The sequence below is a fragment of the Paenibacillus swuensis genome (genome assembly GCF_001644605.1).
Taxonomy (GTDB): Bacteria; Bacillota; Bacilli; order Paenibacillales; family DY6; genus Paenibacillus_N; species Paenibacillus_N swuensis.
Genome location: NZ_CP011388.1, coordinates 2340364 through 2398034 on the forward strand (window position 1 = coordinate 2340364; position 57671 = coordinate 2398034).

At 52.0% G+C, this 57671-nt stretch carries 49 protein-coding genes and 1 riboswitch (2 of these 50 only partly in view); of the genes, 27 read left to right on the plus strand and 22 right to left on the minus strand.

What is annotated here, in order from left to right:
* Positions 1 to 1687 carry the 5' portion of a multicopper oxidase family protein gene (locus SY83_RS10240; RefSeq protein ID WP_231891413.1) on the minus strand. 140 nt of this gene lie to the left of the window's left edge, so only the first 1687 of its 1827 coding nucleotides appear in the window; its start codon is at positions 1685 to 1687; its stop codon lies off the left edge, out of view.
* A 1436-nt stretch (positions 1688 to 3123) separates the two neighbouring features.
* Between SY83_RS10240 and SY83_RS10245 the strand changes: the two genes are divergently transcribed.
* The gene (locus SY83_RS10245) at positions 3124 to 6348 is read left to right on the plus strand and encodes an efflux RND transporter permease subunit (RefSeq protein ID WP_068606190.1); all 3225 of its coding nucleotides are present in this window, start codon (positions 3124 to 3126) and stop codon (positions 6346 to 6348) included.
* Positions 6349 to 6383: 35 nt separating this feature from the next.
* Positions 6384 to 7277 (plus strand): TetR/AcrR family transcriptional regulator, encoded by an 894-nt coding sequence (locus SY83_RS10250; protein WP_068606191.1) that lies wholly within the window; start codon positions 6384 to 6386, stop codon positions 7275 to 7277.
* Positions 7278 to 7346: 69 nt separating this feature from the next.
* On the opposite strand, the gene SY83_RS10255 is transcribed toward SY83_RS10250, so the two are convergent.
* Positions 7347 to 8843: a glycoside hydrolase family 43 protein gene (locus SY83_RS10255; protein WP_197480016.1), complete on the minus strand. Its 1497-nt coding sequence runs from the start codon at positions 8841 to 8843 to the stop codon at positions 7347 to 7349.
* 201 nt (positions 8844 to 9044) lie between these two features.
* Here SY83_RS10255 and SY83_RS10260 point away from each other — a divergent pair, with 201 nt between their 5' ends.
* Positions 9045 to 9914, plus strand: a complete 870-nt coding sequence (locus tag SY83_RS10260) for an AraC family transcriptional regulator (protein WP_068606196.1) — start codon at positions 9045 to 9047, stop codon at positions 9912 to 9914.
* 4 nt (positions 9915 to 9918) lie between these two features.
* On the opposite strand, the gene SY83_RS10265 is transcribed toward SY83_RS10260, so the two are convergent.
* Positions 9919 to 10215: a hypothetical protein gene (locus tag SY83_RS10265; protein WP_068606198.1), complete on the minus strand. Its 297-nt coding sequence runs from the start codon at positions 10213 to 10215 to the stop codon at positions 9919 to 9921.
* Between the two features lie 6 nt (positions 10216 to 10221).
* Complete coding sequence (locus SY83_RS23075) at positions 10222 to 10368, minus strand: hypothetical protein (protein WP_157279834.1); 147 nt, start codon at positions 10366 to 10368, stop codon at positions 10222 to 10224.
* 156 nt (positions 10369 to 10524) lie between these two features.
* On the opposite strand from SY83_RS23075, the gene SY83_RS10270 reads away from it, so the two are divergent.
* Positions 10525 to 11421 carry a diacylglycerol/lipid kinase family protein gene (locus tag SY83_RS10270; protein ID WP_068606200.1) on the plus strand — a complete coding sequence of 299 codons (897 nt, stop codon included), beginning with the start codon at positions 10525 to 10527 and terminating at the stop codon, positions 11419 to 11421.
* Positions 11422 to 11533: 112 nt separating this feature from the next.
* On the opposite strand, the gene SY83_RS10275 is transcribed toward SY83_RS10270, so the two are convergent.
* Entirely contained in the window at positions 11534 to 14017 is a 2484-nt protein-coding gene (locus tag SY83_RS10275; protein WP_068606202.1) for a carbohydrate binding domain-containing protein, read from the minus strand.
* A gap of 298 nt (positions 14018 to 14315) precedes the next feature.
* Between SY83_RS10275 and SY83_RS10280 the strand changes: the two genes are divergently transcribed.
* The 12 genes from SY83_RS10280 to SY83_RS10335 all read left to right on the plus strand — a co-directional run bounded on the left by SY83_RS10280 (position 14316) and on the right by SY83_RS10335 (position 24119).
* A complete protein-coding gene (locus tag SY83_RS10280; RefSeq protein ID WP_068606203.1) occupies positions 14316 to 15788 on the plus strand; it encodes an AraC family transcriptional regulator in 1473 nt (490 codons plus the stop codon).
* A gap of 80 nt (positions 15789 to 15868) precedes the next feature.
* On the plus strand, positions 15869 to 16393 hold the full coding sequence (locus SY83_RS10285; protein ID WP_068606204.1) for a hypothetical protein: 525 nt from the start codon (positions 15869 to 15871) through the stop codon (positions 16391 to 16393).
* Positions 16394 to 16418: 25 nt separating this feature from the next.
* Positions 16419 to 16811 (plus strand): DUF2500 domain-containing protein, encoded by a 393-nt coding sequence (locus tag SY83_RS10290; RefSeq protein WP_082882453.1) that lies wholly within the window; start codon positions 16419 to 16421, stop codon positions 16809 to 16811.
* Positions 16812 to 16927: 116 nt separating this feature from the next.
* Positions 16928 to 17968, plus strand: a complete 1041-nt coding sequence (locus SY83_RS10295) for an EAL domain-containing protein (protein ID WP_068606205.1) — start codon at positions 16928 to 16930, stop codon at positions 17966 to 17968.
* A gap of 17 nt (positions 17969 to 17985) precedes the next feature.
* Positions 17986 to 18531 (plus strand): signal peptidase I, encoded by a 546-nt coding sequence (lepB, locus tag SY83_RS10300; RefSeq protein WP_082882454.1) that lies wholly within the window; start codon positions 17986 to 17988, stop codon positions 18529 to 18531.
* Between the two features lie 38 nt (positions 18532 to 18569).
* Entirely contained in the window at positions 18570 to 19124 is a 555-nt protein-coding gene (locus tag SY83_RS10305) for a hypothetical protein (RefSeq protein ID WP_068606213.1), read from the plus strand.
* A gap of 118 nt (positions 19125 to 19242) precedes the next feature.
* Positions 19243 to 19641, plus strand: coding sequence for a GntR family transcriptional regulator (locus SY83_RS10310; protein WP_068606215.1), 399 nt, complete (start codon positions 19243 to 19245; stop codon positions 19639 to 19641).
* Positions 19631 to 20380 (plus strand): ABC transporter ATP-binding protein, encoded by a 750-nt coding sequence (locus SY83_RS10315; protein ID WP_231891447.1) that lies wholly within the window; start codon positions 19631 to 19633, stop codon positions 20378 to 20380. Before SY83_RS10310 ends, SY83_RS10315 begins: the two co-directional genes overlap by 11 nt.
* Complete coding sequence (locus tag SY83_RS10320) at positions 20381 to 21124, plus strand: hypothetical protein (RefSeq protein ID WP_068606217.1); 744 nt, start codon at positions 20381 to 20383, stop codon at positions 21122 to 21124.
* Positions 21125 to 21126: 2 nt separating this feature from the next.
* Positions 21127 to 22203 carry a DUF4097 family beta strand repeat-containing protein gene (locus SY83_RS10325; RefSeq protein WP_068606219.1) on the plus strand — a complete coding sequence of 359 codons (1077 nt, stop codon included), beginning with the start codon at positions 21127 to 21129 and terminating at the stop codon, positions 22201 to 22203.
* A 49-nt stretch (positions 22204 to 22252) separates the two neighbouring features.
* Positions 22253 to 23182, plus strand: coding sequence for an ABC transporter ATP-binding protein (locus tag SY83_RS10330; RefSeq protein ID WP_068606220.1), 930 nt, complete (start codon positions 22253 to 22255; stop codon positions 23180 to 23182).
* Positions 23175 to 24119: an ABC transporter permease gene (locus tag SY83_RS10335; RefSeq protein ID WP_068606222.1), complete on the plus strand. Its 945-nt coding sequence runs from the start codon at positions 23175 to 23177 to the stop codon at positions 24117 to 24119. The genes SY83_RS10330 and SY83_RS10335 overlap by 8 nt, the downstream gene beginning before the upstream one ends.
* Positions 24120 to 24180: 61 nt before the next feature.
* On the opposite strand, the gene SY83_RS10340 is transcribed toward SY83_RS10335, so the two are convergent.
* Positions 24181 to 27612 (minus strand): ATP-binding protein, encoded by a 3432-nt coding sequence (locus SY83_RS10340; RefSeq protein ID WP_068606224.1) that lies wholly within the window; start codon positions 27610 to 27612, stop codon positions 24181 to 24183.
* Positions 27602 to 28318, minus strand: coding sequence for a response regulator transcription factor (locus SY83_RS10345; RefSeq protein ID WP_068606226.1), 717 nt, complete (start codon positions 28316 to 28318; stop codon positions 27602 to 27604). Before SY83_RS10345 ends, SY83_RS10340 begins: the two co-directional genes overlap by 11 nt.
* A 700-nt stretch (positions 28319 to 29018) precedes the next feature.
* On the opposite strand from SY83_RS10345, the gene SY83_RS10355 reads away from it, so the two are divergent.
* Complete coding sequence (locus tag SY83_RS10355) at positions 29019 to 29462, plus strand: hypothetical protein (RefSeq protein ID WP_068606229.1); 444 nt, start codon at positions 29019 to 29021, stop codon at positions 29460 to 29462.
* A 44-nt stretch (positions 29463 to 29506) separates the two neighbouring features.
* Here the strand turns inward: SY83_RS10355 and SY83_RS10360 are convergent, their stop codons facing one another.
* The 4 genes from SY83_RS10360 to SY83_RS10375 all read right to left on the minus strand — a co-directional run bounded on the left by SY83_RS10360 (position 29507) and on the right by SY83_RS10375 (position 32693).
* Entirely contained in the window at positions 29507 to 30835 is a 1329-nt protein-coding gene (locus SY83_RS10360) for an FAD-dependent oxidoreductase (RefSeq protein ID WP_068611036.1), read from the minus strand.
* Between the two features lie 273 nt (positions 30836 to 31108).
* Positions 31109 to 31402, minus strand: coding sequence for a hypothetical protein (locus tag SY83_RS10365; RefSeq protein ID WP_068606230.1), 294 nt, complete (start codon positions 31400 to 31402; stop codon positions 31109 to 31111).
* A gap of 65 nt (positions 31403 to 31467) precedes the next feature.
* Positions 31468 to 31959, minus strand: coding sequence for a hypothetical protein (locus SY83_RS10370; protein ID WP_082882456.1), 492 nt, complete (start codon positions 31957 to 31959; stop codon positions 31468 to 31470).
* 47 nt (positions 31960 to 32006) lie between these two features.
* Positions 32007 to 32693 (minus strand): CGNR zinc finger domain-containing protein, encoded by a 687-nt coding sequence (locus tag SY83_RS10375; protein ID WP_068606232.1) that lies wholly within the window; start codon positions 32691 to 32693, stop codon positions 32007 to 32009.
* Between the two features lie 203 nt (positions 32694 to 32896).
* Here SY83_RS10375 and SY83_RS10380 point away from each other — a divergent pair, with 203 nt between their 5' ends.
* The 3 genes from SY83_RS10380 to SY83_RS10390 all read left to right on the plus strand — a co-directional run bounded on the left by SY83_RS10380 (position 32897) and on the right by SY83_RS10390 (position 34496).
* Positions 32897 to 33397, plus strand: coding sequence for a DinB family protein (locus tag SY83_RS10380; protein WP_068606234.1), 501 nt, complete (start codon positions 32897 to 32899; stop codon positions 33395 to 33397).
* A gap of 159 nt (positions 33398 to 33556) precedes the next feature.
* Complete coding sequence (locus SY83_RS10385; RefSeq protein ID WP_068606236.1) at positions 33557 to 34051, plus strand: CcdC family protein; 495 nt, start codon at positions 33557 to 33559, stop codon at positions 34049 to 34051.
* A 184-nt stretch (positions 34052 to 34235) separates the two neighbouring features.
* A complete protein-coding gene (locus SY83_RS10390; protein WP_082882457.1) occupies positions 34236 to 34496 on the plus strand; it encodes a hypothetical protein in 261 nt (86 codons plus the stop codon).
* Between the two features lie 210 nt (positions 34497 to 34706).
* Here SY83_RS10390 and SY83_RS10395 read toward each other — a convergent pair whose 3' ends face one another.
* Positions 34707 to 35624: an AraC family transcriptional regulator gene (locus SY83_RS10395; protein WP_068606238.1), complete on the minus strand. Its 918-nt coding sequence runs from the start codon at positions 35622 to 35624 to the stop codon at positions 34707 to 34709.
* 108 nt (positions 35625 to 35732) lie between these two features.
* Between SY83_RS10395 and SY83_RS10400 the strand changes: the two genes are divergently transcribed.
* Together SY83_RS10400 and SY83_RS10405 are read left to right on the plus strand one after the other, a co-directional pair.
* Positions 35733 to 37052, plus strand: coding sequence for a family 4 glycosyl hydrolase (locus SY83_RS10400; protein WP_068606240.1), 1320 nt, complete (start codon positions 35733 to 35735; stop codon positions 37050 to 37052).
* 100 nt (positions 37053 to 37152) lie between these two features.
* Complete coding sequence (locus tag SY83_RS10405) at positions 37153 to 38370, plus strand: MFS transporter (RefSeq protein WP_068606242.1); 1218 nt, start codon at positions 37153 to 37155, stop codon at positions 38368 to 38370.
* On the opposite strand, the gene SY83_RS10410 is transcribed toward SY83_RS10405, so the two are convergent.
* The 7 genes from SY83_RS10410 to SY83_RS10435 all read right to left on the minus strand — a co-directional run bounded on the left by SY83_RS10410 (position 38367) and on the right by SY83_RS10435 (position 49257).
* A complete protein-coding gene (locus SY83_RS10410; protein ID WP_068606245.1) occupies positions 38367 to 38756 on the minus strand; it encodes a type II toxin-antitoxin system death-on-curing family toxin in 390 nt (129 codons plus the stop codon). The two genes, SY83_RS10405 and SY83_RS10410, sit on opposite strands and share 4 nt — an antisense overlap.
* Positions 38756 to 38926, minus strand: coding sequence for a hypothetical protein (locus SY83_RS23080; RefSeq protein WP_157279835.1), 171 nt, complete (start codon positions 38924 to 38926; stop codon positions 38756 to 38758). The genes SY83_RS10410 and SY83_RS23080 overlap by 1 nt, the downstream gene beginning before the upstream one ends.
* Positions 38927 to 39022: 96 nt before the next feature.
* Positions 39023 to 39205 carry a hypothetical protein gene (locus SY83_RS10415; RefSeq protein ID WP_068606247.1) on the minus strand — a complete coding sequence of 61 codons (183 nt, stop codon included), beginning with the start codon at positions 39203 to 39205 and terminating at the stop codon, positions 39023 to 39025.
* Between the two features lie 79 nt (positions 39206 to 39284).
* The gene (locus tag SY83_RS10420) at positions 39285 to 40136 is read right to left on the minus strand and encodes a GNAT family N-acetyltransferase (RefSeq protein ID WP_068606248.1); all 852 of its coding nucleotides are present in this window, start codon (positions 40134 to 40136) and stop codon (positions 39285 to 39287) included.
* Positions 40137 to 40279: 143 nt separating this feature from the next.
* Complete coding sequence (locus SY83_RS10425) at positions 40280 to 42247, minus strand: glycoside hydrolase family 43 protein (protein WP_068606249.1); 1968 nt, start codon at positions 42245 to 42247, stop codon at positions 40280 to 40282.
* Positions 42248 to 42404: 157 nt separating this feature from the next.
* Positions 42405 to 48071, minus strand: coding sequence for a carboxypeptidase regulatory-like domain-containing protein (locus SY83_RS10430; RefSeq protein ID WP_068606251.1), 5667 nt, complete (start codon positions 48069 to 48071; stop codon positions 42405 to 42407).
* A 91-nt stretch (positions 48072 to 48162) separates the two neighbouring features.
* A complete protein-coding gene (locus tag SY83_RS10435; protein ID WP_068606254.1) occupies positions 48163 to 49257 on the minus strand; it encodes a Gfo/Idh/MocA family protein in 1095 nt (364 codons plus the stop codon).
* A 320-nt stretch (positions 49258 to 49577) separates the two neighbouring features.
* A riboswitch (purine riboswitch) is annotated at positions 49578 to 49678 on the plus strand.
* Positions 49679 to 49734: 56 nt separating this feature from the next.
* Between SY83_RS10435 and SY83_RS10440 the strand changes: the two genes are divergently transcribed.
* Together SY83_RS10440 and SY83_RS10445 are read left to right on the plus strand one after the other, a co-directional pair.
* A complete protein-coding gene (locus SY83_RS10440; RefSeq protein ID WP_068606256.1) occupies positions 49735 to 51171 on the plus strand; it encodes an NAD(P)/FAD-dependent oxidoreductase in 1437 nt (478 codons plus the stop codon).
* A 993-nt stretch (positions 51172 to 52164) separates the two neighbouring features.
* Positions 52165 to 52842 carry a helix-turn-helix domain-containing protein gene (locus SY83_RS10445; RefSeq protein WP_068606258.1) on the plus strand — a complete coding sequence of 226 codons (678 nt, stop codon included), beginning with the start codon at positions 52165 to 52167 and terminating at the stop codon, positions 52840 to 52842.
* Positions 52843 to 52973: 131 nt separating this feature from the next.
* Here SY83_RS10445 and SY83_RS10450 read toward each other — a convergent pair whose 3' ends face one another.
* Both SY83_RS10450 and SY83_RS10455 read right to left on the minus strand, forming a co-directional pair.
* On the minus strand, positions 52974 to 53249 hold the full coding sequence (locus SY83_RS10450; protein ID WP_068606260.1) for a hypothetical protein: 276 nt from the start codon (positions 53247 to 53249) through the stop codon (positions 52974 to 52976).
* 80 nt (positions 53250 to 53329) lie between these two features.
* Complete coding sequence (locus SY83_RS10455; RefSeq protein ID WP_068606265.1) at positions 53330 to 53806, minus strand: nucleoside deaminase; 477 nt, start codon at positions 53804 to 53806, stop codon at positions 53330 to 53332.
* 189 nt (positions 53807 to 53995) lie between these two features.
* On the opposite strand from SY83_RS10455, the gene SY83_RS10460 reads away from it, so the two are divergent.
* Positions 53996 to 55669 carry a glutamine--tRNA ligase/YqeY domain fusion protein gene (locus tag SY83_RS10460; RefSeq protein ID WP_068606267.1) on the plus strand — a complete coding sequence of 558 codons (1674 nt, stop codon included), beginning with the start codon at positions 53996 to 53998 and terminating at the stop codon, positions 55667 to 55669.
* Here the strand turns inward: SY83_RS10460 and SY83_RS23085 are convergent.
* Positions 55579 to 56061: a hypothetical protein gene (locus SY83_RS23085; RefSeq protein ID WP_157279836.1), complete on the minus strand. Its 483-nt coding sequence runs from the start codon at positions 56059 to 56061 to the stop codon at positions 55579 to 55581. The genes SY83_RS10460 and SY83_RS23085 overlap by 91 nt on opposite strands.
* A 158-nt stretch (positions 56062 to 56219) precedes the next feature.
* On the opposite strand from SY83_RS23085, the gene SY83_RS10465 reads away from it, so the two are divergent.
* Positions 56220 to 56924 carry a response regulator transcription factor gene (locus SY83_RS10465; protein WP_068611039.1) on the plus strand — a complete coding sequence of 235 codons (705 nt, stop codon included), beginning with the start codon at positions 56220 to 56222 and terminating at the stop codon, positions 56922 to 56924.
* A gap of 11 nt (positions 56925 to 56935) precedes the next feature.
* Positions 56936 to 57671 carry the 5' portion of a sensor histidine kinase gene (locus SY83_RS10470; RefSeq protein ID WP_231891414.1) on the plus strand. The gene runs 710 nt beyond the window's last position, so the window shows 736 of its 1446 coding nt (coding positions 1–736); the start codon lies at positions 56936 to 56938; its stop codon lies beyond the right edge, outside the window.

Below are 57671 nucleotides of genomic sequence, written 5' to 3' on the forward strand. Positions count from 1 at the left end.
GGAAAGCGACTTCATAGGTGTCGCCGGGCAGCACATCAAGCGTATCCGACCACCAGGGACTGCCGCTAATCGGTTTGCCGTTCTTGGTAAGCACCAGCAGATGATGCCCGTGCAAATGCATAGGGTGATCCACAGAACCCCGGTTGATAATCGTCGTTTTCACCAGATCCCCTTCGCGAACCATGTACATCGGCGTGTTCGGCGCCACCTCCCCGTTCAACGTGTACAGCATATCCAAGGTGCCGTTGAAGAACCCCATTTTGTTATCCAAAATCATCGTAAAATCCCGGTCAAATGAACTATTCGCGTCAAAAGGTGTCTCTGCGGACTCGCCGTAGCTTGCAGGATCAAAAGCTTTGGTCTGCGGGATTTCTGGAATCGCTGCGTCTATTGAAAAATCTGTGGAGGCAACAGAAGCAGGTGCCGAACCTGAGTTGCTATTCAATGGTGTTATCAATATGCCCAGCTTTTTGCTGTTGTTCACGCTCATAAACACCGGGGTCTCCGGCATGATAAATGTGGCTTCCATCCTTCCGCCTGTTGTGATCTCCAGATGGGTGTCTTGGAGAAGGTCCGGTTTGTTCAGCGCCACGCCGTCAATTGTGGTTACTCGGAAATCGGTGCCGACCAAGCTGTATTTCTGACGAACCCAGTCGTCTGTATTGATAAAACGCATCCGCACCGGTGTCCCCGGGGCAATCGATCGTTGCTGAACACCGTCATGGTTGCCAATGGCAAAACCGACATCATCCCAGACATGGGTCATCACGGTGATGTCCTCTTCTGGCACGGGGGGCGAGGAATGAACGGCAGCTAAATCAGATTTAGCGTCCGAGTTGGATTCGGGCTCCGCCGGGTCGACGATGAGCGGGCCGAACAGCCCTTTGTCCACGCCTGTTTTCGACTCCTGATGCGTGTGATACCAGAATGTACCCGTCTGTTCCGCACGGAAACGGTACGTGTGCGTCTCGCCGGGCATGACCGCGTTCTGCGTCGCCCCGGCTACGCCGTCTTCGGCATTGGGCACATCCAGCCCGTGCCAATGAATCGTAACGCCCGCCTCAATATCCTTGTTGGCGAGCGTCACTTCCACGAGGTCCCCGTGCTTCATCCGAAGCTCGGGACCGGGCCCTTCGGCATTGTAGGTCCAAGCCTGGACCTTCTTGCCGGAGGCCATCGTGAGGACGGCATCCTGCGCCGTCAACACGAACCTGCGGTCAGGCTCGCCTGTCCGCGGTCCCGTCAACTGCGTGACGGACGTCAGCGGCTCCGGGCGAGCCGCACTTACGGCGACCGCTCCGCCGTCGCCGTGGCTGTGCATGATGGCCGTGCCGCCGCCGAAATCCGGCGTCCCGGCCATCATGTTAAGCTCTGCCGGCCACCGGCTGTTCGCCAGCCCGGCAAAGATGCCGGCGCCCGCGATCACCGCCGCTGCGCCCAGCAGAGCCAGGCCCTTGAGCGCCCGCGTCGCGCGGCGCTCGGCAACCCAAGCGGGATTGCCGGCCGCTAGGCTGCGGCGTTCCTGCCGGGACCAGAGTGCCGCCCAGGCGATGCCGTACACGAGGATGGGCAAGGCCACATCCAGCGTGCGGAACGGCACCGGTGGCACGAGGGCAAAGTACAAGGCCGTCCCCGCGCCGACGGCCGCCATCTGGAACGGCACGACCAGTCCCGGGTCGGCCGCCAAACCTCGCAGCGCCGCCTCCACCGGGGTGTTGGCGGCATCCTGCATGTTCTTGGTCTTGCGGCGGATTTTCCGCAAGACCGGGAGCGCCCGCGCCCATAGCAGGGCGACGGGCAGCAGGATGAGCAGGATTAGCGCGGCGAGCCGATCCTGCCAGTAGATCGCGGCGTAATCGCGAATCAGGAACGCGACTGTGAAGCCCATGACCACCGCGGACACGGTCAACGCAAACATCCGAATGATCATCCGGCGCGAGCGTCGGTGAAGTTCCCGGCAATTTTGGCTGTAAACGAGCTGGGTTGCTTTATTTGCCGCGAATATGGAAAGAATAAGCAGGAGTAAAGTCGTGAACAACATGGTGATTACATAGCTCTGGTACAAAATAAATCCATCCCTTCAAAATCTCTTGCTCTTATTGTAAAGGGATGGACAAGCTCCCCGTAACAGGCTCAAGGTTGGATTGCGACCCCGACCTGGGACGGGGAAGCCGCGTGCGGCAACACCATATTGATTAGTTAGTTAAGCTCCCCAGTAACAGAATGCGGAAAAAGTATCGGTGACGCTCCTAATTGGGTGTTTACTTAGTAGAGCTCCCCAGTCACAGCGTGTGAAAGAAGATGGTGGCGTTCCAAATGGGATCAAGTGGGTGTGTAAACTAACTAACCGGGAACATTTAAGTAGTGTTTCACTACTTAAATCAGCACCTTGGGCGAAATCTCAGAAATGAAGTAGTGTTTCACTACTTAATTGAGCCACTCGGCGCATTTGGGCAAGTTTTGGGGGAATTAAATAGCGATTTGCTATTTAATTCTGGGCTCCTGCCGCTCTTGAGCATATGAAGTTGTGTTTTACTACTTATAATTACTTAGTAGAGCTCCCCAGTCACGGTGTGCAAAGGAATATCGGTGGCGCTCCAAATGGGATCAAGTGGGTGTGCAGACTAACTAACCGGGAACATTTAAGTAGTGTTTCACTACTTAAATCAGCCCCTTTGGCGAAATCTCAGAAATGAAGTAGTATTTCACTACTTATTTAGGCTCCCCGGCGCATTTTGGCGTGTTCTGGGGGAATTAAATAGCGATTTGCTAATTAATTCCGGTCTCCTGCAACTCTTGGTCACATCAGGTAGTGTTTCACTACTTAAAATGACCGCATCAGCGGCGGCACGCGGCACGCCGAGCCCCAGTCGCAGACTCCCGCCCATGGCACGCCGAGCTCCGGTCGCAGACTCCCGTCCCCTTGGCACGCCGTGCCTGCGGTCCTGGACTCCCGGCCCGGGGCGCACCTCACTTCCCGTTTGCAACACGACACGCCCGCCCGGAACACTTGACCAATCGTTCAAATAACGTCCATTTGTATTCATGAAACCCGCGTGGTATATTGATTTGTAACTTGACCGATCGGTCAACTTATAGAGACTAAAAGGAGAGATACCGTAAATGAAAGGCATTATTCGTTTCTCATTGAACAATAAGTTTGCCCTTTGGATTTTGACGATTATCATCACGGTTGCGGGGGTTTACTCCGGACTTACGATGAAGCAAGAGACACTGCCGAATTTGGAAATTCCGATTCTGCAAGTAACGACGGTCTATCCTGGCGCAGCGCCGGATGAGATTGTGAACCAGCTGACGATTCCGTTAGAACAACGGATTAAGAATTTAAACGGTGTGAAAACCGTAACCTCCATGTCCATGGAGAACGTATCCTCCCTGACGGTGGAATATGACTACAATCAGGATATGGACAAAGCGGCTACTGAGGCCCGTGAAGCCATGGCAGGCATTCAATTGCCCGCTAACGTGAAAGCTCCTGAAGTATCGCGGATTTCCCTGAATGCGTTCCCGGTCATTTCGTTAAGTTTGACGGACGAGAAGCGCTCCCTTGAAGAGTTAACGAAGCTGGTGGAGGACGAAATGAAGCCGGCGTTAGAAGGCATTAACGGTGTGGCTTCAGTGGAGATTTCCGGACAGCACCTGAAAGAAGTGCAGTTGAAGTTTAATCAGGCGAAGATGCAAGAGCTTGGCTTGTCTGAAGATACGGTCAAAGGCATCGTGCAAGGCTCTGCGCTGAAAGCGCCGCTAGGCTTGTTCGAGATGGAAGGCACCGAGAAAACGGTGGTGGTAGACGGTAACATTGTATCGCTGGATCAACTGAAGAACCTGGCGATTCCGGTCATCCCTGGCGGTGCGGCACAAGGCGCTCCAGGCATGGGTTCACCAGGCGGCGCGGCACCAGGCGCTCCAGGTATGGGAGCGCCAGGCGCAACCGCACCGGGCGCAGCCCCAACTGCCGGCGAAGCCGCAGCACCAGGCACAGCCCCTGCCACACCTGCTTTACCTGGCGGTAACGCGGCTGCTGCAGGCATCCCAACAGTGCAACTGCAAGACATCGCCGACATCAAGCTGGTCGGCAAAGCGGAATCCATTTCCCGCACGAACGGGAAAGAATCCATCGGCTTCCAGGTCGTGAAAGCGCCGGATGCCAACACCGTTGACGTGGTCAACGCGGTGAAAGAGGAAGCGGAGCAACTCAAGCAAGATAACCCTGGCTTGACGCTGACTACGATGCTGGATCAAGGCAAACCGATCGAAGAGTCCGTGAAGACGATGCTGAGCAAAGCCTTATTCGGAGCCCTCTTCGCGGTCGTCATCATTCTGTTGTTCCTGCGGAATTTCAGAACGACGATCATTTCCATCGTATCCATTCCATTGTCTTTGCTGATCGGCGTACTACTGCTGAAGCAGCTGGATATTACCCTGAACATGATGTCCCTCGGCGCCATGACGGTGGCCATCGGACGCGTTGTCGATGACTCTATCGTAGTCATTGAGAACATTTACCGCCGGATGTCGATGTCCACGGAGAAGCTCCGCGGCAAAGAACTTATTCTTGACGCTACGCGGGAAATGTTCCTGCCGATTCTGTCCTCGACGATTGTAACGATCGCGGTATTCCTGCCGTTAGGTTTGGTTAGCGGTCTGGTCGGCGAGTTGTTCCTGCCATTCGCGTTGACGATGGTGTTCGCGCTTCTTGCTTCCTTGCTGGTAGCCATCACGATCGTTCCGATGCTGGGACACAGCATGTTCAAGAAAGGCGTGACAGGCCAGAAACACGAAGACAAACCAGGCAAGCTTGCGGAGTTCTACAAATCCGTACTGCGCTGGTCCCTGAACCATAAGCTGATTACCGTAGCGTTAGCTGTGCTGCTATTGATCGGAAGCTTTGCTTTAGTACCTATGATCGGTGTTTCCTTCATTCCTGAAGAGGAAGAGAAGTACGCGATGGTCACGTACACACCGGCACCGGGCGAAGTCATCGGGGAAGTGGAGAAAAGCGCTTTGGCGGCCGAGAAATATGTGCTTGCACAAGAACAGGTCACAGACGTTTCTTACTCCGTAGGGGGCAAAAACCCGCTATCACCCGGCCCGTCCAAGTCGGCCCTCTTCTATGTCATGTATGACAGTGAAGTTGACGATTTCGCGAAGGTGAAAGAGGATCTGGTTACAGGTCTGCAAGAACAGAAGACAGGCAAGGGCGAGTGGAAAGAGCTTGATGTTTCCGGAGCGGGCGTGGGCGGCAGCAACCTGGCGTTGTCCGTGTTCGGCGAGAACTTGGAAGACATTAAGCCGGTCGTAAATCAGATCGAGAAGCTGGCTCAAGAGAACGAAGCGTTCGAAGACGTGGAAACGTCCCTGTCCCAGACGTACGAACAGTACACGCTGGTTGCCGATCAAGAAAAGCTGAGCTCTCTGGGCTTAACGGCGGGACAAATCGCCATGACGCTGAGTCCGGTGCGCGACCGCCCTGTTTTGACCGAAATTAATGTGGATGGCAAGCTGTACAATGTGTATATTGAAGTAGATCCGACGAAATATAACAACATTCAAGATATAGAGAACGTGAAAGTCACATCGCCGCTGGGCATTCAGGTGCCGTTGAAGGACGTTGTTACCGTGAAAGAGGGCGAGTCCCCGAACACGATTACGCGTAAAGACGATCGCATGTATGTCGAAGTATCGGCGAAGATCGTAACAGCAGACGTAGCGAAAGCTTCATCCGATTTGCAAAAGAAAGTGGAAGCACTCGACCTCCCATCCAACGTGGATGTGCAGTTCGGCGGGGTTACGGAGCAGATTAACGAAACCTTCACACAGCTGGGGCTGGCTATGCTTGCCGCGATCGCTATCGTGTACCTGGTTCTCGTGATCACCTTCGGCGGCGCTTTGGCACCGTTCGCGATTCTGTTCTCGTTGCCTTTTGCCATTATCGGCGGATTGGTTGGGCTCTTGGTTACAGGAGAGACGATTTCCGTTTCGGTTATGATGGGCGCGTTGATGCTGATTGGTATCGTAGTCACGAATGCTATCGTGCTTCTGGACCGTGTCATTCACAAAGAGCGTGAAGGCTACACGACAAGAGAAGCGTTAATGGAAGCGGCGGGAACGAGATTGCGTCCGATTCTGATGACCGCGCTTGCGACCATTGGTGCGTTGCTACCGTTGGCACTGGGCTTTGAGGGTTCCGGTATTATTTCCAAAGGCTTAGGCGTGACGGTCATCGGCGGTTTGCTGAGCTCGACGCTCCTGACGTTGATCATTGTTCCTGTCGTGTATGAGTTCCTGATGAAGTTCAAGAAGAAGCAAGTGGAGGACCGTATTTAACGCCATTTAAGGTTCAAAAGGAAGGGACGTTACAAGTGAGCGATAAGAAAATCCAGATTATTAATGCGGCGATGCAATGTTTTGCCCACAAAGGATTTCACGCCACGACCATCCAGGAGATCGCAGATAAAGCGGGCATTGCGAAGGGCTCGTTGTACTTTTATTTTGAATCCAAAGAAGCGCTGCTGATGTCCTCGTTCCACTATTACCATGAACAGATGGTGAGCAGCATCCTGGTGTATGTGAATGATCGCAGCCTTTCCCCGCGGGAGAAACTCTCCCTGCAGGTGGAGGAGCGGTTTCGGCAGGTGCTGAGTCAACGGGATTTCATCGCGATGTTAATGAACGAACAGAACATGCCGATCAACGAGGAGCTGAAGGCGTTCATCTTCATGCTGAAAGGCGAGGTGCTCTATCGCTTTCACTCCGGATTGGCGGACATTTACGGCGAGGCGGGAAGACCTTATGCGCTGGACGGCGCTTCCCTGCTGAATGCGATGTTCCACGAGTATATCAGCTGCATTATTTGGGACGGCAAGGAACTGGATCCTCGCGAGTTGACGGTTTTCATGATGCACCGCATGGATGATGTGATGAACGGCATGATGGCCCGGGCGGGGAAACCCATTCTCACGGAAAGTCTGATGGCGGATCTGCTCAGGGCAGGAAAACAGGTGGGCGATGAGGACGATGTCCCGTTATCCGTTAAGGAAATCGCGAAGCTGCACGAGTTTCTGGAGAAATCCGACCTGGCGGGTAAGGAGAAAGAAAGCCTCCTCTCATCAATGCTGTTGCTGGAGAACGAGCTGAGGAAGCCGGAGCCGGAAGTGATTATCGTGCGGGGCATGATTGCTTTCCTGCGCGGGTTCAAGGTGAACGGATTCAGAAAGGTTCTGTCCTCGATTGAGGCGATGGTTGTGAAAGAATAAGCTGAGTTCTATTGAATATAAACGAAAGAAGCGCGTCCTCGTAAATTACGGGGACGCGCTTCTTTCAATTTATTTCACCAACTCGATGTCATCGAAGTGAATCCAGTCATTCGCGTTCGCCTTGGAATAGAATCCGAGCTGAACTTGCCCGTTGGTCACTTGAATGTTCGTGATTTCTACTTTTGTCCATGTATTTGTGACGGGTAGAGTGACCGTCTTGGCTGTGCCTCCGTATTGGATGGCTTCAAAGAGCGCAGAGGCCTGATTGCCGCCTCGTCTTACCCAGGCGCTGGCTTTATACGTTCCGTTCGGCAAGTCTGTAATGACTTGATACGTATAGGTTTCGTAAGCGGTGTTCTTCCAGTGCGTCCCATGGTAGGAGCCGGAATGCGCGCCGTCATAATTCTCTGAGAACTCGGCATCACAGTGGGTGCTGCAATACGAAAGCCAATGCGATGGCGATTGCACGTTGGCGCCGTTCGCGGACTTGGTGTCAACTTCAAAACCCGCATTCGGAATCAACGGACTTGCGCCGATTTCTCCCGATGGAACAGGAAGCGCGGTGCTGGTGGATGCAGGCACTCCCAGATTAGGGCTGCCGTTCGAATTCCAGTTCACCTTCTGAACCCGAACATCCCGATATTGCCCGGAACCACAGCCGCCTTGACCCGGATTCGGGGATGCGTGATAGATGTTCCAATCTTCCGAACCGTCCGGGGACACGGTAAAGGCATTGTGACCGGGTCCGTACACACTGTTGGCCGGCGACTTTTCGAAGATCGGATTGCTTGACTTCGTCCAGGAGCTTGCGCTCAGCAGATTAGCGTTGTCGCTCGCGGTGAGCATGCCGAGTCGATAATTCTCCGTGCCGCAGAAGGAAGCGGAGTAGACGAGGAAGACCTTGCCGTTGCGCTTCAGGAATATAGGTGCTTCCGCAATGGCATAGCCTTCCTGTTCCCACCACAGATCAGGGGATACCAATAAGGTGCTCCCCGTGTCCAAGGTCCACGGATTACTCATGCGCGCAATGAAGACCTTCTGGGTTGATCCGCCGTTCTCCCAACCTGACCAGGAGTAGTACAGAATGCCGTTATGCGAGAACACCGTGCCGTCAATGGCGAAGGTATCCATGTTAGGATCAGCAATCTTGCCTTTCTGAACCCAGGATCCTTGTAACGGATTCGGATTCGAATTTTCCATAACGAACATTCTGCGTTCATTATTGCCGCAATTCCAACAAGTCGCGGTATAATAGATATACCATTTGCCATTAATGTGATGGATTTCCTGAGCCCAATAATCTTGAGCGTTGGGACCTGTCTGAGGAGAGGTGAATACCACTTTATTGACACCCTCCGTAAGCTTGGTTAGCGAGGATGAACGCCAGATCTTGATATCTTTCCATTCCGTTTGAACATAGTAATAATAGCCGTCTGTATGCTTGTAAACATGGGGATCCGCGGAGTACATCGGAACGGTAGGATTATTGAAGGTGTTGCCGACACTGGCAGAAGCCCCGGAAATCAGTGAAATAATTAAACTCAGAACAACCAACGAAGTAAACATGAATCTAATGCGCATTATACACTTCCTTTTCATCCGAATTAGTAAGCGCTTACTAACTACAACATATCCTGAATCGGTCCATATTGAATACAACAAAGTAATTCTTGAGCCATGATATTAGAATGAATAAGAATCATAATTTACTGTATATTTTGACACGGCATAAGTATTACGGAGTCCATTTCCAGTGGGAGGCATGACATGGCGGATGTCGGTATTATTGAATATGTGGATCGGTTTGAAGACACGCAGACCGGGATTGCAGACGAGAGCTTCATCGCCCGAAATATAATCTCCAATATGATTCAACATGCGCATCCCCATGCGGAACTAACATTTATTCTGGGGGGAAGCGGCATGTTTGTGGATCCGCAGGGTTCTTCCATGAACGTGAAATCAGGTTCCGTATTGTTTATTCCCGGTCTGCTGCGGCATGGATTCACAACCAGTACAGGATGGCGAGGCATAAGCGTGCATTATCATCCTGAACGGTTAGATGGTTATGGACGCTTGTTACATAAACAGTTGCTGCAATTTCAGAATCAACAGATTGTTACATATAAGATGAATGAACCCGCATTGTCCCACATTTGCAAGCTTATTGAATTACTAAACAGCGAAATAAATTTAACGGGCCCACACTTGGAGAAATCCAGGGCGTTGCTGTTGAACCTTATGCTTGTCCATATTCACAGCGTGGGTAAACCGGAGTCGGCTGCCAGGAAACCGGGTTCGAAAGGCGTGCAACTTGAAGTGGCAGAGGTAGTAGCCGAATTGGAACGCTCTTTCCAGGATGGAATAAATATAGACAGCATCATATCCAACTATGGGCATTCCCCTAGCTTTTTTCGCAAAGTGTTCAAGGAATCGACGGGTGTTTCCCCCAAGAAGTATGTCATGCGGCTAAGATTAGATCATGCCAAATCCTTAATTCGGGACACGTCGGTATCGATTACGCAAGCGGCTTATGATTCAGGCTTCTCTTCCTTGACGCAGTTTAATACAGCATTCTATAAAGACGTAGGGATGACGCCTAAAGCATGGAGAATTTTAAATCGTGTTAAGCCATAAGGCGCTACTTATATTTACGCATGATCGTTTCAAGCAGATCACCCACGCTGGCCTCGCCGAACTCATCCATGAGTTCATCCATCCGGGAACGCCCTTGGAGTGAACCTTGCAAGAGAATCTCAATTCGCTTATCTTTGCCGATCAGAATGGAGTCCACTTCAAGCGCATTGGTCAGAATACCGGCAACGACGGCAATTTGGGCAGGTGTCAGCTTGTAGGGTGAGGGCTTGTTGCATTTCTTGGTCGTCCCGACTTTCGGGCCTTTGCGGCCGTTCTTCCCGTATCCGTTTCCACCTGCCACGTCTGATCACCTTCCGAATATGATGGGTGTGCTTGTCGCATCCTCACCCAGCGTGTCATCCTCATCTTCACCGTCGCCGCTCAGAAAGGAGGCTACAACGACGGCCACGACGATGAGCAGCACGATTTTTCGACCATAATCTGTATCCGCCATTCCTTAGCGCTCCCTCATTGAAAAATATCCGTAACTTATTATAAGTAGAGACGAGGGGCTTGGTGTCAAACTTAGGTAAACGCACAAATTGCGGGATTGCACAGGCTGGGTTATGGGTAAAATAAGGTAACTCATCTAGAGAAAGGGGCTTGAAGAATGTACAGTCGCGCGCTATTGATCTATAACGGTAATGCGGGTCAGGCCGAAACGCATCGGGTGCTGGGCGCCGCGGTCGCGATTCTGTCTCCCGCGATAGCGGAGTTGACGCTCATGCCGACCCAGTCTCAAGGCGATACGGAGCGGATCTGTAGAGAGCGGGGCGAGGATTACGAGCTTGTCATTGTGCTGGGCGGGGACGGTACTGTTCATGAATGCGTTAACGGCCTGGCCCCTCTGGAAAAGCCGCCGATCGTAGGCATTCTGCCGGGTGGGACTTGTAACGACTTCGCGCGGTCCCTTCATGTGCCGCTTGACATTGAGCAGGCCGCGCAGGCGATCGTGAACGGATTGATGCGGCCTGTGGATATCGGACAAGCGGGGGAGCGGTTCTTCAGCAACTTCTACGGGATAGGGCTGATTACGGATACGTCGGAGAATATCAATTCCGGGTTGAAGGGGATGTTTGGAAAGCTGAGCTATTTTGTCAGTACCTTGCAGACGTTGAAGGCCGCCAAGTCGTTCGCCTATCGATTGGATATGGGGGATCGGGTGGTGGATGGAGAAGCTGTGATGGTTCTGGTGTCCAACGGACGCTCCATCGGTACGAGTGCTCTGCCCACGCCTTTGGATGCCTTGCGGGACGGTCTGCTGGACGTGTTTATCATTCGTGAAGCGGGGATTCCGCTGTTGATCGAAGTGTTAAGCCAGAAGACCTCCCAGAACTGGGATCCGGAGAAAAGCCAAATTGACTATTTCCAGGCGCCGGTCATTGAACTGACCACCAATGAGCCAATGCGGGCAGACACCGACGGGGAGATTTACACGGAGACGCCGGTCCGGTTGTCAGTAGTGCGGGAGAAGCTGAGGTTTATTACAGGTTTGGCGCAGGGTTGAGATAGGTACGACATCGGATTCCAGTGTACATGTTAGTGAATGACGTATAGAACCCCGACCAGATCTGGTCGGGGTTCTGCATGTGACTAGGCGTGGTAAAAGGGTTCGGCTTCTACCACCATTTCGGATTATTAACGATCCAGCTTAATAGTTTGTCATACTTCGGCGATTGTGCTCTTGTATGGGTCTCCGACTCTTTAACGGCCCAGGAGCCGTATTTGGAATAAGGGCCGACGGTGCTGAAGTTGGTAAAGTATCTGCCGCCAATCGCTTTCCACCGGTCCAAATAATAAGTGTACAAGTCGCCCATACGCGCATCGCGGTTCGCGGAGGTGAATAAGCTGGTTATTGCGGTATTCTCGCCGCTGCCGTCATCGTTCACCTCGGTCAGATGCTGCCCGCCCTCATAGGTGATATAGACAACGCCTGGATAGTTGTCGATGGTCGCTTTAACCTCCTGCGCCTTGGCGATGGAGCGGTCGATGTAGGTCAGTTCCGTGTCGCCTGCGAGCTTCGTACCATAACGCAACTCCTGGAACAAGTCGTTCAGTGTCCAGTTCTGCACTGTGGATTCGTACTTGGCGAGTCCAAGATCACCGCCAAAGTATGGCGCTGTCGCCATCATCTCGGCGTTAGCTCCGCCCTCGTTGTAGTTGTTGTAATAATCAAGCACCTTGTTGACCCACCATGCTTCGGTTTGCCAAGCAATGACATTCTGCACTCGCGCGGCGCCGAGCTTGCTCTCGAACCGGTCATGAATCTGCTCGGAACGCCATGCGTACCAGACCGGCGCATCCTCCCAGTTGTTGCCTGTGTTCGAGAGGCTCAGGCGGCGTGCTTCGGCGGCGGCATATTGCTGCTGCCAGACGAATGGACCGGCCATATTCCACACCTCGTTGCCCAGTTCAACATACACCTGCAATCCCGAATTCAGATGCGTTGCGGCATACTGAGCCAGCTCGTCGACGAGCGCATCGGAGGCCTTGACCGGGATGGTGATCCACATATCGGCGTTGGTCTGATTGCAGAGCGCGACCATCTTGTCGATACTGACGGGGTGGTTGATCAACGCGCCCGGATCGGGATAGTCGGCAGGGCCCGCGACGGATTGATTGGAGTTCGTTGTCATCCAGTCCATGAACCGGAAGTACTTGAATGATTTCCAGTCGTCAATAAAGCTCTGGGCGAACAAGTTTGTGTTATTCTCGTCCGCCGCCTTCGTAACCCGAATGTTGCTGATTGGGTTCGAGGAGGAGTTGTTCTGCACGCGCAGGAACAGGAAGCGGATATTCGACGCGTTGAAGGCGATCCGGTTCGCGGCGCTGCTCGTGACGCTAATGCTGCCTGAGCCGTTCGAATCGAGTGACACGGTCGCCGATCCGTCCCACTTGACGACATAGCTGCCGCTGATCGCCTGCTTCAAATCCCAGAAGACGGCCAGGTATCCGTTCGTACCCGCAGGCAAATATTTGGTCCCTGTCAGCTGATTCGCACTCAGCTCTTGGCCCCAGGAAGGGTAATTCGTGAACCAGCCAAGCGAGTTGAAGGCCATATTGACGAACGGAAAGTGGTTGTCGTATGAATTGATTTCCGACAGATTCGTACCGACGGCTGAAGTTGCATTCGAACCGCCGGAGCCGCCTCCGCCGGGGTCGCCTCCGGAGCCGCTGGCCGGAGCAAGTTTCAGGTCATCGAAATGGCCTGTCACACCGGTCGAATCCTGCAGCACGATGAAAATTGAAGTGCGGGCGCCTGTATTGAACTGAACCGTTCGTTGCGTCCAGCCGGCCGCGGACAGTGTAGCGTCTGCTTGGATATCCTTCCACCCGCCGTCATCATAACAAATGGCAACACGAAGTCCCGAACCGCCTTTATAATAGTACGTAAGGGTATAGTTGGTATTGGCATTGACGGCAATCGCGTTCGACTGCAGAGAACCCCAGCTGCCGGTACCGGCCATGCGGAGTGACTTGGAGCCGGAGCGATACTCGGATGAGCTTACGCTGATGACGCTGGGGGTGCCGAAGCTGGCCCAGTTCTGCAGGTTCATCTCGAAGCCGGGATTGGCAAGCAGGTTCGGAGCAGCCGCGCCATCCACATCGAGATTCAGATCATCGAAGTAACCGGTCACATTACCCGAATCCTGCAGAATAACGAAAATCGAACTGTGACTTCCAGAGTTGAACTGAATTGTCCGTTGTGTCCAGTTCGAGGCCGCCGTAACATTATCCGCCTGGATTTCCTGCCAGCTGCCGTTGTCATAGCAGACGACGGCTCGCAGCCCGGCGCCGCCTTTGTAGTAGTAGGTGAAGGCATAATTCGTGTTCGGTGTAACCGCAATGGAGGCAGATTGCAGAGCGCCCCACGAGGCGGAGCCCTGAATCCGGGCCGACTTGGACCCTGAACGGAATTCTGACGTACCCACGGTAATGTTGCTAGAATTCGTATTGTTCCAATTTGTGAATCCGCTTTCAAATCCGTTGTTCGTAATGAGGTTGGCGGCTGTTGCCGTCCGGGGCGGGCTAAGTTGCACGGATGCCAGCATAAGCAATAACGCCATCAACAGCATTCCCGCTCGCTTCAAACCTTGTTTCATTAATGGTTCCTCCTTAGGATACAAAAATTTTGTTGTCGCGTTAGTGCGAGGTTGTTATGTTACCTCCTCTCCTAATCTCGGGAACGGCTGAACAACCAGGCAAGGGATTCAGACGTATCGCCCAATGAATGGAGTTTATCATGGAAGACGGAGAATTTCTTGACGAATATTGATGGACTGGATCGGAAAACAAGGAATGCGCAACGCTGTAATCCCAGATCCGGCAAGGATAAGTGAGAGTCGGTTAACACGATATTGCGCTTGAGTGCAAGTTACAATACTCGGAGGTGATACGGAAATGATTGTGAACCAATATATGCTGGAGAATAGCACCGAGATGAGGTTCAATTACGAGAATGCTTCGTTCCCGGTTTACATCGCGCCGATTGATACCGCTTGGAACGTGAAGCATGTGCTCCATTGGCATACGAATATTGAATTGGTGTACCAAGTCCGCGGGTACAACGTCATTTATACTGCGAGCGGCACGCTAAGGCTCTATGAAGGGCAGGTGGCCGTTCTGCATCCCGGGGAGCTCCACTGCCATTCCGTGGAGGATGCGAACGGGTATTTCTATGTGATCTCCCTGGACCTGCGGATCCTAATTACTGGGGAAGTGGAAGCGCCGCACAATCGGTTTATTCAATCGTTGCTCGAGCACCGGCTGAGGCTACATACGTTGTTGACCGGGGAGGAGCGGTGGGAGCAGGAGGTGATGGCGGAGCTGCGATCAATGATCGAGCTGTATACCGCTCGGCCCAAGGAATGGGAATTCCTCCTTGCATCGGGGATGTACAGGGCGCTGTCACTCTTCCTCAACAACGGCAAGACGAAGCCGTCGAAGGGAAGGCCGATTCACAAGAGTGAGGTCAAGATGCGTCAGCTCCGTCAAGCAATCGGTTATATCCACGACCATTATGATCGCGAACTGTCCATTCAGGATATAGCGGAGTTCATTTCGATGAATCCGTTTCAGCTAATCCGTCTGTTCCGTTCGTGCACGGGCAAGACACCCATTGAATATTTGCACAGCTGTCGCGTGCGCGAGGCGGTGAGGCTGCTTCAGACGACCGATAAGAAAATCATGCAAGTGGCGATGGATACGGGATTTGGAAATTTGAGTTATTTTAACGCGGTGTTCCGCAAATATACCCAATGTACGCCTACGGTCATGCGCAACTCCTACCGCACGCTCGAACCAAGAACATTACCGCAAGGCTGGGTGAGCGCGGATATCGGAAGCGGCGGCGCAGAAGGCTCGGCTTCCAGCATGAATCAAGCTTATTACGTGAATGGCGGAGGATTCGATATAGGGGGGGAGCGGGATGCGTTTCATTATTGCTATACAAAGTGGACGGGCGATTTCACGGTGAGCTGCCGGATCGTCTGTATAGTGCGTACCCATATCTGGGCCAAAGCCGGAATCATGATCCGTGACAGTCTTCGGGACGACGGGAAGTTCATCCATATGTACGCGACGCCGCATTCGACCTTAGGACTAGCTTGGCGGCCCCGCGCAGGCGCGGACTGCGAGAAACTGCGCACGTACCACCATGTGAACTGCCTGGATACGCCCGTCTTTGTCAAGCTGGAACGGCGCGGCGGCCGGTTTACCGCAGCCTATTCTATGGACGGCGTGAACTGGCTTCCCTTCCCGCATGCCTCAGCCGAATTGAAGCTGCCTGATCACGTTTACATCGGCTTTGCCGTCTCTTCTCATGACCGTCAGCGGGTGTGCAGCGCGAAGTTCGATCAGATGAGGATGTATTAACATGCATTTATCCTCCTTTATGTAACAAATCACGGAAAATTACGTCCTATATTTAACAGACGTAGGGGGTGTTGCGGATCATGCCGGATCGGAGACAGGCGCGGTTGTTTATTTTCCCAATAATGGTGTCCATTCTCCTTCTGCTCGTGGTCGGGTGTGGCACTAAAGAAGAGCCAGCTATGCCTGAAACCATGCCTGCGGATTTCGAATTTTCCGTTCGCTATGGCATTACAAGTAAGAATGCGATTAATACATTTGAAGACAAGGTGACCAAGGATTTAGTATCGGACGGGACCATTACAGTGGATCTCGCTTTCAGTGAGACCGAAATGCGGAGTATTTATGACCGGATGCGAGAATTAAACGTACTTAGAGATTTGAAGTTAGAATCGCGAATAAAAAACTGTTTCCAGACGCCCTTCACGGAGGATTACTGGAAAATACAGATGAACGGCGAAACAAGAATATTCCATTGGTCCGAGGAGAATTGTTCTTTGACAAAGGATGCCGCGAAACTTAAAGAGCTACGGGAGTTTGTCCACATGATCGTGAGCGCCCAAAAAGTGTATACTGATTTACCGAAAGCCAAAGGCGGATATCATTGAACATAAGAGACAAAGGAGTGACACCATGAGCGATTTTAATATGGATCCGGGTTTTTTTGGAGCGATGGGGGAATTGCCTTTATTTTTTAAACTATTTATGGGCACCGTGTTTATTTTGGTTGTCGGAGGGTTTCTCCATGTGATTGTTCGGGGACTGTGGGTGTGGTCTAAGAACAATGCCTCGGATCTTGTGACAACAGTCGCTACGGTTAGAGACAAAAGAATTCACGTCTGGGGAGGCTCCGGCGAATCCAGCGCCAACACGGAACATTATGTGACATTCGAGATGGATGATCAGTCGCGCATTGAGTTGCCGGTAAGAGAGGATAAGTATGGCTTAATTGTGGTTGGGGACCGCGGCGAACTGACGCATCAAGGCACACGATTCAAAGAATTCCACAGAAGTATACAATCCTAAAGGTGCTCGCCGCGGCGGGCGCTTTTTCTTTTGGGCCAAAAAAGGATTTAGGATTCCCAAAAAAGAAAGTAGTGATATAAACCTAGACTAATCAGAACATGAGAAGAGGCATAAGCATGAGTGAGCAGTGCAGCAATTGTATTGTGACCGAGCAAGGTTATACGGTGTTGTTCCAGGAAGAGATGTCATTCGAAGCTTTGGACTTATATTTAAAGAAACAGCCCGCTACCCATTGGCGCAAAATCGATTCCAGTCTCCATTGGATGAAAGAGCCGCTGTTCCACGAAATATTGGATTACGCGACGGCTCATCTGGATACAGACCGGATCAAGGCAGTACCGGCAGATCGGGAGGATCCGTTACGGTCCCTCGAGCATCTTCGGCCGATTGCCGAGTTTCAGGCGCAACGCGAAGCGCATTGGATCGATGAGGTCATTCGGCAAACCGCGATTCGCACTTACTATCAACCCATTGTGGCACTGGAGGGAGAGGCGGTCCGCACGGTAGGGTACGAGTTGCTCTCGAGAGGGGTGGATGCGGATGGAGGTTTGATTCCCCCGAATCGGTTATTCGAAGCGGCGCGTGTCCGGAACCGATTGTTTGCGCTGGATCGGGTATGCCGTCTGGAAGCGGTGAAGAATGCGGCGGGCTTGGACGGGCAGATGATCTTCATTAATTTTCTTCCGACAACGATTTATAACCCGGAACACTGCTTACAATCCACATTCGCCATGGTGCAAAAATACGGCATCGACCCCTCCTCCATCATCTTCGAAGTCGTGGAGAGCGAAGAGATTCGCAACATGGACCATCTGCGCCGGATTCTGCAATATTACAAGGACCACGGCTTTCGCTTCGCGCTCGATGATGTCGGCACGGGCTACAACAGTCTGGAAGTGTTGGCAGAATTGAAGCCGGACGTGGTGAAGCTTGCGATCGAATATACCCGCGGTGTCAGCAGAGATGCCGAGAAGCGCCGCATCGCGGAGGCGGTGGTGCGCATGACCCACACGATGGGCTCGCAAGCGCTGGCCGAAGGTGTGGAGGACGCGGAGGACTTGGCTTGTCTGCGGGAGATGGGGTATGATTTGTTTCAGGGGTATTATTTCGGGAAGCCTGGTCCGGTGCCGGTGTTGGCTGAGGTTCAAATTAAATAAGTGATGGGGTGTAAAACATGAACATCATAAGAAAAGCTAAAGATTGGGTACTAACTGCATTGTTAGCCATAATTATTTCCATGATCATTGCGGTCTTTCTCATGCAACCCTATGTAGTGAAAGGCGCTTCGATGGAATCTACGCTATTTGATGGGAATCGGATCTTTGTAAGTAAACTTATGCATACCCTGAACGACTTACCGAAGCATGGAGATATTATTATCCTAGACAGTAACATTCATGAACAACGAAACCTTAAAGATTCAATATTGGAGCTTCCGCATTTCGCGCTCCTGCATAAAGGGAATGCTGATAAGTATGTGAAGCGGGTGATGGGACTTCCAGGTGATATTATTGAGATTAAGAGTAATTATATTTACCGCAATAATGAGTTACTCCAAGAAGATTACATAAAAGAAGACATGGTTGGAATAGCTGATCAGGTTTGGACAGTTCCGGAGCATCATGTTTTTGTATTGGGGGATAATAGAAATTTTAGTGTGGACAGCAGAAAACTGGGATATATTCCTGTGTCTCATATCATTGGTAAGGTTATAAAATAATTTACTGGCAGATCAATTGATTGGAGGTCGTTCGAATAATGACTCGTCTGCTATTCTTACTCATGTCTTTGACCGTGTTATCTCTGTTAATGGGGTGCACAAATACCGCCAAAGATCTAGAAGTTGCGGATACAGCCGTAACAACGAATGATGTGAATCAAGAAATGAACGATACCATTTCAAATCATATTGTCCAGAAATATGCAGGAGGATACTCTCCTACAGAAAAGCAATTTGAGGTTCATAAGGTCTATGGGACAAGCAAGTCGCCAGACGGAGACATTAACGTGTATATGCATTCCTATTATGGCGGCTTCAATAAATCAACAGGCACCAAGATGATATCAGGACACTCCTTTCCTGCGGTTATTCGCCTGAAGAAGGAAGCGGCAGGTTACTCGGTTCGTGAATATAAGGAACCTCAGGATGGAAACTTATATAGGTCATCATTACAAGATATGTTCCCGGCGCCTTACCTTGAGATGATCGATAACGATAAAGAAGAGAGTCAGGAACTGCAGAAAGCGATGAACATGAAAGTGGAACAATGGTTGAAAGAGAAATATAATCCCAATCCGGCCGCCTCGATCTGAGGCGGCTTCTGTTTTTGCCGCATAAAAGATTGACAAAAAACCAATTCGCGATTATCCTTCTCATAGTACACTAGTTTACTAGTGCACTGGTGTTTTGTGGTCGGAAGGAGGATACGCAGTGCAGCTTAATTTTAACAGTCCCATACCGATTTATATGCAGATGGTGGATGAAGTGAAGAAGGCTCTGGCCAGGGGAGAGCTTGCACCGGGGGACAAAATTCCTTCGCATAAAGAACAGGCGCAAATTTCGAAGGTGAATCCCAATACGGTCCAGAAGGCTTATCAGGAAATGGAGCGGGAGGGGCTGACGGAGACGTTGCGTGGACAGGGAACTTTTATCAAGAACGATCCGACTATGCTGATACAGATCCGCTCGGAGATGGCGCAAGCCGCCGTTCGGCAATTTATTGATGAAATGCAAGGGCTGGGCATGGTCCCGGACGAGATGGAGCGGATGCTTCATGAAGGGTTACATCCGAAAGGGAAGAAGGGAGGGAACAACCGTGATGAAACGTAGCGCGGCACCTAGAGAAGAAGAGCAAGGGCAAGGACATCAACAAGAGTTTGTGATCGACATGCAAGGCATCCACAAGAAGTACTTACTGAAGCAAGCGATCAACGGCATCGACCTGCAGGTGCAGAAAGGCCGGATTGTGGGGCTGCTTGGACCGAACGGGAGCGGGAAATCGACGCTGCTCAAAATGATGGCGGGCCTCATTTATCCGACCTCGGGAACCATCGCGGTGAACGGCCGGGTGCCGGATGTGCGGAACAAGCACCATGTGGCGTATTTGCCGGAACTGGATCACTTATACGGTTGGATGACGGTGAAAGAAACGCTGCGATTCGTCTCGAGCTTCCACCAAGACTGGCAACCGGAGAAGGCCGCGGCGATGCTGCAAGCCCTGGAACTGGACGAGAATCAGAAGGTTCGCAACTTGTCCAAAGGTCTGAGGGCGCGGCTGAAGCTCGTGTTGGTTCTGTCCCGGCAAGTGCCGCTGATTCTGCTGGATGAGCCCTTCTCGGGCATCGATCCTTCCTCGCGGGCGAAGATCATCCGCTCCATCATCAGCGAGTTTCAGGCGGAAGAGCAGACGATTATCTTGTCGACTCACTCCATCAATGAATCGGAGCCGATGTTTGACGATGTGATCTTCCTGCAACAAGGTCGGATTCGCTTGTTCGATACAGCGGAGAGCTTGCGCGAAGAATACGGTTGCTCACTTGAGAACCTGTGGGAGAAGGTGTACGGATAGATGGCATTTCAGAATTTATTCAAGAAAGAAGCTCGATCCATCCTTCCTGTGTACGGGGGATACGCTTTGGTGGTTGTGTTTGTTCATATTCTGATCTTATACAGAAGCCATGCGATGGAATACGATGCGATCTGGATCGCGGGAGTCTTGTTGCCCCTGATATTTATCGCGCTGATTACCATCGGCATCGGATATTATCAACTGCATGTGGAATGGAGGACGAATTCCATTTATCTGCTGCTTTCCTTACCGGTTCGCGGCTGGAAGGTGTTGCTGGCGAAGCTGGCCGCCGCATTGGCAATGTTGCTGGCAACGGTGTTCGGTGTGGGAATCAGTTATGTTGTCATCTTGCTGAGGATTACGTGGAATGACTTAACGGCAAACGGGCCTATCCTTGAAACGACGCCCTACCTGATTAACATCTCGCTGCACTTGTTCTGGATGTGCGCCCTGGCCATCGTGTTTCTGTTGTTGCTGGTGCAATTCACTTTCCTGTGCGGTCAACTGGCGGCGAAGTTGAAGTGGCTGATCATGCTCTGCGCTTTCGGCGGAATGTTGTGGCTGGTGCTCCGGTTAAGTCCGGTGTTATCGGATCTGCTTCTATGGCTGCCAGACCTGGTATTCGGCAAGCCCGGGTGGGATGTTACGTATTTGCACATGGGGCCGTTTGTGGTATTGGCGCTCTTTTGCATAGCATTGTTGGGATTAAACGGGTACTTGTTTGAGAAGGAAGTGGAGGTATGAAGATGAGAGTTCGGCAACGGCGCATGCTACTACTCGTCTCGGTTGTGATTCTGGCTGCACTCGGCATCATGGATGTCGGCTTCCGTAAAGAAGAGATCTTCGCGGAGTATGGAGAGCGGTTTGAGAATTTTGGCAAAAAAGCAGCTTATGAGCAAGCGAATCGGGATATTGCCGCTGTGGCGGAACGGGAGCTTACGCTGAACGGGCAAGAGGTCGAAGAAATATCGCTTACCGCCGAGGGTGGCCATGTTGAAGTGAGGCAGGGGGCGGATCAGACGATCCGATTGCAATATAAGGTAACGGTGACCGGGACAGATCAGGAACGCGCGAACAGGATACTCGATGAGATTACGGTGGAGCCCGAGACGGCGAGCGGACGAGTTACTTTAGCGGTTTCCGCTGGGGGCAAAAAAGTCAACTTCGACCGGGTCCGGATGGATTATGTTCTGACGCTGCCGGACACGTTGAAGCTCCAACTGAACAGCTCCGACAGCACCGTGCGGATCGAAGGTTTCCGCGGCGGCGGCGAGGTGAACATGGAGGGGGGATCGCTTACGGCGGTCGATACGCAAGGCGCGTTCCGCATGTCTAACGTGCTGGGTTCCGTCTATGTGGCGGACCATACAGGTCCGATCGAGCTGCTCAACGACTCTGGGCATGCGGCTCTGGAGCAGGTAAAGGGCGACATCCGGTATGAAGGCAACCATGGCGAGCTGACGATGGCCGGAATCACGGGTAAGGTCACCGGGAAGGATCAACTGAGCGATGCTCACTTCAGGGATTTGTCCGGACCCCTTCAATTCAGCAGCGAGGATTCCGAGCTGTTGCTGGAGCACATCCGAGGCAAGGCGAATATTACCGCGGTACGCGGAGTCACCCGTCTGCTATTGGATCAGCAAGAAGGATATGCACTGGATCTGATGTCGAGAGAGGGCCGCATTCAGACGAACCTGCCGATTTCCACTAACGCTGGGAACACGGGGGAGTATTGGGAACAGCTGCAAGCCCGCTTGGGAGACGGGACATCTGACGTTCGAATCCAGGCGGAATCCGGCGATATTATCGTTCAGTATAAGTAAGTTTTTTGTAAGAAATGAAATTATATTGGGGTCAAAAGGGGCAAAGTCCATGAATCAACAACCTGTTCTCAGCTTGCGTCATGTCACTAAGCGGATTGGGCGCACGAAAGTCATCGACGATTTAACGTTTGACGTCACAGAAGGCGAGGTATTCGGCTTTCTCGGACCGAACGGAGCGGGCAAGACCACGACCATTCGCATGATGGTCGGCCTGATGTCCATTACAGAAGGCGAGATTTATATTAAAGGGAAGAACATCAAGACCGAATTCGAACAGGCGATCCGCCATGTCGGAGCCATTGTTGAGAATCCGGAAATGTATAAATTTTTAAGCGGGTACCATAACCTCATTCACTATGCCCGAATGATACCCGGGATCACCAAGGAAAGAATTGATGAGGTCATTCAATTGGTCAAGCTGGAAGACCGCATTCACGATAAGGTGAGGAAGTACTCTCTGGGCATGCGTCAACGCCTGGGTGTGGCACAAGCGCTGTTGCACCGACCGTCTCTGCTTATTCTGGATGAGCCTACGAACGGATTAGATCCGGCGGGCATCCGGGAGCTGCGTGATTACTTGCGGCACTTGACTCGAACTGAAGGTATCACCGTGATCGTTTCCAGCCATCTGCTGTCCGAGATGGAGCTGATGTGCGACCGCGTCGCGGTGCTGCAGCATGGCAAGCTGGTGGATGTGAAAGGGATCGAGGATTTCGTCGGTTCCGACGACAAGGCGCAGACCTATCTTATTGAAGCGGAATTGACCGAAAAGGCGTTGAAGTTGCTGGAAAGTATGGATTTTGTAACTAGTGTAAGAAGGGTGTCGGAAGGCGTGGAGCTCGTGACAGACCGGGAATGGATTCCGCAGATTCTCAGCGCGCTCTTGTTGATGGAGATTCCGGTATACGGCGCCCGTGTGCTGCGGCAGTCGCTGGAAGACCGATTCCTGGAAATGACGGGAGGTGCGCAGGTTGGTTAATCTAATACGCAATGAGAACATGAAGCTGTATCGCCGTTGGAGAACCTGGATCATGGTCGCATTTATGATCGGAGCCGTACTGCTGGGCAGCATTCTGGAGTGGCGCCATGACGGCCGCAAGGCGCAAGGGGATGGGTGGCGCGCGGAAGTGACGGAACAGAAGAGCAATTATCAGCGAATTCTGGAAGATCCGCAGTTGGATCCGGAGACCCGAACTTATTTCAAGGAACAGATGCTGATCGCGGATTACCAATTGGCGAACGATATCCGCACGGAAGAAGGGACGATGTGGGATGGGATTAACGGTTCCGCGGGACTCGTCGTCCTCATTACGCTGTTTACGGTCATTGTAGCGGGTGACAGCTTGGCAGGCGAATTTACAAGCGGCACAATCAAGCTGCTGCTCATTCGTCCGGCCAGTCGCTTGAAGATACTGATCTCGAAATACCTTTCCTTGCTCATGTTCAGTTTCTTGTTGCTCGTCGTCCTGTTCGTCGTGTCGGTGCTTGTGAACGGACTGCTGTTCCAGTTCGGATTCGTTGACCTGCCTCTGTTAAGTGTGAACGGCGAAGGCGTCGTCGTGGAAGGCAACATGGTGGCGCATCTCTGGAAATCCTACTTACTTAACGGCATCACTACGGTTATGTACGTTTCCATGGCGTTCATGATTTCGGCGGCATTCCGCAGCAGCGCTATGGCCATCGGCTTTTCAATTGCCGCTTTATTCGCAGGCACGGTGCTGATGGAGTTACTGCAGAGATATGAATGGAGCAAGTATCTGCTGTTCCCGAACCTCGATTTGACGCCGTATTTAACCGCGAATCCTTATCAGGACGGGATGACACTGACCTTCTCCATCGTTGTGCTGTGCGTCTATTTCCTTGTATTCAATCTGGTGTCCTGGCTGGTGTTCACGCGGCGGGATGTAGCTGCATAAATGGTTAGAAGGCTGTCCCAAAAGGTGATGAAACCTTGAAGGACAGCCTTTTTCATTTTCATTAAATTCCCGACAAAGGCAACGTTAGGGCCAGCAAGCAGCCTTGTTGCTGCGCTGAAAGGCTGTCGGCCCCGTCGGCCGTGGGTGCCATTGCCCCCATAGACGCTGATGAGCCTATATCCACGGTGCCGCCTAACAGATGGACGCGCTCCATCATCGCGGTTAAACCGAAGCCTGGCTTGGCATCGCCGTAAGATTCGCCGTCATTTCGCAGCTTGAAATAGATGCATTCGTCTGCGGCGTAAAGTTCAAAAACGAACTGCGTGCATTGTCCGTGACGGATGCCGTTCGTCAGCCCCTCCTGCAGCGCGTGATAGAGAACGCGCTGAGTGAGTCCGCTCAGCGGCGGCAGCGGATGCAGATAGGCCTCGATCCGGACGCCGGCGCCCGTCTGCGTCTCGCGGATCAGCTCCCGCAGGGCGGCGGCGAGTTCAAAGGCGCCCGTCTCGTCCTTCAACAGACGGACGGAGCGCCGGATGTCGTCGAGCCCTTTGCGGATCAGCTCCTGAACGACGGCGATTTTCTCCACGGACTGCGGCATGTTGCGATCGGCGAGCTTTTTCGCCGCCTCCATCTGCACAATAGCCGCTGTTAACGTGTGTCCGACGACGTCGTGAATCTCATGCGCGATCCGGTTCCGCTCTTCCAGCACGGACACTTCCGTCAGGGCTTCGGCGGTCTCGCGCACGGAGCCGGCCAAGCTGCGGTTTGCTTCTTCGAGCTCGCCCGTGCGCTTGCGCACAAGCTCCTCCAGCGACCGCTGGAACTCGGCCAGCCGCAGCTGGATGTGCACGCGGGCAAGCAGCTCGCGCTGGGCGAAGGGCTTCGGCAGGTAATCGTTCGCGCCGGCGTCGAAGCCTTCCGCCAGATCTGACACCCGGTTGCGGGCGGACAGCAGGATGACGGGCAGCTCGTTCGGTCCGTACTTCTCGCGCAGCATGCGGCAAACCTCGTAGCCGGTTATGCCCGGCATCATCACATCCAGCAGGATGAGATCCGGGTGAACATCGCCGCTATCCACCATCCGCAAGGCTTCGGTGCCGTTCGCTGCATGAATAAGGCGATAGGGCGTGCCGGCCATGTAGTTGAGCAATACCTGCACGTTCACGGGTTCATCATCCACAATAAGAATGAGCGGGGCAGGGGGTGTTGAAATTTGTGACACAGCAGGAGCAGAAGCAGAATCATTAATAGAAGCAACATTAGAGGCAGAAGCATCAATATCGGCATCAGCGCTGTTGGTGCTGTTCCTCACGGTACCAGTCTCACCGGGCTCCGCATGCCCAGGCGATAACGGCAGCTGCGGCAGCAATGGCAGCAATGGCGCACCTGCATGCAACAGCGACACAGCCTCGCCCTCCCCGGCATCCGCCTCGAAGCGCATCCGCTCCCGCTGCGCCTCCACCGCCGGCGCCGCCGGCTTCTCCGCAGCAGCCGGCAGCGTAAAGCACACGCGCGTCCCGCACCCCGGTCCCTCGCTTACCACGGTAAGCGTCCCGCCATGGAGCTCGACGATCCGCTTCGTGATCGAGAGCCCGAGCCCGCTCGACCCGGGCTCCAAGCCGTCCGCCGAGGCGAACGGCTCAAAGAGCAGGGCGAGCCGCTCCGCGGGAATCCCGCGGCCGGTATCGGCCACGGTCACCGCGACCGTGCGCTCGCCCCCCGCGGCGGTCACCGTGATCCCGCCGCTGTCCGTATATTTGATCGCGTTGCCGATCAAATTATACAAGATCTGTTCAAGCCGGTTCGGATCGGCTTGAACATAAATGTCGGCGATGTCCACCGCCTCCGCCGACAAGCCCTTGCGCTCGGCCAGGGGCGCGAGCGCCGCCAGCACAACGCCGACCGCGCGCCGCAGGTCGGCAGGCTCCGGCTGAAGCTCCAGGTCGCGGTGCTTCAGCCGGTAAAGATCGAGAATGTCGTTGACGAGACGCAACAGACGGTCCGCGCTGTCCAGCACGAGATGGAGATTCGTGCGCAGCTTTGGACCAACGGGACCGGCCGCCCCGTTCAGCAGCGATTCCGCAAGTCCGGCAATGCCGTGCAGCGGCGTACGAAGCTCATGGGACGTGTTGCGCAGGAAGTCGTCCTTCAGCCGGTCCATCCGGGCTAGCTGTTCATTGCGCTCGGCCAATTCTTCGGCATAGGCGGCCGACTTCCGATAGATATCCGCGATCCGCTCAAACACGACCATGATCAGGCAGAGCGTGAACAAAACCAGACCGTGAGCCAACGCCTGAATCACGAAGTTATGCAGTACATCCGAAATCAGAAGCAGCCCATTGGCGAAATGCGGGAAGGCATTGAATGTCAGATGAATCGAGCAGGAGAGGAGGAGCACCAGGTAGCCGCGGGTCAACCACACGGTTTCCCGGCTGCGTTCCCGCCGATGTTGCCGAAAGAGCGTATAACTGACGGCCGCAAAAACCGGCACAAATACCCACGGCAAACCATCAATCATCATGACATTGTAATAGTAGGGGGTCACCCACGCCAGAATGAAGCTGAATGCGGTAAAGAGAAGCAGCACCCTTTTGCCCCATAGATAGGTTAGCCTGTGATTCCCTCCAAGCACCGTGCCGTAAAACCCGAGGAACGCGTAAATCCCGATCGGAAGCAGCAAGTCCCGCCAATACATCCAGTCAAAATAATAACGCAGCTCCAAAAAACCCGTATTCATCAATCCAATCCCGACTCCGGCCGAAAGCCCGAATAAGGCCAGCCAGCCGTAAATTCGTTCTTTACGACGTCGGACCCATAAATACAGGCCCAATAAGCCCGCAGTAATCAGCAAGGTGCCGTAAACCAACGGAATCCAGGCATAGTGGAAATGGCTGAATCGCATCGATTCCCGTTCACCGACGAGATTCCACTGCTCACGAAAAATGCCTCTGTCCCATAAGGCGTGCACCGTAATGGTTTGGCCGGCATCGGTCTGGTCCAGGGGTACGAACAGCTGCATAAAGCCCCCGTTGACATAAGGATAAGGACGGTCCAGATTGTAGGTGTAGATGCGTTCTTGACCAACGGTAACCTCTACATGCTTGAACCCGCTGAGCATCATATAAGGTTTCTTGAGCGGTAATTCGGGCACGGTGCGCTTGAGCCATAAATCTCCTTTGTAGCTCTTGAGACTGCGAACCGCAGCACGATCCAGCGGCTGCCAAAAGGTGTCCGCATCCGGTTGCTTACCCTGGTACATTTGCCATTTGTCGAGGTAGTAGAGCTTGGGCGCGTTCTGCTGTTGCATGCGGGTACCGTTAACCCTCGGGTCTGAGGCGGGCGTGGAGGGACCTTGAACCATGCCGCTGAGATATGTAAACAGGAGCAGGGCCGCGATGCCGTAACCCGCCAGCTTGAGGCTTAACCGTAGACGGGGAGACATCCCGGTGAAAGCCTTGCGCAATAGAGACAAGGCACGGTTAAGGCGCATCTTTCAACAGCAGCTCCTTCAGTTGTACGATGGCGGTTGGCCGGTCGTTCGTGGCGATTTTGTTATAGATGACCGAGATATAGTTGCGGACGGTTCCCTCACTCATGAAGAGCGCGCCGGAAATTTGTTTATTCGTATACCCCTCGACCATGAGCAAAATAATCTTCCGCTCCCGCTCCGTAAACTTCAGCCTCTCCCGGGCAAGGATGCTTTCGTCAAAGGCGTCGGAGCCGATGGTGGACAGCACGGAAAGTCGCGCGGCCAGCTTGGACGCGATGGATCCCGGCAACATCAGGTTGCCTTGCATGGCGTCGCGAATGGATTGCACGATGCGGTCTGAAGGCATGTCTTTGAGCAGGAAACCATCCGCTCCGCCTGCCATCGCATCGACGATGAATTTGTCCTCGGCGAAGGTCGTCAGCATGAGCACAGCCGTCCCCGGGCAGTCGCGCTTGATGCGTTTCATGCCTTCGATGCCGTCGAGGACGGGCATTTTGATGTCCATGAGCACGAGGCTCGGCCGCAGCTTTATGGCGGCTTGGTGAGCTTCTTGCCCGTTCTCCACCGTGGCGACAACCTCCAGGTCTTCTTCGAGATTCAGAATCGTTTGCAATCCTTCGCGCAGCAGGGTTTGGTCGTCGGCCACAATGATGCTTATTTTGCTCCGTGATGGATGATGTGAGTTGGTTGAATGATCTGAATGCATTGGTTTTCGCCCCTCTTTTATCCCCGTGGTAAGGGTCCTATCTCCAATGTAATCGAATTTACTGTAAAATCAAGGGTTTTGCGCAAAGGTGTGACGGGTCATGACAAAAGTTGTGACAAGAGAAGTCCGCTCACATCCGGCGATTTAATGTTCCTAGGAACACTATTCGCTCGCCGTCCACCCACATCCGCTGATTTAACTTCCCTAGGAACACTATTCGCTCCCCGTCCGCCCGAATTCGGCGATTTAATGTCCCTGGGAACACTAATCGCTCCCCATCCGCCCGAATCCGGCGATTTAATGTCCCGGGGAACACTAATCGCTCCCCGTCCGTCCCCATCCGTTGATTTAACTTCCCTAGGAACACTATTCGCTCCCTATCCGCCCCCATCCGCAGCCGAAAAGGTCCCATCTCCGTGAAGGTAATGGATTACGCTGAGGTGTTCTCCGTTTACGCTAAATTTAGCTGGTTCAAGGAAACTCTGATATATAACGAACTGAAATTCGCTCAAGTGTCGCGGGACTGCACATGAAGGAAATTCGCTACTCTATTCTATGATAATCTACCAAACTACCCGGAAAATAACGAAAATCAGCTGCGGATGAAGGTAAGAAGTTACCATACTAGTGAATTAGGAAAGTTTATAGCAACCTTACCTTGCAAAACCTCGTTTAGTGTTCATAAGAGGAGGGAGCGCATATGAAAACGAGAAGGGTGTTAGCGGGATGTTGCAGTGCATTGCTGGCTGCTGCTGTCATGGGTTGCTCCGGCTCCGGCGAACCTGCAGTGTCAAGTGAGCACAAGGAGCCTTATGTGAGCTCGAACGGCTGGAACTCGCTGATGCGTCTACAAAATGAATCGATCGCCCATGTATGGACCGACCCGGAGACAATTCAAACGCTAAGAGCAGTGGCATGGAATTCCCTGTCGACAAGACAGAAGTCATCGGTCATCGGGGATTGGAAGCAAGCGGCTGTTACGCCGTCGGACTGGGACCTTGTGCAATTGAAGCGAACGAAGACGGAACGCGAGGATGTGGCGAAGGTTACTTTTGTAACTAAAATGGATGTCACGATCGGACCCATCGGCTTGTACATAGACACAGCCACGCATGAAATTCTGGGACAGGACGTCCGGGAATAAAAAAAGGCTCAACCCCGCATCGGGATCGAGCCTTCACTTTAACTTTACAACGCCTGCAAACCGGCCTGGTTCAAAAAGTTCCAAGGCTTGTTATAATGCGGCTGGAAGAAGAAATCCACAAACGCGAGTTCATCGGTGGTCATGCCGTTCTGGATGCATACCGACAGCGTGTTGATCGACTGCGTCAAATCGACTTTCGACATCACCTGCGCGCCGAGAATGCGGCCCGTCGGCTCTTCGTAAACCACGGTCAGCGTCAGCGCCTCCGCCGTAGGCATAAACTCAGGACGATAGGTGTCATGGATTGTGATTGTTTTCACATTCTTGCCCGCAGCGATGGCCGCACCTTCCGTCATGCCGGTCGATGCGATGTTGTGATCGTAGATTTTGATCCCCGATGTGCCTTGTGTGCCGAGGTACTTCACTTTGGGACCCATCAGGTTTCGGGCAATCAAGGTGCCCATGCGAACCGCATTCGTTGCCAGCGGGATGTAAGCATGTTCCTGCGTCGGGTTGTAGAACACGGCACAGCTGTCGCCGGCGGCATACACATCTGTTTTGCTGGTGCGCATGTATTCATCCACCAGAATCGCCCCGTTTGGCAACATATCCACTTGACCTTGTAACAAAGCGGTGTTGGGACGGAACCCGATACAAAGGACCACCAGATCAGCTTCGTACTCACCGGCCGTAGTGACCACTTTACGAACCCGACCTTGTTCACCGATGAAGCCGGTAACGGTTTGGTTCAGCGCGAGCTTCACATTTTTGACCGTAAACTCATCTTCCAGGGTGTCCGTGAGCTCCCGATCCAGATACTTGCTGAGAATGCGGTCCGCCGTATCAATTAAAGTCACTTGCTTCCCGCTCATTTCAAAAGCCTCCACCAATTCTATACCAATATACCCCGCACCAATGACAGTTATGCGCTGGGCGTCACGGGCTTTCTCGACGATTGTTTGGGCGTGGTTATAGTTTTTGCAGAGAACAATGTTATCGAGATCCATGCCCTCAAGCTTAGGAATAATAGGCCACGATCCCGTAGTCACCACCAGTTTATCGTACGTGTCCGTGATTTCCTCGCCGGTTACCAAGTTGCGCGCCTGCAGCGTCCGGGCATCCGTATCCACGTTCATCACTTCATGGCGCATATGCGTCGTTACACCCATGTCTTTCAGCTGATCCGGTGTGGCGTAGAACAATTGCTCCGCATCCTTCACAACCCCGCCAACATGTAACGCGATACCGCACGACAGGAACGAAATGTTGTCATTTTTCTCATAAACGGTAATTTGAGCTTGGGGATGTAACTTGGCGATGTTCACAATGGCTGCGGTCCCGGCGTGTGTGCATCCGATGACGGCAATTTTCAAGACAGTTTCTTGGGCAGCATGGGGAATATGGGTTGTTGTCATGGTAAAACCTCCCGATATATTGTATTGTGATTAATTTCACATACTTGCTGATCGTATTCGCTCTGTTGATAATGTTAGTATATGCCGTTCTGACGAAAAACGCTATGTCTAAATTGTGAATTATTTCACAAACCAATAATCAAACCATTTTGGGCAAAATAAAAACCCCGCAACAAGCGCGAGGCCACGCTGTACCATGGATGAAAGATAGATCGATAGCTGATGTTCCGTCTAATATCTTCGTCTGTTCAAGGATCCATAAATGAGCACAATACCGGACAACAGGTGCAGGAACCAGCCCACTAAAGGAATCCAGCCGAGTATTGAAGCGGTGATGCCCAGTACGGGACCGACGATGGACTCTTTGTTGTTGAGGGACAAGACCGTTGTCACAATGTGCAAAATAAGCATGATGCCCAGCGCCGAGTAACCGGTGCTAATTACGAACGCTCCGCCCAGAACGGGTATTGCCAATAACAACTCTGCACTGCCGCTGACAAGCTTTAATGTTTTCGGTGAAATCACGTGGAGTACCTCCCAGGTATAATTTCATATATCGTAACAGGAATTAGGAGGGTTTGGGAAGCCCTTTAACGATACCGCTTGGACCACGCCTGCATCCATTCCGGATAGGGCAGAGGCTGTACTTCTTCCAATGTCTGGCCGTCAAGAGAGTAAACCCAGCCAGCCTGTAGAGCTTCTTCATCCGTCCATGGAACGGAAGTTGCTCCGATGGGCTCATTGTCGGCGAGGAAGACGGCGACATGTGCCTTCTTTTTGAACCGCGGATGGTCTTTTACGATAAAGTGTTCCACTTGAATGTTCCGGTTAAAATAGAGCTCAGGGTCCACGCCTTCTTCCGCAAAATAACCCCATTCCATCATATGCGGCAACTCTTTAATATTGGCCTTGGTAAGCTGATAACTCCCGCGCTCACCTTCATAAGAGTCGATTAAAAAACCTTTTTCGCGAAGGTAGTCATGGGCCGCTTTCGATCCGGGGGACTTCAGATCGTCTTGCGCGTTTAAACAACCCGTAAGGAACATGACTATAACCATTATCAGAAAAGGAACTTTCATCATTGTATTCACCTCTTACACCTGACGAAATCTCATCGGTTAAAGTTTCATCAACGCTCCAGCTTCTGGCGCGCCCGGAAGCGCCGCACCTTCATGAGGTTGCCGCAAGTGCGATCCTCGCAGTAGCGCTTCGTACGACTCCGGGTGTCGTCGTAGTACACCCAGCGACAATCCGCGTTGTCGCAGAAGTGCACGCGCGTCCCGTCGCCGATGGCGGCCGTTGCCGCAAAGGAGGCCGCCACCTCGGCCATCCATTGCGCCGTCCCGCCCCCTGCCGGGACATGGCCCAGGCGCAGCCCGCTTCGGCCGCCGGCCTCGGCGGGCAGAAGCCGCCGCGTGACCGGGCCAGCGGACATAACGGCGTTGAGCGCCGTTATGTCCGCTTCGGTCAGCTCGCGGCCTTCCGACAGCGTCTGCGCCATGCGCAGCAGCCGCTGTCGGAAAGCCCGCATGGCGTCGCGCTCGGCCGACGCCGGAAGCTCGCGCGGCGCCCACGCCGCCGCTTCAATCACGCTTCCTGTTCCCGTCTCCGATGGCAAGTCGCTAGCGGATTCTCTTTTCTCCGCGCCGGCGCTCTCCGCACCCTTGCTTGCTCTCTCCACGCCCAACGGAGGCAAATCCCAGCGCTTCGTCATATATACATACCACTCGCCCGAGTCGAGCCGGTCTTCCGTCTGTCCGCTGCCGCGCCAATCGCGCCATTCGCTATTCAAAAAATCGCTCCACAGCAATTCCATTGTGCGGCCCCCTTTGTGCAGTTGTAACTTATTTTATCTTATGGTAAACTTTACATGTAACAATCTTTATTGTATATAGGTAGTTACGAATAACGCATTCATTATTGTTATATCATCGCACAATTGTTTAGCACCTAACTCTTTATAACCATTGTAACGCGCTGCAACGCCACAAATCCACAATTCACAAGGAGGCTGTACTTATGAGTCGGACGATTATGGACATTTTGCAAAGGCAGAGGGAAGCGATTTGGGAGAGGGAATCTTGGTGTGTGCCGTTAGCTAAGGCTCTTCAGGATGTGACCAGCGCACAAGCCGCGTGGCAACCGGAGGGCGGGGGCAACAGCATATGGCAAACCCTCAATCACATGAACTTCTACAATGAGCGAATTCACAGCAGATTAGCGGGTAACCTTCCTCCGGAGATGGACACCAATACCGCAACATTCGGTGAAGCTGGAGATCCTGCAGACGAGGCAGGCTGGAAAGCTGCTGTGGACCAAGCCTATACGTTGGCGGAACAATTGAAGGTCGAACTATCTCAACTGACAGATTCTGATCTGGAGCGTCCATTTACCAAAGAATCAAACATCGGGCAAGAGATCCCCATGTGGCTCATTCATGACTCCTTTCATACAGGCCAAATCGTGTTATTGCGCAAACAACAAGGCATCTGGCCGGAGACGCGCGAGGAGTTTGGCTGAGAACTTGAACCGGTAGTTGCTTCAATTCCCTAACAAAGCCGGATCTCCGGCTTTTTCTTTTTGTCCGTGTTTGTTTTACAATATAGGGAGCATATTAAGGTTGTCATAAAGCCTGTCCGGGATTACATACAATCATCATAGAGGGGAGGGGGAGTTGAAGTGGAATCTACCGTGTTATCCCATTTCATGGCTACGTTGGCATCGTTATTCATCGGATTGTTCGTCATTCGTATTCGTCTGCGCGCGGGGGAACGACCGGCCAGCCTGAAGAAAATCGTCATTCCCCCGTTGGGGATGGCGACGGGCTTTATTATGTTCGTCCTGCCAGCGATGCGTATACCGTGGGAATGGGGTGTTGCCGCATTCACAGCCGGGGCTGTCATTTTCGCCTATCCGCTCATCCGAACCTCCCGCTTTCACATTGTTGACGGGCATATCTACATGGTGCGGTCCAAAATCTTCGCTGTCATCATCATCGCGCTCCTCCTGTTGCGCCTGGTGCTGCATGATATTGTTGAGCAATATGTAAGCATGGAGCAAACAGCGGCCATCTTCTTCATCCTGGCGTTCGGGATGCTGCTGCCTTGGCGCATCGCCATGACCGCGCAATTCCTGATGACCCGTAAACAGTTGAACCTAAACTCAGCTCGCTAAACTAACAGCATTACGAAACCTCATATTTTGGACACATCTAAAAACCTTTTTATCGCACTTTACGGGTAGATGGTTATAGTTTTGTCTAAACGGTTGCGGAATTGTGAATAAAGTTTGAACACCGTGTGTAATCTATGCTATACTATCTTTAAGAAAACGATTACACAATACGGGAGTGGTCATCATGATGAAGAGCAAAGTAATGACAATAGATCCGATCCAACTAACGAATGACGGCGGTGTTAAAGTTGCGAAAGCGATGACGCTGATTGCGTGGGTACTGCTGGGAATCGGTGTTGCCATGTTCTTGATGACGATGTCGAATTTCAGGGACAGCAATCTTGGCCTGATGGTAGCGATCGGTTTTGTCATTGCCGGTATGCAAGTATACGGTCTGGGTACGTTCGTTAACCTCATCTCCACGAAATCGAACCGAAACGATTAAGTCGTTCACAATAGCATTACGCGTCACAATGAAAGCCATGAAGACTCAGGTCTTCGTGGCTTTTTTTGCGCTATCTCATTATGCGATGTCCCAGTTGGTTCATTTTATTTATATCAAAAGACTCAATTCGCTATTCAACTGTCCTTGGCTCAAATCCTATAATGGGAGCATCTCGTCTCGATTCCACTCATGCTAATGGAGTTACCTCAATTACACCTGATTCGGCCCAGGGTCCAACTCCAGCGGAGTCAGGTAGTTCAGTGCGCCGCTCTGCTGCTTGCGGAATTTGCCCGGCGTGGTGCCCGTCCATTTGGTAAATTGCCGAATAAAGCTCTGTACATTTTCAAATCCGATGCGGTGAGCGATGAGCTCCATGGAATCCCTTTGGTTGACCAGCATGTGCATGGCTTCCTGTTGCCGAATCAGCGACAAATATTCGCGGGGAGACATCCCGTAGGTTTGTTGAAAAACTCTGTAGCAATGACGCCGGGTTACGCCAAGGTCTTCTGCGATCTGTTCCAGCCAGCCTGTCAGCAAGGAAGGCGCGTTCGGCTCTTCGGATGCGGAAATCAGGTGTTCAATAGCCTTTGCGATTCGGTCAGCCAGTGCCGGTTCCGCGGGTACGGAGGCAACGCCCGCCTCGGGGAGGAAATATTCTTCCATGCCGACAAGGATTTCGCAGCAGCTTTTGAGAATTCGGGGGGTTGAAGCGCCCGCTTGCAAGTGGGACATCATCGACAAGACCGAAGAGTGAAGCTTCTCGTGCATCAGATGGCCGATGGGAAACAAACATTCCCCTGTCTCTCTTAAAGCTCGAATCACGGAATGGTCCGCGTTCTGGATGTGCATCACGAAGCATGTCATGCTCTCCCCGTGCTCAACACGGAATTCATGAGCTTTCATCGGAGGTATGATGACCAGGTCTCCGGCATGCTGAACTAGTCTTGTATTTCCTACAATGGCAGTTTGGCGGCCTTCCAGCACCAGATTAACCTCGATCATTCTGTGGTGAAGATGACGGTCGCATACCCGTCCGCGGGTGGTGCGGGATACGTGCATTCCGTACAAATACAGGTCAGATGTGACATTAGGGAACGTTTGCATGTCCGTATATTCGGCGAAGCGCATGGCGAATCTCTCCTGAACACTCATTAAATTTATGTTTCCATTATCTAATTAACCATAACGCTATAGCAAGATTACTTTTCATTTCAAAAAAAGAGGGAGATTAACACTATGAAAATCGTATTAATCGGGGGAGGCAGCTTCGTATTTGCCCCTACCGTGTTGGAGGATGTCATTGTAAAGCACAGGCTGAGCGGCGGTGAGCTCGTGCTGGTGGACCCGAAACGAGAAGCCGTGGAAGCGATGGCGGGCGTGGGCATGCGAATCGCGGAGGAGCTTGGCGTGGATGTTCGGATTCGGGCCTGCACGGATCGCAGGGATGCTTTGCCGGGTGCGGATGTTGTCATCGTGTCCGCTTCCGTTCAAGGCATGCGGCGCTGGCAGATGGACTATGACATTCTATCGGAACTGGGGATGCCCGATCAGGCAAGGGAGTGCGGCGGTGTAGGCGGCTTATTGAACACCTTCCGGTCTGTAACGCTGCTGATGTCCGTTTGCCGGGATATGGAAGAGCTTTGCCCCGACGCATGGCTGATGGACGTGACGAACCCAATGCCCCGTGTGGTCACCGCGGTTACACGTTATACTTCCATCCGTTGCGCGGGATTCTGTAATATTGCCTACCGTGGACCGGAGGGTTACGCATTGCTTCCCCGCTTGATCGGGAAGGAACCGCATGAGGTTGAGGTTGTGACGGGCGGGCTGAATCACTTTGCATGGGTGCTTGCCATGAGGGACCGCCACTCTGGTGAAGACTTGTTACCGCAACTGAAGGAATATATCCGCAGCGGCGATTGGACAGGGCAAGACGAAGAGATGCAGCGTGAGCTTCGCGTCATGCGCCGCTGGTTGCTCGCCTACGGCGGCGTTGCGGCGGGGGCGGTGGATCATCATGCGGAGTACCTGCCGTTGCAGGAAGATATCCGGTACACCGAGCATTCGCCCTACCACGGCACGGAGGCGGAGCGGCGCCAGTGGCTTCAGGAGCTTAAAGAAATCGGAGCGGGAAGGATGGCCTGGGAATCGGTCTTTTCCAACGGAAGCTGGGAACATCCGGTTGATCTGGCAATTGCGCTGCAGCGCGGGGAAGAGAGCAAGCTGGATATTCTGAATGTCCGTAACGACGGCACATTCCCGGAGCTTCCTCCGGAGCGCATTGTGGAGGCGCCGGTGCGGGTTTCCGGCGGTACGTTGACAGCGCAGCCGTTGCCGCCCTTGGGCAAGCCTCTGGCCGAGCTGTGCCGGCAGGTGTCCGACGTCCATGCGTTGGCGGCGGAAGCGGCCGTGCGCGGCGACCGGGAGATCGCAAAGCGCGCCATCGAGATCGACCCGGCCGTAACCGACAAGGTCACAGCGTTCATTGCCTTGGAGCGAATGCTGGAGGTCCATGCGGATCTGTTGCCGCAGTTTAGCAAAGGACAGTCGCTTTAGTTCCTTTTTGCCATAAAAAATCCCGTTCATCCACCTCTACCTATGTTATGATATACATACTTATTTAAACATCGGACAATTAGACTGGAGAACCTTTGGCATGTGGAGAAATCGGAATGTTTGGATTATTTTGGCGGGGGAATTTCTGGCGGGGCTTGGGCTTTGGGTGTCGATTATCGGGAATTTGGAGTTCATGCAGGCGCATATCCCCTCGGATTTCATGAAATCGCTAGTCCTGTTTACCGGATTGCTGGCCGGTGTGGCGTTCGGACCGTTAGCAGGCAAGGTCATTGACGCGAACAAGAAGAAGCCGGTGCTGATGTATTCCGGGCTGGGGCGACTTATCAGTGTGTGTTTCATGTTTCTGGCGCTGTATTACGACTCGGTGTGGTGGATGGTGGTGTTCGCGATCACGTTGCAGATTTCCGCCGCCTTCTACTTTCCGGCCCTGCAGTCGCTGATCCCGCTTGCGGTTTCGGAGAAAGATTTGCTTAGCATGAACGGGATTCATATGAACGCGAATACGATTTCCCGGATTGTGGGGACAGCGCTTGGGGGCATCTTGCTTGGGGTCATGAGCTTGTACAGTTTGTATATGACTTCGTTCATTACCTATCTGCTGCTGCTAGCCAGTACATGGTTTCTGAATGTGAAGGAGGAGCCGCGGAAGGAAGCGCCAGGTGAAACTAAGCCGAAGAATGAGGGCTTTAAAGCAATCTTGCCTTTGCTCAAGGAACGTCCGAACCTGGTTAACATTCTGTGGTTGTCGGCGGTACCGCTGTTGTTTATCGGCGGCTTCAATCTGATGATCATCAACATCAGCGAAATGTTGAACGACTCGCAGATCAAGAGTTGGATTTATACGGTGGAGGGGATCTGTATTATTGCGGGCGGCGTGTTGGTGAAAAAGCTGTCGTCCGGACGCAATCTGTCCTCGATGCTCTATTTATCCGCGGTCGTCATTGCTGTCGGGCAACTTGTGCTGACCTTCAGCCACGTGTATTGGGTGCCTATCGTAGGCTTCGCCTTATTCGGGATCGGTGCTGGATGCTTTATTCCGCTCGTGTCCACGGCGTTCCAAACTCAAATTCCAAAGGAGTACCACGGCCGATTCTTCTCGTTCCGCACGATGCTGGACCGTGTTATGTTTCAGGTGGTGTTGCTGGGTACGGGATTGTTCCTCGACACGATGGGGCTTACGCGGATGGTGCTGTTGTTTGGGTCGTTATCGCTTGTGCTGATTGCGGTGCTGTTTATGAGGGAGCGGGCCGGGATCAAGCAGGGGACGATCGTCGCGGAGCGGTTGGGGGAATCTTAGGATAAGCGAGCATGCTCTTCGATCCATCTAGCTAGTTGGGTTCTATTCCATCGATTGGTAGCCACCAAGATCGTGACCTCAAACAGATCATCTGCATCGGCATCAATAGAGTATCCATTGATAGACATAAAAGTAAGCATCACAAAGAGTGCTGTACGTTTATTGGCGTCATTAAATGCATGTGCGGTAGCAAGACCCTCCATGTAAATAGCAGCTTTAAGAAATAAACCGGGATATTGTTCTTCATTAAAGAGAGTAGTGTAAGGCTTCTCTGCAATAAGATCAAGATATCCCGGTTCTTTTATGCCGTCCAGACCACCATCTTGAGACAGCGCGTAATCATGCAATTGTACAATTTGTTTTCTAGTTAGATATATTATTTTCATTAGTTTTTGGATAGCTTTCTAAAAACTTCCCGATGCCTATCAAAAACCTCTATAGCTGCTTTATCTACTTGTTCATTAGTAGCTTTTGTAATTTCATACTCAGCTGGAGATTCTCTAATTTCAGACTCTGTTTCTTTCTTTGGTATGATATTCTGATTCTTCTGTTCCATGGCACGCACCTCCCGTTATTAAGATATAATCATACCATAAAAATTAACAAAAACTCTCCGGCTGTTGTTTAGCCGGAGAGTTTCTATATTCCTTGTTTAATCGTTGTTCCCGCGCACTTTCTTGCCGGAGTTTTCGCCATGAAGGGTTTCATCCACTTCCTCCACCGCTTTCTCCACGAAAGAATCAAGCCCGTCTGTCGGAGACGCTTTAGGCAATTTCTTATCCGTAGCCACACCGGAACGATCTGTCTTGTCGATCTTCGATTGATGCTCGTTCATGCCAATCCCTCCTAGGTTGTTATACAACATTCATAACCCGGGAGCGGTAAGAATAAACGCATGGATACAAGATTGCGGATTATTTATAGCTATAGTAGTCCTGCGAATGATAGGATCTGAAGCCGCAATCCTCATACAACTTCAGGGCGTTCCGGTTGGTGGCTTCCACTTCCAGATAAACGTCGCTACCGTTGGCGCGTTCCTGCTGTACGATCTGTTTTAAGGCACTGCGCCCGATGCCTCGCCCTTGGACATCCGGCAACACGGCAAAGCCGTAAATCCAGGCTTCACCGTCCTCTGAGATGACTCGCATTTTGCCTACAGCCTTCTGATTCTGTTCAATGATATACATTCTGCCTTGTCCTTCACATTTCAAGCGTTCCGTATATTCGCGCGCATCCGATTCCGGAAAATTAAAGCAACGCACATCCAACTGCACCTCTAACTCCAAATCCTCAGGCTCCGAAGGCCGAAGCAGGACGCTCTGAGCAACGATGGGGTAAAGCTCTGCCCTAGGAGGAACCATATTCGTGAATTCATGCCATTTCATCTGGTGTTCTGAATGAGCGAAATGACAGTCAAGCTGATTTAAAAAACCTTTAGCCGAATTGGAATCCGAGGGAGCATTCAGCAGCACTTTGTTAAACTTTCGGATGCGCACCTCGTCCATGGCTTCTGCCATAAGTTTTGTGAAAATCCCGCGCCGCCTGGCATCGGGATGAACCATCCCGCAAATTTCCACCATACTGCCAAAGCCGTACAGAGCCGCAAACCCGATTAGAAGGTCACCCTCATAGAGAAGGAAATCATTCTTAACGCCTGCTTCCCTGTTTCGGAGCATGTCCCAGTTGAGCTTCAGCTGAACGCCGTCGGCAGATTCGCAAATGTCCTGCAGTTTCTTTACATCTGTTTGTTCTTGTAGGGTTAACATCACGACCTCCGATCATTAAATTCATAATTCAAATTATAGGGCATTCAGAGCGAAGGGGGAGTGTCAACTTAACTATAAGCAAAAAAGCCCAGTTAACCGAGACGGATTACCACCTCTGGCTTACTGGGCTGCCTGCTTATTTCTTAACGCTCTGTCCACTCTAAAGCCTCAATCCTTATGGCACAATCCGTTTCTATTTTGAGACCGGTCCATGTGCCTTTCACGGGTTGGCTCAAGATCAGTTCTCTGCCCAACCATACCTGAATATGTTGATCCAGATGAGTGATCATGACGGTTTGGCAGGTCCGCGTCTTAGATGACTGAGGAGGAAGGATGAGGGGCTGCAAGGCGTCCTCGTCCATGCCGGCTAATTGGATAACCACACCTTTTTTACCAGCAGAGCCTTTGTATAGGAGGTCCATTCGACAGAAGCTGTCGTCCATTCCTTCCGGCTTGGTTATAACCACTTTGGCACGCTCAACGTTCCCATTGCCGATAAGAGCTCCTTGATCTAGAATCCACTCACCCTTGTCCGCACGAATCCAGTTCATGCACCCATTCGCCGTCTCCGCGGAGAGTGACAGATGCCGGGTGACGGCAATCCCGTCGAAGCGGGCTGATGTATAATGCGTGGACAAGCCCAGCTGTCCATGGTGCTGCCGGCTTACATGAGACAGCACGGGGATATCGTCCAGCTCTACTTGGATATGAGAACCCGTGATGGTTACGAACATCCTATGATAGACGTCAAACCGGAATGTTGAGCTCAGATCCGTACTGGCCGCACTGTGCTTGATCCCGTGAATAACCTCGGTGGCGATCAGTTTACGTTTGCCCGTATTAAGCAAAATTTCCGTGTAATTGTCAGCATCCGTCCGATGGACAACCACGCCGTACAAACCGCCCATATGATGGGGTACCCACTTCACATTCGCTTCAAACACAGCACTGGTATAGGTTTCGGGCGCAAGCGCCAGGCTTTTGCCAACTCTGGAAGCTTGCAGCGCCTCCCCGCCGGAAACTCCCCATTCGCCGGAAACTTCAACCCAATCTCCGCTCAGGCCATGCTGGTCTGCACGATCGAAGCGATCAAGGAACGAGGGCATGGCGGGAGCCGCTTGCTCGGTATAGGTCGGGCCTGGCACCCACATGCGGTCCTGTTCCCAGTACATCGGATCCATGCGCATTTGCCGCCGCTCGCCGTCTTCCCCGGATTCCTTATCCACATGCCGTCCGTGATACACAACCCATGGGTCCACATTATTGGGAGCGATCGCGACGCTGTTGTGGCCGACGCCTTCGACATGCTTATTTTTGCACAAAAGAGGCTCATAAGTGTCCTCATCCGGATATTTGACCCAATCCAAGTCCGTTATCGAACTCCCCGAACGATGCTCCGCAGAGGAGTAGCCAATATAGTATGTCTCCCGGGTGAACGCGTTGCCGCTGTACATCACATAATGTTTGTTCCGGCGCTTGAAGTGGAACGCGCCTTCGATGGTATGCCAATCGCGTCCGTCGCCAAACCGGTTTTCCTCGTAAATTTCCTCGTCCAGAGTTGGTTTAATAATTAGCCGGGGCTTGCCCTCCAGGGTAAGCGGATCAAGTAAACGGTCCGCGAGAATGACGGTGCCCGGTCGGCTTGAATCGATGCCCAGTGTTTCATTCGTGGAATAAAACAGCACCAGTTCTCCATCCGCATCCCGCACAACATGGGCATCAATCGAGAAGGTATCGAACAAGGTTACCTTATACTCGTAAGGACCTTCAGGACGTTCCGCCACCGCGACTTTCATAAACTCATAGTGCACATCCTCTTCATGAGCGTCACGGGATGAGTAGTATAAGTAGAACAAGCCGTTCTCATAGAATACGGCAGGCGCCCAATAGTCCGCTTCTCCTTCTTGCTGGAAGGCATAGCCGAGATGAGTCCAGTTTACGAGATCTATGGAATGAAGAACGACGACCCCGTTTAGCGAGGTGGCGTAGCTGTAGTATTCACCGTTGTATTTAAGCACATAAGGGTCCGGATTGTAGAATGCCGATAACCCTGTGGTGTTCTCTGCTTTTGGGCTTAATGAAATTGGGAGAGGATTTGAGTAATAGCGCATGGATGGTTCCTCCATTGTCATTTGTATGCGTCTATTATAGCGAGCGGGAAAGGTGAAAGTCAGGTCCCCGGTTTGGAAGAGGTGGACATTTTTTTGGGACATTCATCAGTCCAAAGAAGAAAAGGACCCGCTAAGGTCCCTTTTCATAGAACTGTAATTACTCCTCGGCCTCCTCCGGCATAATCACATCCAGGATCGTCGTTTCGAAGCTGCGGATCAGCGGTTGGCGAAGTTGGGTGATTTTGTCCGGATAAGAGAATTGGACCAGATACGTTCCAGGGGCTAAACCGAAGATTGCATATTTTCCTTGAAAATTGGTGATGACTTGCCGAAGCAGCGCCTGATCAGATTGAAACACTTGAACCAAAGCGCGATACAACGGCCGGAATTGTTCATCCCGTACGGTTCCCGCGAGATTGCCGGGCGCTGTATTGAGCTCCAGTTGAAGGTCAGGCGGCCGGATCCCCGTACCGACAGATTGTACCGTAGCGGTTGAACCGAATTGGGGAGCGGAAATCTGGATTGTGTACTGCCCGGCGGATAAGCCGCTCGCCTCGAACCGGCCGACGCCATCGGTAGCGGTGACGATCACAGGGATTCGATTGCCGTTGATGACCTGAACTATGGCTCCGACCACAGGAGTGCTGCTCGACTGTTCCAATACGGTACCTGCGAAGGAAGAGGGATTGGCGGCCAGAGAAAAGTTCGTTATCGCTGACTTGCCGGACAAGAGAGTGACTTGCTGTAAACCGTATTGCAGACTAGGGGTCGCTGCGACGATTGTGTATTGATCTGAGGGAAGGCCCCCCGCGACATAATTCCCGCCCAGGTCCGTTTGACCTTGAGAGACGGTGACCCCGAAGGAATCAATTACTTTGACAGGTACGCCGGGCATGGGCAAAATACTCACGGTGCCGCCAGAGGTTGAAGGTCCTGTAACCACTCCTGTAATCGTGCTTGCTACCGGTGGCAACGGGAAATTGAATACTTGGCGCTCACCGCCGAAGATTCCCGTTGAAGTAACAACCGTCTGGTACCCCGGCGACAGGGCGGTGAGTGTGAAATTGCCGCTGTATACTCCGGTCAATTCATAAGTTCCGTCTTGTTCGGACACGGCTCTCAAGATCGCATCACCGAACGTATTGGCATCTCTTAACTCCACGAAAGCGTTGGACAAGGGCAGACCGGTTCGGCTATCCGAGATGATGCCCGTAATCGTGGCAGGTAAAGCCGCAAGCAGAAAACTAAGCGATTGAGTTACGCCAGGGCTGATCTGAAATCCAATACGTTGACTGGTAAACCCTTGAGCCTGGGAAACCGCTGTATAGCTGTCCGATTGTAATCCTTCGGATAAGTAAGCTCCCTGCGAATCACTAAGAAGTGTTGTAATCACGGCGCCCGCGCTGTTCAGAATCTGAATGGAAGCTCCCGGTATCGGATTGCCGTCCGGAGAAGAACTGACAAACCCCGTGATAAAGCCGGGATTCGGTACTAACCTCAGTGAGGTCGTGGTCACTTCTCCTGCTTTCAAAATAATGCCTACACTCACTGCTCCGAAATTGTCTGCTATCGCGGTGCACTGAAAGCTTCCGGGAGGTAGTTGGTTAAGGAGAAATTCGCCATCCCGTCCGCTGACGACGGTTGCTATGGCAATGCCCGCTTCATTTTTCACAGAAACAAAACTTCCGTCAATCCCTGCCAAGCTAAGAGCGTTCAGAACCCGACCTGATAAGACAGCGGGGCTGCCTGTCAATGAGGCGGTAATGGTCACGATCTTGCCGGCCTCAATCACAGCCGCGAAAGAATTTGCCTGGAAACGCTCGGCGGTTATCGTAAGGGCCACGTTCCCGGGTGTCAACTGATCGAGCAGGAAGGTGCCGTCACTGTTGGAAAGAAGATTTGTGATGAGATTGCCGGCAGGATCCTGAAGCTTAATACCCGCTCCGGGAATCGGAGTGCCTTGGGGATCGGTAACCAAACCGGATAATCCGCCGAATATGGAGGACAAGGCGACGTCTGCACGCGCGATTTCGTCACTGATGACGATCACTCCAATTTCCTGAGTGGCCAACATTGGAGCGGAAACAAACAGGACATAGGAACCGGGAGATAAATCCGATAGGAGAAAATTGCCGAACGGACTGGTCGTTGTGTTTTTGATTTGGGTGCCGGCAATGTCCGTAGGACGAAGGGTAATGGACGCCCCGGAGATGACGGACCCGTCTGAAACCTTCGTAATTTGACCCGAGATGGAGCCTGAATTCGGCGATAATGTGAAATCGCGTCCACTGACCGCGTCTCCCGGATTTAAACGAATCCCCCCAAGCGTATTCATAAAACTCGGAGCCGTTACCGTGATGGAATAGTTGCCGGGTGGCAGGTTATTGATACTGTACAAACCATTGGCGTCGGTGCCGCTGAGTCCGATTAAATTGTCGTTGTCGTCTTGTATTTTGACCAGGGCATTGACGATCGGCAATCCGTTGATTGACGTAATTCTCCCGCTCAGTGTAGCCGGGTTTGGAGTAAGGGTGATCAAGATCTGACCTTCACCGCCCGGGGGAACGGTGACCGCGGCTGTGCCAATGGCGAAGTTCGGAGCGGAAGCGGACACAATGTAGTTGCCCGGTGTCAGGTTCTTGAACTGAAACTGTCCGTCCGGGGAAGCCACAACGGAAAGAAACAGGTTACTGCTGTTATATAACTGGATGACCAAACCAAGAGCGCCGGGCAATACCGTACCCTGAATCGTGCCCGGTATAGGCGTTAATGTAAACGAGATGACCGTCGTCAGTCCGGATATGACAATGCCGCCGGCAACATTCGACTGTAAATCTTTGGCTGTCGCAATGATCGTATAATTACCCGGCGCCAATCCCGTAACCTGATAGTTGCCTTCCGGATCTGTCAATGTCGTGGCGATTAGATTCCCGTTCTCCCCTAATGCCTGCACAACTGCGCTGCCTATAGGCAAATCCGTTACACTTTCGCTGATCCTGCCCCTGACGATACCCGGATTAGGCAGCAAGGACAGATTGGTGACCGTTACACCGTCCTGCTCTACAATGGAACTGGCCATTCCTGTTTGGAAATTAGCCGCTGAAACAACGATATCATAGTTGCCCGGGGCCAATCCCGGCGTTCTGTACATCCCGTTCTGATCGGTAAATACGTTACCCACGACGACGCCGAACTGATTCAGGATCCGTACTTCACTGGATTCTTCCGTTAATGGCGCGTTCGTCTGATTGTTGAAGATGTAACCTTCAATGACACCCGGATTAGGACTCAAAGTAAAATCGAAACGAGTCGTTTCATCCGAACGAATCGTTCCGCCGCTGAAACTGGTCTGGAAGCTTGCGGCCACAGCAATGAACGCATAATCGCCCGGAGCCAGACTAGGTACGAAGTAAAGACCGTTGCTGTCCGCTATGCTCTTGAACACAATAGGACCTTGAGCGGACTCCGAGCGTATGGTGACTACAGCGCCCGGAACAGAGACGCCTGTTGCGCTGCGTACCTGCCCTCTAAGAAAACCGGGATTGGGCTCCAGTACAAGCTCAAGAGAGCTGGTTTCGCCCGGTTGTATAATCGTCCCGCTGAGCAAGGTGCCGAAACCCGCGGCAGAAGCGGCAATCGTATACGTATTGGGTGCTATGGAAGGATAGGTCACGATGCCTTCCTGATCACTGGTTGTGAAACCGATAATGGTACTTCCGTTGTATACACGAACGAAGGCATTCTGGATCGGCTGCTGATCTGTACCGGTGATTCGGATTACGAGTGTTCCGGCCAGACGGCTTAAAGCGGTATCCAGTCTGGATACTACACCTGGCTCAATGGAGACGCCTAAAGTTCGTGTGGAATAACCGCCGACGGCAAAGTTAATATTGTAGAAATCCGGCGGTAACGAAGCGATATTGTACTGTCCTAGTGCGTCCGTTAATCCGGTAACCAAGGTGACACCGTCACTGGCCACGATCCGGATGCTGGTTTCCGGCAGGGGCGCGCCCGTCTCCGCGTCGGTAATCACACCGACCACAGAGCCTTCATTCGCCAACAGATCTACATTCAGAGCTTCTTTCTCCCCGGGCGTAACGGTGAAAGCCACAATGACGGTTCCGAAACCGGGCGAGGAGGCGCGGAGTCCGAATGTTCCGGGAGGTAAGCTATTAATGGAGTAGAAGCCCGAAGCATCGGAAAGGGTGGAAGCCAGCACATTGGAAACCCCGTTAATAACCTCTACCAGTGCTCCCGGTATCACCGTACCCGCAATCTTGTTCAGAACGAAACCGCTCACGGATGCGGGATTAGCGGTAAGGGAGAAATCGGATGTCAAGACGGTGCCTGAGGTGGTTGTAATGGAGGCGAATTTGGTTTCAAACCCGTTCGCTTCCACGGTGAGAATATAACTTCCCGGCCGAACATTAGGGAAATTATAAAACCCGGTTGCAGCGGAGACGGTTGAAGCCACGATGGCCCCGAACGGATCTTTCAGCCGTAATTGCGCGTCAGGGATTGCGCCAGTGATCGGATTCGAGACGGTACCTTGCACAATGGCAGGCACGGGTTGCAGAATGATGTTGGCTTTAGCCGCGGTTCCCGCAGCGACGGTTACAGTGGCTGTTCCGTTCTGGAAGCCCGCGGCTGTAAAGTCTAAAATGTAACTTCCCGCGGCTAGGTTGCTAAAGCCGAATCCGCCGCCAACATCCGAAACGGTGGCAGCTGTAAACGTGCCGGACGCAGCGCGAAGAGCCACATTCGTGAACGGAACGGGAAGACCGGTTGCCCCGTTGACCACTTGCCCGCTGATCCCGCCTGACGTAATCACTGCTAAATCAATGGTAGCCGTGGCAGTGGGCACCCTGGAGCCTGTAAAGAGATCAATGCCCGTAACCGTTGCTGTGTTAAGCGTCGGGGTTCCGGTGGGCGGGGCGGTGAATTGCCCGGTAACGTTGAATGTGAGTGAAGTCGACTGTCCGGGAAGAAGGTTGCCAATATTCCAGGTGATGGTGTTCCGAATCGCATCTACCGTTGCGTTACCTATGGTGGGTTTATCGATACCTAGCGACGTAATTTGATTTAAGCCGAACACATCGTTGACAAATACGGTTGTGGCTTGGCTTTTCCCGCTGTTTCTTGCCGTAATAGTCCCTTGCCAGCGTGTAATCTGATTCGTATTGACCTGAGTAGGTCCGCTCTGGAGCGTCTTGCTTACGTTCAAGACGGCTCTGAGATTAACCGAGGTAAGCGTAAAAGGGTCTGAGAACGAAGTGGACAAAACATCTTTATTGATATTGTTGGAGTTGGTGGCCGTGAAGAACAGACATTGAAGGGGACTCGCTTCCGTAATGCCGAGAAACTTAAAGAGAATGGCCGAAGGAAGCGTGAAATCAAGGAAGTAGTTAGGTGTCTTTCCTAATGAGGATCCATCAGGCGCGAGAATCGCTCGGGCAATGTCATAATTAATGACGGGCTGAGAGAAGCTTGCAGCGTCATCGGCATTGGATGATTTTGGAGCGGAGGCAGGTATCAGGTTTAGCCGGCTTTTATTGCCATCCAGAGAAAGCTGCCACTCCGAAGTAGCGGTATTCAAGAGCACTCCCCAGGTGAAGTTCTGAAAGGCTGTCTTGAAACGAGGATCTGTACGCAGCCGCAGCCGAAAGAATACATGAGTTCCGTCATAGGCGATATAGGCCGAGGGGAAGGAAGCGTCCCCGACGATGTCCACACTTGAAGGATTTTCATCCAGCGGCGGATCAAACAGGGGCGCCCCCTTTAATGTCAGAGGTGTAAACTGAGTTGCTCCCGGGAATAAAGTCACAGAGTAATCTTCCTTTCACCGTCATATTTATACTCAGTATATGGCGAGAGGAAAGATGTCATGATCATTAGCGATTTTGATTCCGTACAGCTTATCCTGCCACTTCCGTTATTTTGGCCAAATTCAGATCATCCACTTCCACCCATGCCCGGTCCCGATCAGAGCGAACGACGGCTTCCAGCACCAATTGATTGCGGTATCCTTCTTCCAATGATGCAAAGCCTTCAACCTCTTCACCCCGAATGATTCTGGCAAAAGCGGACCATGGATGCAACCCTTCATCGGAAGGGATCTCCAAGGTCTCTGTGAATGACCCTTCTACGCCTTCTTTCTTGGATGTCCACTTTACCTGGTGCTCGTTCAGTGTACTGGCATGCAGCGTGCCCAGATCGCCGTAGATGGTAATCTCGTGTTGATTTCCGCTGCCTATAGCGTTGCGGGAGGTTTGGAACACACCAATGGAACCGTCCTCAAACCGGCCGTTCCAGCAGGCCAGATCGTCCACCTTCACATCGACAGGCTCCTGTGTTGCGGGATCGGGACGCTGCGGAATGATCGTGCTGAGCATGGCCTGCAAGCCTTGAATGGAGCTGCCGCCTAAGTACTGGGAGAGGTCAATCATATGGGAGCCCAGATCGCCCAATGTTCCCGTGCCTGTTACTTCAGCGTCAAAGCGCCACACGAACGGGGTGTTGAAAGGCGAGCTTCCCCACTCTTGCAGGTATTGCACAAACATATGATGAACGGCGCCGATCTGTCCCTCCTCAATCATCCGTTTGATGCGCTGGAAAGCCGGTACATTGCGATAGGAGAAGTTGATGATACATGGAATGGGCTTCTGTCTGTATAACTCTAATACTTCAACGGCTTCCTCGAAGGTGCGGGTCAACGGTTTTTCCGCGTAGAGCGGCTTGCCGGCCTCTATACAGGCTTTCAGAATGACGGCATGCGTATTGTTCGGTGTTACCGAGACGATGCCGTCGATGTCCGGATCCTGAATCAGGGCGGCGTAATCGGTATATCTTTTGTCCGCGGGTAAGTTTAACTTGTCACCGGTTTCCTCCAATGCTTGCGGATTCACATCGCAAATCGCCGCGATCCGCACACCCTCGGTTGCCGCAAATTGTTGCATATGCCAGCGCGCCATGCCACCGAGACCTATAATTCCAATGCGTACTTCATCCATGCGTATCCCTCTTTTCAAGTTATAGTCCATATGATCATCCATACGATTGCAAACGTTCTCATATGACTTCGTAGTTTATGCTCGGATTCCTGCAGGTTTTCCGAATTCATACCATTGACCTCGCTCGCCAATTCCGTTGGGTACATAGAAGTAATGGTATCTGATTATGTGTTACGAGTGGATTATTGTACGCTTTTAGTTAACGTAATCTTAACAGTAAGTTGATTTTTTTATTGATAAAACCTTAAACACGAACATTAAACACTTTTGGCATTGACATTATACTGTTATGAAGTTATGATTAGCCATGTTGTTTTCAATTGAATATCACTCATTCTTTTCGTATAACCCTGACAATACGGGTCGGGGGTCTCTACAAGGAACCCTAACATTCCTGGCTACGAAGGTAGATTTAGTCTACCTGTCGTGTCGGGAATTTTTTGTGTGCTAGGCAAACCTGAAGGGGGAAATTAAGGTATGAACAACTATGATGTGATTATTGTCGGTGCGGGTCCCGCGGGGATTTTTGCAAGCTATGAATTAACGTTAAAGGCGCCTCATCTCAAGGTGCTTCTTGTAGATAAAGGTCATGATATTTATTCAAGGCGTTGTCCCATTCTCGAGGAAAAAATAAAGCTCTGTCCGCCCGCCGCAGGGAAGAAAGATTTTGCGGGTTGTTTGCCGGCTTGTTCGATCACAAGTGGTTTTGGGGGCGCCGGTGCTTACAGTGACGGGAAGTTCAACATTACGACCGAGTTCGGAGGTTGGATGACGGATTACTTGCCGCATTCGCAAGTGCTGGATTTAATCCGCTACGTGGATGAGATAAATCTGGAGCATGGGGCCACCACGAACATCACCGATCCGACGACGGAGACGATCCGGGATATCGAGCAGCGCGGGTACGCGGCGGGTTTGAAGCTGTTGCGGGCGCAAGTGCGTCACTTGGGGACGGAGCAGAACTTGGAGATTCTGCAATCGATCTTTGAGTATTTGAAAACGCGTGTCGATATGATGTTCAAGACGGAAGTTGCCGATCTGATTACGGTGAAAGAGGAAGGCGCTTATACGGTTCAAGGCATCTTGTTGAAAAATGGGACCGAATTCCGAGCCGATCAAGTTATGGTCGGTCCGGGGCGCGACGGCTCGGCTTGGCTCACGGAGATTCTCAAGCGCCGCCGTCTGAAGATGTACAACAACCAGGTGGATGTCGGGGTGCGTGTGGAAACGTCCGATGTGGTGATGCGGGAAATTAACGAGCATTTATATGAAGGGAAGTTTATTTTCAATACGAGTGTGGGGACGCGTGTCCGCACGTTTTGCAGCAATCCGTCCGGGCACGTGGTTGTGGAGAACCACAGCGGCGCGATGGCGGCCAACGGTCATTCGTACAAGGATCCGGCGCTCGGCTCGGCGAATACGAACTTTGCGTTGCTGGTTTCGCATAAGTTCACAGAGCCGTTCGATAAGCCGAATGAGTATGCGCGCGAGATCTGTGAGCGCGCGAATGATCTGTCCAATGGCGGCGTCATCGTGCAGCAGTACGGCGACATCCTGAAAGGCCGCCGCTCCACGGAAGCGCGGATCAAGGAAGGGTTCCTGGAGCCGACGCTGAAGGAGGCGGTACCGGGCGATCTGGGACTCGTGTTGCCTTACAACACGATGAAGAGCTTGATCGAGATGGTCGAGGCGCTGGACAAGGTGACGCCCGGCATCGCATCCGAGCACACGCTGTTCTACGGCGTGGAAGCGAAGTTCTACTCCGCCCGTCCGAAATTGACGGAGGAGTTCGAAACCGAGATCGCCGGCTTGTATTGCGGCGGCGACGGTGCGGGCATCACGCGCGGCCTGGCGCAAGCCGGCGCGGCGGGGGTGTGGATCGCGCGGAGCATGGTGAAGCGTCGATTGGGTTAGTCCGGCGTGAATGGCGCCCGGTCATAGCACGGCGGCATTCATACAACCGCCAACACATAGTGGGACAGTTGTGAGGTAACTTGCGCATTACGGATTATGGTAACAGTTTTCGCTGAGGTGACTCCAAGGTTACGTTATATTCTGCTGCCATCTGAGTAATCTCAGAAATAAAGTAACGGATTTCCCTCCTGTGTTGCGAAGACTGCACATGAGGGAAAATCGTTACTTTATAATCCGCCGCCAGCTGAAATGGCCGAAATATAGAGAAAGTGGACAACACTTCAAAGAAAATAGTTACTTTAAAGATCCCAAGGTGGAGCACCAAAGGCGCATTACGGTAACTGTTTTCGCTGAGGTGACACCCAATTTCGGTATAGTTACTTTAAAGATCCCAAGGTGAAGCACCATTGCGCATTATGGTTACCCTAAGATCCCAAGGTGGAGAACCAATTTCGCTATAGTTAGTCTAAGATACCAAGGTAGAGGGTTGTTATGGGGTTATGGTAACAGTTTTCGCTGAGGTGACTCCAAGGTTACGTTATATTCTGCCGCCGACCGAGTAATCTCAGAAATAAAGTAACGGATTTCCCTCCTGTGTTGCGAAGATTGCACATGAGGGAAAATCGTTACTTTATAATCCGCCGCCAGCTGAAATGGCCGAAAAATAGAGAAAGTGGACAACACTCGAAAGAAAATAGTTACTTTAAAGATCCCAAGGTGGAGCACCAAATGCGCATTACGGTAACTGTTTTCACTGAGGTGACACCCAATTTCGCTATAGTTACTCTAAAGATCCCAAGGTGGAGCACCATTGCGCGTTACGGTAACTGTTTTCTCTTAAATTACATCCTATTTCATTATTTTAGGTAAATCATTACTGAAATATATTGTAAATTATTCCATGACGATTTATAATGACACCTAGTGAAGCACACTGACCTTTAATGGGCACAGTGTGCTTTTTTTGCATATTCGTTTAGAGGAGGCGTTCATTTGAATCAAGCTGTACAGGAGTATATCGACCGATTTGAGCACCAGGCGGCAAGGCTAGGGCATTACCGGAACAAGTTGGGGAAAGCGGAAGTGGCATTTTTGGAGCATGTGTGGGGGCCGGTACGGGATTATAACTTTGCCGGATTAGTCGCTGAGTTTCCTTTCAAGGACGCGAAAAATGGGGATCGGTTTGCTGATTTCATCTTTGTCAAAGGGGGCATCCGACTCTTAATCGAGGTAGACGGGTTCCCGACGCATGCCAAAAATATCTCACCGGGCGATTTCGAAGACCATCTCATTAAACAGAATGACATGATGTTAAGCGGCTGGATCATCATCCGTTTTTCGGCATCGCAAGTGGTCCGTAACTCGTTGTTTTGTCAAAAATATATTTCACAAGCGATCGGATACAGCTGGTCAGCGGCCTATGGAGATTTAGATCGGGATGCCCTGCAAATTTGGCAAACTCGCCGCAAGGGAATGATCCGGTTGGCACAACGCCAAGATGGATTTCTCCGAACAGGCCAGGTCGCGCAAGAGTTTGGCATCACAATTCGCACGGCTAACAACTGGTTGAAACGCTATGTATCCGACGGAACCTTCACCCCGCACAATCCCGCTCAGAGAGTTACCATATACCGTCTTGTGACCAACGGAGCAGACAGACAGAACTTGTAACACTACGACTCCCAATATCACTCTCAAAATAAATCACTCTCTCCAACATGCCACATCAACGAAAACTGAAGAATTTAGAGTACAATGTCACAAAAAAGACATGTCCCGCCGGTCGGCGTCAAGACACGTCTTTATGATTTGGGCCGTAACAGCCGGCTCAACAATGAATCCTTCATCCCGCGTCGCCGCTTGGAGCGGGGAAGAAAGGCTGGCTCATTCTCAATAAATGCAAGACCGGGAACCTTAACTTGTTCGGCTGAAGCATATTCGGGATTCAACTTGTCTGTGTTCTCCGCCTTAGAGTTAACCGAATCATCCGAAAAAGCTTCTTTTTCTTCAGCCGTTTCGTCCGCAGGGGCCAGCAGCAACGCGATCTCCTCTGGAGTCAAGCTTTCATGATGAGACATTACGCACCTCATTTCCGAAAATTCTTCAACAGAAGTGATTCGCCGCGCGAAGCTCATACCCTTTTTCCCGCAGCAATCAACTAATACTCCACGCGCTTGCTCGATATACTCCATAACCGAAACGGTTGATTCTCTTCCGGAACCTCGGTTACGGTATGCTGGAAAGGAATCTTACGCTCCTCAATCGGCACCTCCAGCTGGTCATAGATAAACTGATCATCGAATCCGATATCCGCGGCCTCATGCCGAGTATTGTAATAGTAAACCGCTTGCGGTCTGGCCCAGTAAATCGCGCCAAGGCACATCGGACAAGGCTCGCAGCTCGTATAAATTTCACATTCGGTTAACTGATATGTACCCAGTACGGAGCAAGCTTCACGAATCGCCTGAACTTCCGCGTGCGCGGTCGGATCGTTGGAGCTGGTTACCTCGTTGAAACCCCGTCCGATGATGACGCCGTCATGCACAACCACACAGCCGAAAGGTCCGCCGTGCCCTGTTCTCACATTCTCTGCCGCCAGTTTAATCGCTTCTAATAACATATCAGGATTGTACATGTGTACCCCTCCATTTTTGTTCACAATATAGTTTTGGAAACTCGGGAGCCTAATTATACTATATGTCAAAAAGAAGCTAAACAGAAATCCTGCCAGACACGGTTTATATTCACGCACAGAAAATGTTATAATGAATAGATCAGGATATAATGAATATCAGACAAATACAGAGCCGGAAGGTTGATAGGAATGGAAACGAACGATACGAAACCGACTGCTACGAACGCGAATTTTATTCGGACAATTATCGAGGGCGACCTTCAGGCAGGCAAAGTAAATAAGGTCATCACGCGGTTCCCTCCGGAGCCGAACGGATACTTGCATATCGGTCATGCCAAATCCATCTGCATCAACTTCGAGATCGCGGACGAGTTTAAAGGGAAGACGAACCTTCGCTTTGACGATACGAACCCGCTGAAGGAAGATACAGAGTATGTGGAAGCGATTAAAGAGGACGTGGTTTGGCTCGGATTTGAGTGGGACGGATTGTTTTTTGCATCGGATTATTTCGAGGAAATGTACAAACGCGCGCAGCTTCTGATCAACAAGGGGCTGGCGTACGTGGACGACCAAACCGCAGACCAAATCCGTGAAGCCCGCGGCACCCTGACGGAGCCGGGAGTGAACAGCCCTTACCGTGATCGTTCGGTGGAAGAGAACACGGATTTGTTCGGGCGGATGCGCGCCGGTGAGTTCGGCAACGGCGAGAAGGTGCTTCGCGCCAAGATTGATATGAGCTCAGGCAACATTAATATGCGCGATCCGGTCATCTACCGAATTTCACATACACACCATCACAACACGGGAGACGCTTGGTGCATTTACCCGATGTACGCGTTCGCGCATCCGTTGGAAGATGCCATTGAGGATGTAACCCACTCTATCTGTACGCTGGAATTCGAAGATCAACGGCCGTTCTACGACTGGGTCATTCGCGAATGCGAGATGCCGAACGTGCCGCATCAATACGAGTTCGGCCGTTTGAACATCACGAACACGGTTATGTCCAAGCGTAAGCTTAAACAACTCGTGGACGAGAATGTGGTGGACGGCTGGGACGATCCGCGGATGCCGACTATCTCCGGTCTGCGCCGCCGCGGCTATACACCGGAAGCGATTCGCAGCTTTGTGCGTGATCTTGGCGTGAACAAGGGCAGCGGCTTCGTGGACTCCCGGATGCTGGATCATTACATTCGTGAGGATCTTAAGCTGAAGGCGATGCGTACCATGGGCGTGGTTCGGCCGCTGAAGGTTGTCATTACAAACTACCCCGAAGGTCAGGTAGAGTACCTGGAAGCGGAGAACAACGCCGAGAACCCGGAGATGGGCAACCGGCAAATTCCGTTCTCCCGCGAGATTTATATCGAGCAGGATGATTTCATGGAAAATCCGCCGAACAAGTACTTCCGCTTGTTCCCGGGTAATGAAGTCCGCTTGAAGCATGCTTACTTCATCAAGTGCAATGACTTCGTCAAAGATGCGAACGGCAATGTAGTAGAAATTCATTGCACCTATGATGTCGAGACGAAGAGCGGCAGCGGCTTTACCGGCCGCAAAGTGAAAGGAACACTTCACTGGGTGGATGCTACGAATGCCGTACCTGCCGAATTCCGCCTATATGAGCCGTTAATTCTGGATGTCGAAGAGGAAGCGGAAGGTGAATCTTTCCTGGACCACATCAACCCGAACTCGATCGAGATTCTGGAAGGCTTCGTGGAAGATAACATGAAGGATGCGAAGGCTCAGGATAAATTCCAGTTCTTCCGCCACGGTTACTTCAACGTCGATCCGAAGAACTCGGTGCCGGGACGCCCGGTGTTTAACTTGATTGTTTCACTGAAAAGCTCATTTGAGTTGAAATAGAGATAGAAGAATCCGACTCCAAAGTCTGCGGCACGACGATCTGCGCGCTGCAACTGAGAAAGCCGGTCCTGACCTTGGGTTCCTTTGGAACCTTGGGGTTGGGACCGGACTTTATTTAATTTAGGAATACAATAAATAGTAAATGCACTCCATCCGCCCACATCCGACGAAATAATGTTCCCAGGCACACTAATCTCGACCCATCCGCCCACATCCAACGAAATAAAGTCCCCAAGCACACTAATCTCGCTCCATCCGCCCACATCCGACGAAATAATGTTCCCAGGCACACTAATCTCGCTCAGTCCGCCCACATCCGACGAAATAAAGTCCCTAGGCACACTAATCGCACTCCATCCGCCCTCATCCGGTGATTTAATGTCCTTAAGCACACTAATTTCTCGAAATCAGAGCAACGATCTATATGCTAGAGTGTGTTTTAGTGCGTTAGCGGATCTGCTCTTTGTTGTTTTTGGAGCGGATACATTTTGGAAACAAAGATTTGGTAGAATAGAGAAGAACATTACAATCGGAGGGAGAGGTGGAAGGCATGCACGAACACGATCAGCGCATCCTTGTTGTGGATGACGAAGCCAGCATAGCGCAAGCGGTGGCTTATGCTTTTCGCCGGGAAGGCTATACCGTTGAAATCGCCCATGACGGAGAAGAAGCGTTACGCAAAGCGGACTCCTTCCGACCCCAGGTCATCGTTCTGGATGTAATGATGCCGAAGCTGAACGGATATGAAGTATGCCGCAAGCTGGAAAACCGGGAGAATGTAGGCATCCTGCTGCTGACCGTAAAAAATGACATTGTCGATAAAGTGCTTGGCCTCGAGCTGGGCGCTGATGATTATATGACCAAGCCGTTCGACATTCGCGAGCTGTTGTCCAGAGTAAAGGCGCTGCTCCGACGGCTGAACAGAAGCATAAAGCCCGCAGAACTTAAAGATCAGGATGAAATTACGCTGGGTCCGATTACCCTCCATCTGAAGAAGCGATCCGCGCAGGCCCATGGCCAGTTTTTGGAGTTGACGCCCAAGGAGTTTGATTTGCTTGCGCTGTTATGCGCTCACCCGGAGAGGGTGTACACAAGGGATGAGTTACTCGACCTGGTGTGGAGTATGGACTATGCCGGCGGTACCCGCACGGTGGACATTCATATTCAGAGGTTACGCAAGAAAACGGGAGATACCGGGGCTTCCACATTACAGACGGTATACGGTATCGGGTATAAAGCGGTTGGAAATGCCTGATGCGAATTAGTGTGAGATTGAAATTCATCGCTTTCTTGGCCTTGCTTTTGATGGCTTCGCTCGGGGTGCTGACTACCATGGTATTAAGCGGGATTCGAAATGATCAACGCAATCAGATGGAAGCGGTGCTGGAACGTCAAACGGAAATAGCCAATCTGCAAATCAACCAAGCGTACTATACAGGTCCAAAGACCGAACCGGATGTATTTATCCGGAAACGCGGTCAAGAGCTGGCGCGGAATATCGCAACTTACAGCGGGATGCCGGCTGAAATCTATTCCATGGAAGGACAGCGAGTCGGCAGGTCCGTTCCGGGTGCCGATCGGACGGATCTGACAACCCTGATGAACTATGCGCTTCAAAATAAAGTGGTATATGTGCAGGACGAGGCGTCCGCTACCTATCTCGCCCCTGTCACTCTGCAGGATCAGCAAGCCGGGGTTCTGGAGTTTAAATACTCCCTTCAAAATCAGAATGCGTTCTATCGAACGATTCAAAATTTATTTTGGACGACCGGAGGGGCTGTGCTGTTGAGCAGCTTTGTGTTGGGATACCTGTATTTCAGCGGGTTCTCCAGAGCGATTATTCGCTTAAAGGAGACGGCGAATCAGATTCAGCGGGGCGCTTATATTTCGAAGCCTCCCATTCGCAGAAAAGATGAACTGGGTGAGCTCGGCGAGGGCATATTCTTCATGAGCAGCGAGATTGAGAAGAACATCCGGGGCATGGAAGCGGAGCAGGAGAAGC

Bases quoted from the DNA above. Each gene is read 5' to 3' on its own strand.
- SY83_RS10245 (WP_068606190.1), top strand. From the start codon at position 3,124: ATGAAAGGCATTATTCGTTTCTCATTGAACAATAAGTTTGCCCTTTGG.
- SY83_RS10255 (WP_197480016.1), bottom strand. From the start codon at position 8,843: ATGTTTACTTCGTTGGTTGTTCTGAGTTTAATTATTTCACTGATTTCC.
- SY83_RS10260 (WP_068606196.1), top strand. From the start codon at position 9,045: ATGGCGGATGTCGGTATTATTGAATATGTGGATCGGTTTGAAGACACG.
- SY83_RS23075 (WP_157279834.1), bottom strand. From the start codon at position 10,368: ATGGCGGATACAGATTATGGTCGAAAAATCGTGCTGCTCATCGTCGTG.
- SY83_RS10270 (WP_068606200.1), top strand. From the start codon at position 10,525: ATGTACAGTCGCGCGCTATTGATCTATAACGGTAATGCGGGTCAGGCC.
- SY83_RS10275 (WP_068606202.1), bottom strand. From the start codon at position 14,017: ATGAAACAAGGTTTGAAGCGAGCGGGAATGCTGTTGATGGCGTTATTG.
- SY83_RS10280 (WP_068606203.1), top strand. From the start codon at position 14,316: ATGATTGTGAACCAATATATGCTGGAGAATAGCACCGAGATGAGGTTC.
- SY83_RS10285 (WP_068606204.1), top strand. From the start codon at position 15,869: ATGCCGGATCGGAGACAGGCGCGGTTGTTTATTTTCCCAATAATGGTG.
- SY83_RS10290 (WP_082882453.1), top strand. From the start codon at position 16,419: ATGAGCGATTTTAATATGGATCCGGGTTTTTTTGGAGCGATGGGGGAA.
- SY83_RS10295 (WP_068606205.1), top strand. From the start codon at position 16,928: ATGAGTGAGCAGTGCAGCAATTGTATTGTGACCGAGCAAGGTTATACG.
- lepB (WP_082882454.1), top strand. From the start codon at position 17,986: ATGAACATCATAAGAAAAGCTAAAGATTGGGTACTAACTGCATTGTTA.
- SY83_RS10305 (WP_068606213.1), top strand. From the start codon at position 18,570: ATGACTCGTCTGCTATTCTTACTCATGTCTTTGACCGTGTTATCTCTG.
- SY83_RS10315 (WP_231891447.1), top strand. From the start codon at position 19,631: ATGAAACGTAGCGCGGCACCTAGAGAAGAAGAGCAAGGGCAAGGACAT.
- SY83_RS10320 (WP_068606217.1), top strand. From the start codon at position 20,381: ATGGCATTTCAGAATTTATTCAAGAAAGAAGCTCGATCCATCCTTCCT.
- SY83_RS10325 (WP_068606219.1), top strand. From the start codon at position 21,127: ATGAGAGTTCGGCAACGGCGCATGCTACTACTCGTCTCGGTTGTGATT.
- SY83_RS10330 (WP_068606220.1), top strand. From the start codon at position 22,253: ATGAATCAACAACCTGTTCTCAGCTTGCGTCATGTCACTAAGCGGATT.
- SY83_RS10340 (WP_068606224.1), bottom strand. From the start codon at position 27,612: ATGCGCCTTAACCGTGCCTTGTCTCTATTGCGCAAGGCTTTCACCGGG.
- SY83_RS10345 (WP_068606226.1), bottom strand. From the start codon at position 28,318: ATGCATTCAGATCATTCAACCAACTCACATCATCCATCACGGAGCAAA.
- SY83_RS10355 (WP_068606229.1), top strand. From the start codon at position 29,019: ATGAAAACGAGAAGGGTGTTAGCGGGATGTTGCAGTGCATTGCTGGCT.
- SY83_RS10370 (WP_082882456.1), bottom strand. From the start codon at position 31,959: ATGATGAAAGTTCCTTTTCTGATAATGGTTATAGTCATGTTCCTTACG.
- SY83_RS10375 (WP_068606232.1), bottom strand. From the start codon at position 32,693: ATGGAATTGCTGTGGAGCGATTTTTTGAATAGCGAATGGCGCGATTGG.
- SY83_RS10380 (WP_068606234.1), top strand. From the start codon at position 32,897: ATGAGTCGGACGATTATGGACATTTTGCAAAGGCAGAGGGAAGCGATT.
- SY83_RS10390 (WP_082882457.1), top strand. From the start codon at position 34,236: ATGATGAAGAGCAAAGTAATGACAATAGATCCGATCCAACTAACGAAT.
- SY83_RS10395 (WP_068606238.1), bottom strand. From the start codon at position 35,624: ATGCGCTTCGCCGAATATACGGACATGCAAACGTTCCCTAATGTCACA.
- SY83_RS10400 (WP_068606240.1), top strand. From the start codon at position 35,733: ATGAAAATCGTATTAATCGGGGGAGGCAGCTTCGTATTTGCCCCTACC.
- SY83_RS10405 (WP_068606242.1), top strand. From the start codon at position 37,153: ATGTGGAGAAATCGGAATGTTTGGATTATTTTGGCGGGGGAATTTCTG.
- SY83_RS10410 (WP_068606245.1), bottom strand. From the start codon at position 38,756: ATGAAAATAATATATCTAACTAGAAAACAAATTGTACAATTGCATGAT.
- SY83_RS23080 (WP_157279835.1), bottom strand. From the start codon at position 38,926: ATGGAACAGAAGAATCAGAATATCATACCAAAGAAAGAAACAGAGTCT.
- SY83_RS10415 (WP_068606247.1), bottom strand. From the start codon at position 39,205: ATGAACGAGCATCAATCGAAGATCGACAAGACAGATCGTTCCGGTGTG.
- SY83_RS10420 (WP_068606248.1), bottom strand. From the start codon at position 40,136: ATGTTAACCCTACAAGAACAAACAGATGTAAAGAAACTGCAGGACATT.
- SY83_RS10425 (WP_068606249.1), bottom strand. From the start codon at position 42,247: ATGCGCTATTACTCAAATCCTCTCCCAATTTCATTAAGCCCAAAAGCA.
- SY83_RS10435 (WP_068606254.1), bottom strand. From the start codon at position 49,257: ATGGATGAAGTACGCATTGGAATTATAGGTCTCGGTGGCATGGCGCGC.
- SY83_RS10440 (WP_068606256.1), top strand. From the start codon at position 49,735: ATGAACAACTATGATGTGATTATTGTCGGTGCGGGTCCCGCGGGGATT.
- SY83_RS10450 (WP_068606260.1), bottom strand. From the start codon at position 53,249: ATGTCTCATCATGAAAGCTTGACTCCAGAGGAGATCGCGTTGCTGCTG.
- SY83_RS10455 (WP_068606265.1), bottom strand. From the start codon at position 53,806: ATGTACAATCCTGATATGTTATTAGAAGCGATTAAACTGGCGGCAGAG.
- SY83_RS10460 (WP_068606267.1), top strand. From the start codon at position 53,996: ATGGAAACGAACGATACGAAACCGACTGCTACGAACGCGAATTTTATT.
- SY83_RS10465 (WP_068611039.1), top strand. From the start codon at position 56,220: ATGCACGAACACGATCAGCGCATCCTTGTTGTGGATGACGAAGCCAGC.